The 55,147-nt window shown below is 72.5% G+C and carries 56 protein-coding genes and 2 pseudogenes (1 of these 58 cut by a window edge); 23 read left to right on the forward strand and 35 right to left on the reverse strand.

From position 1 onward, the window contains the following. Positions 1-291 precede the first annotated feature (291 nt). On the forward strand, positions 292-2,970 hold the full coding sequence (locus AB0C27_RS47570) for a BTAD domain-containing putative transcriptional regulator (protein WP_357859916.1): 2,679 nt from the start codon (positions 292-294) through the stop codon (positions 2,968-2,970). A gap of 74 nt (positions 2,971-3,044) precedes the next feature. Continuing rightward, positions 3,045-3,326: a hypothetical protein gene (locus tag AB0C27_RS47575; RefSeq protein WP_357859918.1), complete on the forward strand. Its 282-nt coding sequence runs from the start codon at positions 3,045-3,047 to the stop codon at positions 3,324-3,326. A gap of 77 nt (positions 3,327-3,403) precedes the next feature. Here the strand turns inward: AB0C27_RS47575 and AB0C27_RS47580 are convergent, their stop codons facing one another. The 3 genes from AB0C27_RS47580 to AB0C27_RS47590 all read right to left on the reverse strand — a co-directional run bounded on the left by AB0C27_RS47580 (position 3,404) and on the right by AB0C27_RS47590 (position 5,832). After that, the gene (locus tag AB0C27_RS47580; RefSeq protein ID WP_357859921.1) at positions 3,404-4,183 is read right to left on the reverse strand and encodes a hypothetical protein; all 780 of its coding nucleotides are present in this window, start codon (positions 4,181-4,183) and stop codon (positions 3,404-3,406) included. Positions 4,184-4,261: 78 nt separating this feature from the next. Continuing rightward, on the reverse strand, positions 4,262-4,714 hold the full coding sequence (locus tag AB0C27_RS47585; RefSeq protein WP_357859924.1) for a hypothetical protein: 453 nt from the start codon (positions 4,712-4,714) through the stop codon (positions 4,262-4,264). 191 nt (positions 4,715-4,905) lie between these two features. Further along, the gene (locus AB0C27_RS47590; protein WP_357859927.1) at positions 4,906-5,832 is read right to left on the reverse strand and encodes a zinc-binding dehydrogenase; all 927 of its coding nucleotides are present in this window, start codon (positions 5,830-5,832) and stop codon (positions 4,906-4,908) included. A gap of 95 nt (positions 5,833-5,927) precedes the next feature. Here AB0C27_RS47590 and AB0C27_RS47595 point away from each other — a divergent pair, with 95 nt between their 5' ends. Continuing rightward, the gene (locus AB0C27_RS47595) at positions 5,928-6,512 is read left to right on the forward strand and encodes a TetR/AcrR family transcriptional regulator (RefSeq protein WP_357859930.1); all 585 of its coding nucleotides are present in this window, start codon (positions 5,928-5,930) and stop codon (positions 6,510-6,512) included. Between the two features lie 122 nt (positions 6,513-6,634). Continuing rightward, on the forward strand, positions 6,635-7,687 hold the full coding sequence (locus AB0C27_RS47600) for an LLM class flavin-dependent oxidoreductase (RefSeq protein ID WP_357859933.1): 1,053 nt from the start codon (positions 6,635-6,637) through the stop codon (positions 7,685-7,687). A gap of 49 nt (positions 7,688-7,736) precedes the next feature. Here AB0C27_RS47600 and AB0C27_RS47605 read toward each other — a convergent pair whose 3' ends face one another. The 8 genes from AB0C27_RS47605 to AB0C27_RS47640 all read right to left on the reverse strand — a co-directional run bounded on the left by AB0C27_RS47605 (position 7,737) and on the right by AB0C27_RS47640 (position 15,858). Beyond that, entirely contained in the window at positions 7,737-8,168 is a 432-nt protein-coding gene (locus tag AB0C27_RS47605; protein ID WP_357859936.1) for a nitroreductase family deazaflavin-dependent oxidoreductase, read from the reverse strand. An 82-nt stretch (positions 8,169-8,250) separates the two neighbouring features. Beyond that, positions 8,251-9,597, reverse strand: a complete 1,347-nt coding sequence (locus AB0C27_RS47610; RefSeq protein ID WP_357859939.1) for a High-affinity nickel-transporter — start codon at positions 9,595-9,597, stop codon at positions 8,251-8,253. After that, positions 9,594-10,895: a tetratricopeptide repeat protein gene (locus AB0C27_RS47615; RefSeq protein ID WP_357859942.1), complete on the reverse strand. Its 1,302-nt coding sequence runs from the start codon at positions 10,893-10,895 to the stop codon at positions 9,594-9,596. The genes AB0C27_RS47610 and AB0C27_RS47615 overlap by 4 nt, the downstream gene beginning before the upstream one ends. Before the next feature lie 27 nt (positions 10,896-10,922). Continuing rightward, a complete protein-coding gene (locus tag AB0C27_RS47620) occupies positions 10,923-12,293 on the reverse strand; it encodes a DUF4331 domain-containing protein (RefSeq protein ID WP_357859945.1) in 1,371 nt (456 codons plus the stop codon). Between the two features lie 78 nt (positions 12,294-12,371). Further along, on the reverse strand, positions 12,372-13,028 hold the full coding sequence (locus tag AB0C27_RS47625) for a hypothetical protein (protein ID WP_357859947.1): 657 nt from the start codon (positions 13,026-13,028) through the stop codon (positions 12,372-12,374). A 202-nt stretch (positions 13,029-13,230) separates the two neighbouring features. Next, positions 13,231-14,655 carry a cellulase family glycosylhydrolase gene (locus AB0C27_RS47630; protein WP_357859950.1) on the reverse strand — a complete coding sequence of 475 codons (1,425 nt, stop codon included), beginning with the start codon at positions 14,653-14,655 and terminating at the stop codon, positions 13,231-13,233. Between the two features lie 208 nt (positions 14,656-14,863). Further along, complete coding sequence (locus AB0C27_RS47635; RefSeq protein ID WP_357859953.1) at positions 14,864-15,199, reverse strand: peptidase inhibitor family I36 protein; 336 nt, start codon at positions 15,197-15,199, stop codon at positions 14,864-14,866. A gap of 233 nt (positions 15,200-15,432) precedes the next feature. Next, on the reverse strand, positions 15,433-15,858 hold the full coding sequence (locus tag AB0C27_RS47640; RefSeq protein WP_357859955.1) for a hypothetical protein: 426 nt from the start codon (positions 15,856-15,858) through the stop codon (positions 15,433-15,435). Positions 15,859-16,028: 170 nt separating this feature from the next. On the opposite strand from AB0C27_RS47640, the gene AB0C27_RS47645 reads away from it, so the two are divergent. Continuing rightward, positions 16,029-16,400, forward strand: a complete 372-nt coding sequence (locus tag AB0C27_RS47645; protein ID WP_357859957.1) for a hypothetical protein — start codon at positions 16,029-16,031, stop codon at positions 16,398-16,400. A 197-nt stretch (positions 16,401-16,597) separates the two neighbouring features. Here AB0C27_RS47645 and AB0C27_RS47650 read toward each other — a convergent pair whose 3' ends face one another. Continuing rightward, positions 16,598-16,870 carry a hypothetical protein gene (locus AB0C27_RS47650; protein WP_357860357.1) on the reverse strand — a complete coding sequence of 91 codons (273 nt, stop codon included), beginning with the start codon at positions 16,868-16,870 and terminating at the stop codon, positions 16,598-16,600. Here AB0C27_RS47650 and AB0C27_RS47655 point away from each other — a divergent pair. The 4 genes and pseudogenes from AB0C27_RS47655 to AB0C27_RS47670 all read left to right on the forward strand — a co-directional run. After that, positions 16,847-16,909: pseudogene (locus AB0C27_RS47655) on the forward strand (hypothetical protein); the annotation flags it as partial. The gene AB0C27_RS47650 and the pseudogene AB0C27_RS47655 sit on opposite strands and share 24 nt — an antisense overlap. A gap of 3 nt (positions 16,910-16,912) precedes the next feature. Beyond that, positions 16,913-17,479 carry a WD40 repeat domain-containing protein gene (locus tag AB0C27_RS47660; RefSeq protein WP_357860337.1) on the forward strand — a complete coding sequence of 189 codons (567 nt, stop codon included), beginning with the start codon at positions 16,913-16,915 and terminating at the stop codon, positions 17,477-17,479. Positions 17,480-17,623: 144 nt separating this feature from the next. Further along, positions 17,624-18,937: a M23 family metallopeptidase gene (locus tag AB0C27_RS47665; protein WP_357859960.1), complete on the forward strand. Its 1,314-nt coding sequence runs from the start codon at positions 17,624-17,626 to the stop codon at positions 18,935-18,937. Between the two features lie 111 nt (positions 18,938-19,048). Next, a complete protein-coding gene (locus AB0C27_RS47670; RefSeq protein WP_357859963.1) occupies positions 19,049-19,816 on the forward strand; it encodes a phytanoyl-CoA dioxygenase in 768 nt (255 codons plus the stop codon). Between the two features lie 56 nt (positions 19,817-19,872). Here the strand turns inward: AB0C27_RS47670 and AB0C27_RS47675 are convergent, their stop codons facing one another. Then, positions 19,873-20,637 (reverse strand): SDR family oxidoreductase, encoded by a 765-nt coding sequence (locus tag AB0C27_RS47675; protein ID WP_357859964.1) that lies wholly within the window; start codon positions 20,635-20,637, stop codon positions 19,873-19,875. Between the two features lie 68 nt (positions 20,638-20,705). Here AB0C27_RS47675 and AB0C27_RS47680 point away from each other — a divergent pair, with 68 nt between their 5' ends. Next, positions 20,706-21,314: a helix-turn-helix domain-containing protein gene (locus tag AB0C27_RS47680; RefSeq protein WP_357859967.1), complete on the forward strand. Its 609-nt coding sequence runs from the start codon at positions 20,706-20,708 to the stop codon at positions 21,312-21,314. Between the two features lie 348 nt (positions 21,315-21,662). Here AB0C27_RS47680 and AB0C27_RS47685 read toward each other — a convergent pair. Together AB0C27_RS47685 and AB0C27_RS47690 are read right to left on the reverse strand one after the other, a co-directional pair. Further along, positions 21,663-22,196, reverse strand: a pseudogene (locus tag AB0C27_RS47685) (NAD(P)H-binding protein); the annotation flags it as partial. Positions 22,197-22,820: 624 nt separating this feature from the next. Further along, the gene (locus AB0C27_RS47690; protein WP_357859970.1) at positions 22,821-23,327 is read right to left on the reverse strand and encodes a hypothetical protein; all 507 of its coding nucleotides are present in this window, start codon (positions 23,325-23,327) and stop codon (positions 22,821-22,823) included. A gap of 348 nt (positions 23,328-23,675) precedes the next feature. On the opposite strand from AB0C27_RS47690, the gene AB0C27_RS47695 reads away from it, so the two are divergent. Then, the gene (locus AB0C27_RS47695; RefSeq protein WP_357859973.1) at positions 23,676-24,644 is read left to right on the forward strand and encodes an endonuclease/exonuclease/phosphatase family protein; all 969 of its coding nucleotides are present in this window, start codon (positions 23,676-23,678) and stop codon (positions 24,642-24,644) included. A gap of 90 nt (positions 24,645-24,734) precedes the next feature. Here AB0C27_RS47695 and AB0C27_RS47700 read toward each other — a convergent pair whose 3' ends face one another. The 7 genes from AB0C27_RS47700 to AB0C27_RS47730 are packed head-to-tail and all read right to left on the reverse strand — an operon-like array spanning position 24,735 to position 32,228. Next, on the reverse strand, positions 24,735-26,201 hold the full coding sequence (locus tag AB0C27_RS47700; protein WP_357859976.1) for an NADH-quinone oxidoreductase subunit C: 1,467 nt from the start codon (positions 26,199-26,201) through the stop codon (positions 24,735-24,737). 37 nt (positions 26,202-26,238) lie between these two features. After that, positions 26,239-27,759: a proton-conducting transporter membrane subunit gene (locus tag AB0C27_RS47705; RefSeq protein WP_357859979.1), complete on the reverse strand. Its 1,521-nt coding sequence runs from the start codon at positions 27,757-27,759 to the stop codon at positions 26,239-26,241. Further along, positions 27,759-28,418 (reverse strand): hypothetical protein, encoded by a 660-nt coding sequence (locus tag AB0C27_RS47710; protein WP_357859982.1) that lies wholly within the window; start codon positions 28,416-28,418, stop codon positions 27,759-27,761. The genes AB0C27_RS47705 and AB0C27_RS47710 overlap by 1 nt, the downstream gene beginning before the upstream one ends. Positions 28,419-28,434: 16 nt before the next feature. Next, entirely contained in the window at positions 28,435-29,379 is a 945-nt protein-coding gene (locus tag AB0C27_RS47715; RefSeq protein WP_357859985.1) for an NADH-quinone oxidoreductase subunit H, read from the reverse strand. Beyond that, positions 29,376-31,421, reverse strand: coding sequence for a proton-conducting transporter membrane subunit (locus tag AB0C27_RS47720; RefSeq protein ID WP_357859988.1), 2,046 nt, complete (start codon positions 31,419-31,421; stop codon positions 29,376-29,378). The genes AB0C27_RS47715 and AB0C27_RS47720 overlap by 4 nt, the downstream gene beginning before the upstream one ends. After that, on the reverse strand, positions 31,418-31,894 hold the full coding sequence (locus tag AB0C27_RS47725; protein WP_357860339.1) for an oxidoreductase: 477 nt from the start codon (positions 31,892-31,894) through the stop codon (positions 31,418-31,420). Before AB0C27_RS47725 ends, AB0C27_RS47720 begins: the two co-directional genes overlap by 4 nt. After that, positions 31,875-32,228: a metalloregulator ArsR/SmtB family transcription factor gene (locus tag AB0C27_RS47730; protein WP_357859991.1), complete on the reverse strand. Its 354-nt coding sequence runs from the start codon at positions 32,226-32,228 to the stop codon at positions 31,875-31,877. Before AB0C27_RS47730 ends, AB0C27_RS47725 begins: the two co-directional genes overlap by 20 nt. 221 nt (positions 32,229-32,449) lie before the next feature. On the opposite strand from AB0C27_RS47730, the gene AB0C27_RS47735 reads away from it, so the two are divergent. After that, on the forward strand, positions 32,450-33,319 hold the full coding sequence (locus tag AB0C27_RS47735; RefSeq protein WP_357859993.1) for a universal stress protein: 870 nt from the start codon (positions 32,450-32,452) through the stop codon (positions 33,317-33,319). A 27-nt stretch (positions 33,320-33,346) separates the two neighbouring features. Here the strand turns inward: AB0C27_RS47735 and AB0C27_RS47740 are convergent, their stop codons facing one another. The 10 genes from AB0C27_RS47740 to AB0C27_RS47785 form a co-directional block, all read right to left on the reverse strand. Further along, positions 33,347-34,012: a response regulator transcription factor gene (locus AB0C27_RS47740; RefSeq protein WP_357859996.1), complete on the reverse strand. Its 666-nt coding sequence runs from the start codon at positions 34,010-34,012 to the stop codon at positions 33,347-33,349. Beyond that, entirely contained in the window at positions 34,009-35,169 is a 1,161-nt protein-coding gene (locus AB0C27_RS47745; RefSeq protein WP_357859999.1) for an ATP-binding protein, read from the reverse strand. The genes AB0C27_RS47740 and AB0C27_RS47745 overlap by 4 nt, the downstream gene beginning before the upstream one ends. 4 nt (positions 35,170-35,173) lie before the next feature. Further along, positions 35,174-35,608: a hypothetical protein gene (locus tag AB0C27_RS47750; RefSeq protein ID WP_357860002.1), complete on the reverse strand. Its 435-nt coding sequence runs from the start codon at positions 35,606-35,608 to the stop codon at positions 35,174-35,176. A gap of 138 nt (positions 35,609-35,746) precedes the next feature. Next, positions 35,747-36,520: a hypothetical protein gene (locus AB0C27_RS47755; RefSeq protein ID WP_357860005.1), complete on the reverse strand. Its 774-nt coding sequence runs from the start codon at positions 36,518-36,520 to the stop codon at positions 35,747-35,749. A 16-nt stretch (positions 36,521-36,536) separates the two neighbouring features. Continuing rightward, entirely contained in the window at positions 36,537-37,382 is an 846-nt protein-coding gene (locus tag AB0C27_RS47760) for an ABC transporter ATP-binding protein (RefSeq protein WP_357860008.1), read from the reverse strand. Further along, positions 37,379-38,245, reverse strand: coding sequence for an ABC transporter ATP-binding protein (locus AB0C27_RS47765; RefSeq protein WP_357860011.1), 867 nt, complete (start codon positions 38,243-38,245; stop codon positions 37,379-37,381). The genes AB0C27_RS47760 and AB0C27_RS47765 overlap by 4 nt, the downstream gene beginning before the upstream one ends. After that, positions 38,229-39,092 (reverse strand): ABC transporter permease, encoded by an 864-nt coding sequence (locus AB0C27_RS47770; protein WP_357860013.1) that lies wholly within the window; start codon positions 39,090-39,092, stop codon positions 38,229-38,231. Before AB0C27_RS47770 ends, AB0C27_RS47765 begins: the two co-directional genes overlap by 17 nt. Further along, the gene (locus AB0C27_RS47775) at positions 39,089-40,114 is read right to left on the reverse strand and encodes an ABC transporter permease (RefSeq protein ID WP_357860016.1); all 1,026 of its coding nucleotides are present in this window, start codon (positions 40,112-40,114) and stop codon (positions 39,089-39,091) included. The genes AB0C27_RS47770 and AB0C27_RS47775 overlap by 4 nt, the downstream gene beginning before the upstream one ends. Beyond that, positions 40,111-41,649: an ABC transporter substrate-binding protein gene (locus AB0C27_RS47780; protein WP_357860019.1), complete on the reverse strand. Its 1,539-nt coding sequence runs from the start codon at positions 41,647-41,649 to the stop codon at positions 40,111-40,113. The genes AB0C27_RS47775 and AB0C27_RS47780 overlap by 4 nt, the downstream gene beginning before the upstream one ends. Next, positions 41,646-42,752: an LLM class flavin-dependent oxidoreductase gene (locus AB0C27_RS47785; protein WP_357860022.1), complete on the reverse strand. Its 1,107-nt coding sequence runs from the start codon at positions 42,750-42,752 to the stop codon at positions 41,646-41,648. The genes AB0C27_RS47780 and AB0C27_RS47785 overlap by 4 nt, the downstream gene beginning before the upstream one ends. Before the next feature lie 317 nt (positions 42,753-43,069). On the opposite strand from AB0C27_RS47785, the gene AB0C27_RS47790 reads away from it, so the two are divergent. From AB0C27_RS47790 to mtnB, 11 genes are all read left to right on the forward strand, one after another. Further along, positions 43,070-43,960 carry a LysR family transcriptional regulator gene (locus AB0C27_RS47790; protein WP_357860025.1) on the forward strand — a complete coding sequence of 297 codons (891 nt, stop codon included), beginning with the start codon at positions 43,070-43,072 and terminating at the stop codon, positions 43,958-43,960. Next, complete coding sequence (locus AB0C27_RS47795; protein WP_357860028.1) at positions 43,957-44,463, forward strand: cupin domain-containing protein; 507 nt, start codon at positions 43,957-43,959, stop codon at positions 44,461-44,463. The genes AB0C27_RS47790 and AB0C27_RS47795 overlap by 4 nt, the downstream gene beginning before the upstream one ends. Positions 44,464-44,471: 8 nt before the next feature. Then, complete coding sequence (locus AB0C27_RS47800; protein ID WP_357860031.1) at positions 44,472-46,094, forward strand: rhodanese-like domain-containing protein; 1,623 nt, start codon at positions 44,472-44,474, stop codon at positions 46,092-46,094. A 99-nt stretch (positions 46,095-46,193) separates the two neighbouring features. Continuing rightward, the gene (locus tag AB0C27_RS47805) at positions 46,194-47,219 is read left to right on the forward strand and encodes a BMP family ABC transporter substrate-binding protein (RefSeq protein WP_357860034.1); all 1,026 of its coding nucleotides are present in this window, start codon (positions 46,194-46,196) and stop codon (positions 47,217-47,219) included. Next, entirely contained in the window at positions 47,216-48,847 is a 1,632-nt protein-coding gene (locus tag AB0C27_RS47810) for an ABC transporter ATP-binding protein (protein ID WP_357860037.1), read from the forward strand. The genes AB0C27_RS47805 and AB0C27_RS47810 overlap by 4 nt, the downstream gene beginning before the upstream one ends. Continuing rightward, positions 48,844-49,971 carry a hypothetical protein gene (locus tag AB0C27_RS47815; RefSeq protein WP_357860040.1) on the forward strand — a complete coding sequence of 376 codons (1,128 nt, stop codon included), beginning with the start codon at positions 48,844-48,846 and terminating at the stop codon, positions 49,969-49,971. Before AB0C27_RS47810 ends, AB0C27_RS47815 begins: the two co-directional genes overlap by 4 nt. After that, the gene (locus AB0C27_RS47820; protein WP_357860043.1) at positions 49,968-50,840 is read left to right on the forward strand and encodes an ABC transporter permease; all 873 of its coding nucleotides are present in this window, start codon (positions 49,968-49,970) and stop codon (positions 50,838-50,840) included. The genes AB0C27_RS47815 and AB0C27_RS47820 overlap by 4 nt, the downstream gene beginning before the upstream one ends. After that, positions 50,837-51,847, forward strand: coding sequence for a s-methyl-5-thioribose-1-phosphate isomerase (locus AB0C27_RS47825; protein WP_357860046.1), 1,011 nt, complete (start codon positions 50,837-50,839; stop codon positions 51,845-51,847). The genes AB0C27_RS47820 and AB0C27_RS47825 overlap by 4 nt, the downstream gene beginning before the upstream one ends. Continuing rightward, the gene (locus tag AB0C27_RS47830; protein WP_357860049.1) at positions 51,844-52,791 is read left to right on the forward strand and encodes a nucleoside hydrolase; all 948 of its coding nucleotides are present in this window, start codon (positions 51,844-51,846) and stop codon (positions 52,789-52,791) included. Before AB0C27_RS47825 ends, AB0C27_RS47830 begins: the two co-directional genes overlap by 4 nt. Continuing rightward, positions 52,788-53,459: an acireductone synthase gene (gene mtnC / locus AB0C27_RS47835; protein WP_357860052.1), complete on the forward strand. Its 672-nt coding sequence runs from the start codon at positions 52,788-52,790 to the stop codon at positions 53,457-53,459. Before AB0C27_RS47830 ends, mtnC begins: the two co-directional genes overlap by 4 nt. Further along, positions 53,456-54,091: a methylthioribulose 1-phosphate dehydratase gene (gene mtnB, locus AB0C27_RS47840; protein ID WP_357860055.1), complete on the forward strand. Its 636-nt coding sequence runs from the start codon at positions 53,456-53,458 to the stop codon at positions 54,089-54,091. The genes mtnC and mtnB overlap by 4 nt, the downstream gene beginning before the upstream one ends. 69 nt (positions 54,092-54,160) lie before the next feature. Here the strand turns inward: mtnB and AB0C27_RS47845 are convergent, their stop codons facing one another. The 3 genes in view from AB0C27_RS47845 to AB0C27_RS47855 are tightly spaced (each overlapping or abutting the next) and all read right to left on the reverse strand, a layout consistent with a single transcriptional unit that may run on beyond the window. Beyond that, positions 54,161-54,304: a hypothetical protein gene (locus AB0C27_RS47845; RefSeq protein WP_357860058.1), complete on the reverse strand. Its 144-nt coding sequence runs from the start codon at positions 54,302-54,304 to the stop codon at positions 54,161-54,163. Continuing rightward, entirely contained in the window at positions 54,291-54,761 is a 471-nt protein-coding gene (locus AB0C27_RS47850; RefSeq protein WP_357860061.1) for a hypothetical protein, read from the reverse strand. Before AB0C27_RS47850 ends, AB0C27_RS47845 begins: the two co-directional genes overlap by 14 nt. Next, a protein-coding gene (locus tag AB0C27_RS47855; RefSeq protein WP_357860064.1) for a hypothetical protein crosses the window boundary here: on the reverse strand, positions 54,754-55,147 show its 3' portion. It continues 98 nt past the right edge of the window; 394 of the gene's 492 nt are visible here — the last part of the coding sequence; the start codon falls outside the window, past its right edge; its stop codon occupies positions 54,754-54,756. The genes AB0C27_RS47850 and AB0C27_RS47855 overlap by 8 nt, the downstream gene beginning before the upstream one ends.

Below are 55,147 nucleotides of genomic sequence, written 5' to 3' on the forward strand. Positions count from 1 at the left end.
GGTGGCCAGCACGGCGGTCAGCCGGACCTGCAGCTCCGCCAGCAGCTCGTCCAGCCGCATCTGCGGCATCAGCGGATTGTGCTCAGCTTCCACGCCGAACAGTCTCGCACCGGAGCAGGTCGATGCCCAGCGCGACCACCGGCTCCGCGCCGCCGCCTCGAAGGTGAGCGGATGCTGCCTGGTACGTCATCCCCGGCGGGGCGATGATGATGCAGCCGGGCCCCCTCCAGCGTCAGCCCGTGAACGCGCGTCCCGCATGGGATGGACGCTTCGTCCTGGCCAAGGGGGAGAATGACTCTCGCAGCGAAGATCATGCCGCCGGCGCGCGGCGGTCCCGAGCACGAACGCGACGAGTTCGCGGCGGCGGCCCGTGGCGGAGCGGTCGTCCTGGAGGCGCCGTCCGGCTACCTGCTGACGGAGGGGCTGATCGCCGCGCTCGGCGCGCGCACCGGCGAACTGCTGTGGGCTCGCCTGGGCCCAGAGGACAGCGACCCCGCGACCCTGGCGCTGCTGCTCGTCGAGGCCACCCGCCGGATCGATCCGGGCTTCGGTGAGAGCGTCCTCGCGCTCATGCGGCGGCATCCTGGCCCGGTGCGCGGCTGGGAGCCGATCTACCGCGCTCTCGGCGAGGAACTGGGCGGGCTGCTCGGTGGTGGCGCGGTGGTCCTGGAGAACGCCCATGTGCTGGCCGGCGCGTCGCCCGCGCTGGGGCTGGTCAACCGCTGCCTGATCCCCGTGCTGGGGCGCGAGGTCGCCGTCGTCCTGCTCACCCGGGACAGGCTGGCCGCCGCGCCTGCGGCGGGCTACGCGGCCTATCGAACGCCGAAGGACCTGCGCCTGTCCAGGGCAGTGGTGGAGCAGTGGATGGACGCCACGCTGCCCGGCCTGCCCGCCGCCGTCCGCCACCGGGTGCGGCGGATGGCCGGCGGACGCGCGGCCGTGCTGGAGGCGGTACGGGCGCTCTTCGACCGGCTGGGCGGCGGCCGAGCCGCGCAGCGCCTGGGACGATCGGGCCGCGCGCCGCTGACCGTGCTGGGAGAGGCGCTGCTGGAGGAGTACGACGGCCCCTCCCTGGCGGCTCTGGGCCGGGCCGGCCTCGTCGGGTACGTGCCCCCTGAGCTGCCGGCGCCCGGCGGCCCATGGCTGCAGCCGTTGGAGGGCGGCTGGAATCGCGTACGTGGCTGCTGGCGCCGGGTGCTCGTCTCGGGAAGGGCTGGGGCGAGAGCCCGGCCAGGGCCGGCGGCGGTGCGCGAATGCGCGGACTGGCTACTCCGTCATGGCGGCCTGGAGCAGGCGGTCGATCTTCACCTCAACCTCGGCGAGCACGAGGCCGCCGCCAGGCTCGTCGCCGGTCAGGCCGGTGATCTCGTCGGCCTCGGGCGGTGGCGCACACTCGACGGCTGGCTGACGCGCCTGCCGGAAGAGGTGGTGGCGGCGTACCCGGAGCTCTCCTACGGCCGGGCCGAGATCGCCGCCGCACGCGGGCAGGACCAGGTGGCCAGGAGGTCCTTCGCCGTCGCCGCCGGCGCCTTCGGCCGCGCGGGCGACCCCGGCTCCGCCTGCCGGTGCGTGATGGGAGAGAGCGTGCTGGCCGCGCAGCGCGGCGACCTGCGGGAGGCGGCCGCCCGTGCCGCCGTCGCGTGCGCGCTGGCCGAGGACGCGCCGGCCGGGGAGGCGAGGTCCTCGCTCACGTTCTGGTCGTTCTGGCACCGGGGCATGCTCGCGCTGCGGGCCGGCGACCAGGAAACCGCGCTGGCCGACTTCCGCCACGCCTTGAGCCGGCGGCCTGAGGACTCGGGCGTGCCCGTGGCCGTGCTGGGCGAATCCGCGCGGCTGGTGGAGCAGGCGTACGAGCTGCGCCTGCGGCGGCAGGCGCACAGCGTGGCGCTCGCCGCGCTGGAGCAGGAGGAACGCCGGACGCTCGACCAGGTGCTGCGGCTGGTCACGGACTTCCCGCGGCGGTTGCACGAGCCGGGTCCGTGGGTACGGCTGCCGCCGCCGGCGCGGATGGCCGGCGGGGCCGCCCCGGCTCGGCGATGGCTCACCCGCCGCTCGGCGCGGCCCGCGCATCCGCCCCGTCCTGCCGCCGAGCCCGTACCCGGACCACCGCCCGCCGCCCCGCCCCTCGCCATACCGTCACCCGCCGCACCGTCCAGCGCTGAACCGTCACCCATCGCACTGGCACCCGCCGGACCGGCTCCTGCGGACGCGCCCCGGCTGGCGATCCATCTGCTCGGGCCGCTCTGTGTGAGCGTCGACGACCGGGAGGTGACGGGCTGGCCCGCGGGTCGCTGCCGGTCTCTGCTCGCCTACCTCGTCACCCATCGCGACCCCTGGCCGCGACGCGAACAGTTGATGGACCTCTTCTGGCCGAAGGCGGAGCCCGGCCCGGCCCGCAACAACCTCAACGTGACCATCCACTCCGTCCGCCGCGTCCTGCGCACGAAGACCGAGACCCCGGTCATCGTGCTCGCGGACGGCGCGTACCGCTTCCACGCCGGCCTGCGGCTGTGGGTGGACATCGACGTGTTCGACGCGGAGGTCGAGCGCGGGCGCCACCTGCAGAACGGCGGCAACCCCGACGAGGCGCTGCGCTCCTTCGAACGCGCCGTCGGGCTGTACCGGGGCGAGTTGCTGGCCGACGTGCCCTACGAGGACTGGCTCGTCGTGCTCCGCGAGCGGCTGCGGCTGGCGCACCTCGAAGCGCTCGAACGCCTCAGCGGGCTCCATGTGCTCTTCGGCCACCACGCCGCCGGCGCGGAGTTGTGCCGCGACATCATCGACCTCGACCCGTGCCGCGAGGACGCCCACCGCCGCCTCATGACCTGCTACAGCCGGCAGGGCCTGCAACATCTCGCGTTGATCCAGTACCAGGCGTGCGTCCGCGTCCTCGACGAGGAGCTCGGCGTCGGCCCCACCCCCGAGACCATCGAGCTGTACGAGCGCATCCGCCGCAGAGAAGACGTTTAGCGCCTCGCCGTCCGTTTAACGACCATCTGCCCGGCAACACTCGCCGTAATGTGCGGAGGAGGTCGAACTCGTTGGTGACGACGCACGAGATGGTGGTGGTCGAGCGGATCGAGCCCGGGCTGGAGGTGTGGGCCTGCCCGCGGTGCGGACGCCGGATCCGGCTGCGCTGGCCGCCGAACTACGACAAGCAGGTGCTGGTGCCAGGGGATGAGGACGTGCCCCACGCCGGCTCCAGTGGCGGCGTGCGCGTCTCATCCGTCGAGGTCGCTCCGGACGCGCCGCGGCTGTCACAGGTGTCGCCGCACGAGAGCCGGTGGCTGCGCGACAGCGGCATCGACTGGGAGACGTCCGCCTGACGTCCGGCCAAGCGGCACCTCTGGCCCTCGCGCCCGGCAGCACGTCTGGCCCTCGGGCCCGGCCGCACGTCTGACGTTCAGCCCGGCAGCACGTCGATCGGGAGGTTCTCCACCGCCGCGGCCAGGCCGGCGATCTCGTTCTCGCCCGCGCGGCGCAGGCTGACGGCCGCGTCGAGCCGGTACCTGCCCGGTGGCGGCGCCTGGGCGGTCACCGACAGGCTGCGTTCTCCCGGCTCCAGCGAGCCGCTCTCCGAGGCCAGCACGGACTTGCCGCCGCCGTCGAGCAGCCTGGCCGCCAGGACCACGTCATAGACGAGGGCTCCGGCCTCGCGGAGGTCGAGCGTGACCGTCACGGTGAAGGGCCGCAGGGCGGGCAGCGCGCGCGTCCCGAGGCCGAGGTGGGCCACGGCGCCCATGATCGGTTTCACCCGCGCGCCGGGCGCCGGCTCCGAGGAGGCGGCCGGCTCCTCCTTGACGTGTTCGCCGATGAAGGCGAGCACCCGGCCGGGGTCCCAGCCGGGCCAGCGATCCTCCGCGCCCGTGCCGACGTGCTCCATGGTCGTCGCCCTGATGGATCCGTCGCGCTCGTTGACCAGCACCCGGATGACGTAGCTCTCGTCATGCTGCCCGGAACCGCCCCCGTCGGACACCTCCGCCGGCGCCGTCTCGGTCAGGCGCAGAGCGTCCCGCCGCCAGCCCTCGACCCGGTCGCGGGTCAGGCCGGCCACGCCTGGCAGCAACGAGATGAGCTCGGCCGCGGAGTGGTCGGCCAGTTCCTTGTAGCTGGTGACTCCCACTCCGGCCAACCTGGTCGCGATCTTCGTCCCGATTGTCTCGATCTTGGTGAGGTCGTCCATGCTGCTGCGCGCCCTTTCATGCGGCGGGGTGGAGCCCGGCCGCCCGCGACGCTCCGGGGCGGCCGGGCGAGGTGTGCCCTACGGCATGACCTGGATGGCCGGCCCCTCGGCGAAGGCCGTCATGGCGACCAGCGTCGGTGGGGTTGCGAGGGTCAGGAAGGTCACGACGGCACTGAGCCGGTACACCCCGTCGGCGAGCATCGAGGCGGACACGGTCAGGCCGGTCTCCTGGTTGACCGGCAGGGTCGCCGAGTACTTGGGCTGACCCAGCACGGTGGTCTTGCGTACCGTGCCCAGACTCACGTCGGCGCCGGGGCCGAAGATGTCCGCGAAGTACTGGATCTCGTACCTGAAGCTGCCGGTCATCGAGATCATCAGCTGCGAGACGAATTCGAACTCCATCGCCACCAGGAACGTCGGGGTGACGGAGCGCCGGATGACCAGGTTGGACGGCGTGTTGCCCGGCGGCTCGAAGACCGACAGGTTCGGAGTGACCTTGAGGTCGGCCGGTTCGTTCTGCAGTGTGGTCATGCTGGTCCCCTTTCGCCTGTTGCTACGACTTCGGAGTAGTACGAGGCGCTTAGGCGGCGACGGCACGGGCGCTTAGTAAGGGATCAGCTCGCCGTTAAGTCCGCTGTCCGCGCTGCTCACGGGCCCGCCACTCACGCGAACTGGCCGCATCCGGCCATCCCGGGCGTGTACGCGGGGGTCAGCCGGGATGGTCAGGCGGCCGGGTCGAGGTCCAGGTCGAGAACCGCCTTGCCGGCGATGCGCCGGTCGAGGAGCGCCTGGGCGGCCTCGGTGACGCGCTGCCACGATCCGCGCCAGTCCACCTCGGGCGAGAGGCGGCCCGCGGCCACGAGGTCCAGCAGGGTCGCCAGGTCGGGGCCGACGTCGCGGACGTCCCCGTACGTGCTCATCGTCTTGGGCGGGCCGATGGACAGCAGCGAGTACGGCGCGAAGACGGCCGGCTCGCCGGAGGCCCAGCCGATGTTCCGCAGGCTGCCGCCCGGCGCGAGCAGGTCCCAGGCCGCGACCAGCTGCGGCCCGCCCACGTTGTCGAGGATGAGATCGACCGGCCGGTCGATGCCCTCCAGCCCGATCACCACCTCGTGCGCGCCCAGCGCGGCCAGACCGTCGGCGCGCTCCGCGGAGCCCACCGAGGCGATGACGTGCGCACCGCCCAGCGCGGCCAACTGGACGGCGTACCGGCCGACCCCGCCGGCGGCGCCCGTGACCAGGACCCGCCGTCCCAGGATGGGCCGGGAACGCAACGTGCGCAGCGCCGTGACGCCGGCCATCGGCAGCGCGGCGGCGTCGGCGAGATCGACTCGCTCCGGGACCTCGGCCACGGCGGTGGTGTCCACGGCCATCCGCTCGGCCCACGCGCCGGCACCGAAGGCCGCGACCCTGGCGCCGGCGGCCGGCCCCGTACCGTCCTGCGCTGCCCGCACGACGACGCCGGCGGCGTCGTACCCGTGGACGGTGCCGGGCGGGCGGCTGCCGGCGAACACCACCTCGCCACGATTGAGCGAGATGTGCCGCACCTCGATCACGGCCTGGCCGGGGCTGGGGTGAGGTTCGGCGGCCGTCCCGAGCCGCAGGGAACCGGGAGCGCCGGGATCGACGACGAGCGCGCGCATGTGCATCAACAGCTCCTCATGAGAACGCAATCGGACTCTTGGTCCGCTTGAGCCACACGGTAACATAAGCGGACCGACAGTCCACCTCATCGGGAGCGCGCATGGCCCAGCACCGCACCGAACGCGCCGACGCGGCCCGCAACCGCCGGGCGGTGCTGCGGGCGACCGAGCAGCTGCTGCACGAAGGCGGCGGGGAGCACGTCTCGATCGACCGCGTCGCCGCGCTCGCCGGGGTCGGGAAGGGCACCGTGTTCCGCCGCTTCGGCAGCCGCGCGGGCCTGCTCCAGGCGTTGCTGGAGGAACGGTCACGCGACCTGCGCGACGGGATCGCGGACGGCCCTCCCCCGCTGGGGCCCGGCGCTCCCGTACGGGATCGGCTGCTCGCCTTCCTCGACGGGCTCGGCGCCATCGCGGAGGGCAACGCGGTGCTGCTGTCGGCACACGAGCAGGCGTGCGCCGAGGACAAGTACGGCGACCCCAGCTACCGCTCGTGGCACGGCCACCTGCGCGGCCTGCTCGGCGAGGCGCGCCCCGACCTCGACGCCGACTTCCTGGCCCACGCCCTGCTCGCCGTCTTCGACGGTGACCTGATCCGCCACATGACACCGCCCGGCGATCCCCGCCGCTTCACCCGCTCGGTCCAGCACATGGCCACAGCCCTCCTCGACGGCCCCGCCCAGCCCTGACGAAGGGCTGTGACGCGGGCGGCGGCGTGACGCTTCGCCCGAAGCGGCCCGAAGCGGAGAAGCCGCAATTATTTCCCCCTATTTCTGGTTGCCTTGGACAGGATCAAGGAGAAGGAACCACCGTGCCGCTGCCCACCCGCCCACTACGCAAGCTGGGTTTCCTGACCATCGGACTGTTCGACGGGGACGACCCGCGCCCGGGACACGAATCGACACTGCGGATCATCGAGCTGGGCGAGCGGCTCGGCTTCGACAGCGCCTGGGTACGCCACCGCCACCTGCAGTACGGCATCTCCTCCCCCGTAGCCGTCCTGGCCGCCGCCTCCCAGCGCACCACCAGCATCGAGCTGGGCACCGCCGTCACCCCGCTCGCCTGGGAGAACCCGCTCCGCCTCGCCGAGGATCTGGCCACCGTGGACATCCTGTCCGGCGGCCGGCTCAACGCGGGCATCAGCGTCGGCCCGCCGTTCCACTTCGACCAGATCAAGGACGCCCTCTACCCCGGCACCGCCGACCTCCAGGACTTCGGGTACGAGCGGGTGAGCCGGCTGCTGTCCTTCGTCCGCGGCGAACCCGCCACCGACTTCAGCGGCACCGAGGGCTTCGAGGTCTTCTCCGACCGCGTCCAGCCGCACTCGCCCGGCCTGGGCTCTCGGCTCTGGTACGGCGGCGGCAGCCTCCGCTCGGCCCGATGGGCGGGCGAGCACGGCATGAACCTGCTGACCAGCAGCGTCGTCAAGGCGGAAGAGTCCGAGGACTTCGCCGAGATCCAGCTCTCCCACGTACGGGCGTTCCGCGCCGCGCACCCCGACGGCGAGCGGGCCCGCGTCTCCCAAGGGCTGGTCGTCATCCCCACGGACTCGGCCACGCCGCAGCAGCGGGCCAAGTACGAGGAGTACGCCGCCAAGCGCCTGCCCCGCACCGCGGAGCCGCAGGGCCCGGCCCGGATGATGTTCGCGCCCGACCTCGTGGGCAGCTCCGCCGAGATCGCCGAGCTGCTGTACGCGCACGCCGCCTTCCGCGAGATCGACGAGGTCGCGTTCGCGCTGCCGTTCACGTTCGAGCACGAGGACTACGTGCAGATCCTCACCGACATCGCCACGAAGCTGGGCCCTGAGCTCGGCTGGCGTCCGACGGCGAAGCCCGGCGAGACGGCCCTCCCGGTCGCCGGCTGACCTTCGGGCGACCGAGCGGGCGCGGGTGCCGCGCCCGCCGGTTCGTCGGTTACTTCGGGTCGAGCACGAAGACGGGGATCTGCCTGTCGGTCTTCTGCTGGTATTCGCCGTACGACGGGAAGACCGCGACCGCCCGCTCCCACCACTCCGCCCGCTCGGTGCCCTCGGCCTCGTGCGCGACGTAGTCATGGGTGACGGTGCCGTCCTGCAAGGTGATCTCGGGGTGCGCCTTGATGTTGTAGTACCAGGTGGGGTGCTTGGGAGCACCGCCCTTGGACGCCACCACCGCATAGCTGCCCTCGTGCTCCACCCGCATCACCGGGGTGTGGCGCAGCTTGCCCGTCTTCGCACCCCGCAAGGTCAGCAGCACGATCGGCGCGCCTTGGATCAGGATGCCGTCGGTGGTGCCGGTCTCACGGATCTTCTCCGTCTGCTCGCGTACCCAGTCGCTGGGGCTGAGCTCCACAGTCTCGTCTGACATAGCCATCTTCAACCTTTCTGCCCGTCAGTCGGATTCCCTTAGTACCCGCTTCCGCGACCGGCCTCACGGGCGGGAGGGATCTTCATACGAGCGCGGCCACCGCGCGCACGGTGACCCCCAGTCCCACGAGCAGGACGAGTGCGGCGGTCATGGCGGCGCTGTACGGGCGCAACCGCCGCATCCGGCCCGCGACGGCGAGACCGCCCAGCCTGCGCAGGGTGAGCGCCGTGACCAGCAGCGTCGCCGCCATGCCGAGCCCGTAGCAGACCACGGTCAGGACGCCGAACGCGGTGCGGCCCAGCGCCATCGCGCCGAGCAGGACCACCAGCGCGGACGGGCTCGGCACCAGCCCACCGGCCACCGCCAGCGCCACCACCCCACCACCCGACCGCCCCACACGCCCGTGACCGTGACCGTGCCCGTGTCCGTGTCCATGACCGTGCCCATGATCGTGGCCTGGGCGGTTGTGGCGGGCGGAGCGAAGGAGGGCGGCGCCGATCGTGGTGATGAGGAGTCCGCTCACCACCCCCAGCCAGCCCAGCACCACATCCCCGGCTATCGCACCGGCGGCCGTCACCAGGACTCCCAGGACCAGGACGCCCGCCGTGTGCGTGGCGGTGACCGTGGCCGCGACGGTGACGGCGTCCCGCAGCCGTCGTTCCCGTCCGGCGAGGTAGGCGGCCATGACGGTCTTGCCGTGGCCGGGCATCGCCGCGTGCACGGCGCCCAGCACGAGCGACACCAGCAGGGCCAGCAGCCCGAGCGGCACGGTCAGCCGATCGGCGCCGACCAGCGTGTTGAGCCGGTCGGCCAGCAGGCCGGTGTAGCGGGTGACGACGTCCACGCCGGGCACGCCCGCCGGCGCCGCGGACCCGCCACCGTCGCCCGGCTCCGCCGTCATCCTGGCCGCGCGTACGTCGAGCGGCGAGCTGAGCAGGTCGGCGGGATAGTCGCGCAGCTCGCCCGACACGCTCCCGGCCGGGACGGTGGAGTCGCGCAGCCGCACGCCCTGCCCCTTGGCGGTGATCTCCCGCCAGCCCACGGCGTCGCCCCGGTAGGCGTTGGCGAAGGTCAGCGCCACCGGCCGATCGACCCGCAAGGGCGCGGTGAGCCGGCAGGTGAGCCTGCTGGTACGCAGCCCGGCGGCGCCCGGCCGGTAGGCGAAGGAGGCGCCGGTGACCCGCCAGCTCAGCGTCCGCCCACCGGCGTCGGCCCGTACCGCGTCCCGCAGATCGGCGCAGGCCCGGCGAGCATGGACGTCCGGAGGACCGGTCGGCGGCTGCTGCAGGGTGGGGATCTCGGCGAGGTCCACGACGGCGAGGTGCTCGATCCTGTCCCGGTGGATCGTCAGCCCGTCGTAGTGGTTGACGCTGAAGTTCCCCAGGGGATGCGCGGCGAACGCGACGGCGACGGCGAGCGCCACGATCACGGCGTCTCCGCCAGTAGCTCCCTGGCCCGCGCCGCCCCGCCCGGCGAGAAGTGCGGGTTGATGGACAGTGCCCTGGTCAGGTGGGTACGCGCGGCGGCGTCGTGCCCGAGCGCGTGCTCGATCTCACCCCGGTGATAGGCGAACAACGCGTTCCGCCCCCCGAGCGCGTCGGCACGGACGGCGTGAACAGCGGCCTCGGCGTGACGCCCGGCCCGGTGCAGCGCCCAGCCGAGCGCGTCGGCGACCTCGACGCTGTGACGTCGTCCCCATTCGGCCCGCAAGTGCCTGACCGCGATCTCCGGATCACCATGATTCGCCGCGAACGTACCAGCCGCCAAGCCGTCGATGCCCCCGCTCGCGGCCAGGAGCCGCTGCTGGGCGGTGAAGACGGCATACTGCCGCCTGGCCCCCTCCACATCCCCAAGGTGTTCGAGCAACTCTCCGTACTCGACGACATACGCAGGGGACCGGACGACGGCGGTGGCGTAGTCGCGCAGGGCCTGGCCGGTGTGGCCGAGCGCGGCCTCGGCGCGGGCCTTGCCGGCGCGGGCGGGCGCGTGTCCCGGGTCGGCGGCCAGCGCCTGGGTGTAGGCGGCGCGGGCGGTACGCGGATCGCCGGTGCTCCAGGCCAGCTCACCGAGCTGCCACTGGCAGAAGGCGTACTCGGCGGGGTCGCCGGGGATCGCGCAGGCGCGGCGCAGCAGGTCGCGGGCGGGGCCCGGCCGGCCGCGCAGCTGTTCCACGCGGGCGGCCCTGGTGAAGGAGGCGAGGTCGGGGTGGCCGTCGAGCATGCGGCGCAGCGCGGTCTCGGCCTGTTCGTACTGGCCGAGTTCGAGGTGGGCGTCGGTGAGCACGCCGTACAGGGCCCACCGGAACGGCGCCGCCTTGCGGGCGCGCTCGGCCCAGCGTACGGCGCCGGCGAAGTCGTGCCGCGCGTTGGCCAGCGCTCCCATGCCGATCACGGCGTCGATGTACGGCTGCCCGTCGCCGGTCGGCCGGCGCAGCGAGCGTTCGAACGCGCCCTGGGCTTTGGCGTAGTAGGCGGTGTCGGCGGTGCGGCGGCTCTGTTTGAGGTACATGTCGCCGAGGCTCGCCCAGGCCGCCGCGTCGTCGGGGTGACGGCGCAGGCGGGCCTGGACGGCCTGGATCGATCCGGCGAGGTCGTACGGTGACCAGCCCGCCGGCGCGGGAGGCGGCTCGTCCCTGCGCAGCAGCCCGCCGGGGGCGAACAGGGTCACCAGGACGCAGCCCAGCAGCACGCATCCCAGCAGCGGCGGCAATCTCCGTAGGCGACTCATCTGATCGGAGGTCCTCGGTGGCGGGGGTCAGCCGGCGGCGGTGACGGGCAGGGCCAGGTAGGGGAAGCTGTCGGTGATCGGTTTGAGGAGGAACGCCGGGTTGTCCTCGGCGATGAGGCCGGGCGCGCCACGACCGGCGGGTTCGCCCAGGAGCATGCGTAGATTGATCGTCACGACGTCGTCGATGAGACGGCGGCCGTTCGGGTAGCCCTGGGCGTCGCCCTTGAGGATGCCGTACTTGTCGGGCGAGGCGGCGACGGGCGTGCTCAGGTTGAGCCGCAGTTCCTCCGCTTTGACGGTGCGCGGGGCGTCCTGGTTGAGCTGGTGGGAGGTGAGGTCCTGCTTGATCGGCCCGCCGGTCCTGGTGGTGAGGCCGGTGAGGTAGATCTGCTCCAGGTCCTTGCGCGGCGCGGGCGGCGCGGTGACGTTCGCCTGCTTGGCGACGACCTTGGCCTGGTCGGGGTCGAGGGTGGACGGCACGACCAGACCGCCGCTCTCGTCACCGTCCGGGCGCAGGGTGTTGAAGTGGTCGCGCTGCTTCAGCGGGATGATCACTTCGTTGAAGTTGGGGTTGCCCAGCCGCGAGACCTGCGTGTAGCCGGCCGCGCCGGAGCCGAGCAGGGTGCTCGACTTGCGCGATGCCGTGGTCCAGACGCCGATGACCGGGTTGCGGACCGGGTCGCCGCCGAGCGCCAGCTCCGACTTGGGCAGTTGCAGGGCGAGCGCGCTGACGTTCATCGGCACGCCGGTCTTGACGGGGAAGAACGGCAGCCCGAAGCGCAGCAGGTTGACGGCGCGGTTGTCGGAGTAGAACGGGTCGGCGGCGGTGCCGGTGAAGACCTTGCCGCCGCCCGGCAGGTCGCGGACGGCCTTGCGGCGCGTCGCGGCGTAGCCGGGGGCGCCCAGGTCGGTGGGGGCCGCGTACCCGTCGCGGACGAGGACCTCCGATTTGCCGTCGCGCAGCCTGGTCAGCGTGTAGCTCTGCTCGACCAGGGAGTCGAGCGGGCCGGCCTGCCGCTCGCGCCCGCGCACGAAGGAGGGCGCGGGCAGGGCCTTGTTGGCGAACGTCCAGCGGTAGGTGACGGCGGCCCGGCCGGTGCCGGTGTCGTCGACGTGCACCTCGTAGCGGGCGTCGGTGTCGAACTGGTAGGGCTTCTGCGGCGCCTGGAAGGGGATGTAATTGGCCACGATCGTGACCGTGTCCTGCCGTTCCGGGCTGGTGAAGGCGTACAGGTCGGTGGCGTCGATCTGCTTGTTCACGGTGGTGGCGGGGGCGTCCCAGTGGCTGGTGGCAGTGCTCGGGCGCATCGCGGGGCCGATGAGCACCGTGGCCGCCAGCACGGCGATGGAGGCGCCGGCGGTCCATGTCCACCGGCTGCTGGCGCTGGTCAGTCGCATCGTGTCGTCTCTCGATTCGCGAGTGCCGGGCCGCGCCCCGAGGCACGGCCCGGCAGGGGCTCAGGTCAGGGGTCGCGGCTACGGCACGTACTGGACGACCGCGTCGAGGTTGGCCAGGTAGTCGCCCTCGGCCAGCGGGATGCCGGTGAGGTCCCTGACCGTGCGGCTGAGATACGCGCTGACGTAGAACGGCCAGTGGCGGGGGCCGACGCCGCCTTCGAGCGGGCGCGGCGTGGGCACGCCGGCGGCGAACTCGTGCAGCTTGTACGTGGCCACCAGCCGCTCGCCCTGAGGCTGCCCGTCGATGGACACCTGCGCGTGGGCCCCGTCGGGGCGCAGGTAGATGTCGTGGATGGCGGCCTCGTGCCCGCTCCTGACGTCTTCGAGGGCGAAGCCACCGGGGTAGTAGACGCCGTTGCACGGGTCGATGTGGTCCCGCTTCCAGCCGATGGGCATGTAGACGCCCCGGTTGGCGGGTTTGGCCTCGATGGGCGCGATGCCCCGCACGCGTACGCCTCGCTCGTCCAGGAGCCGGACGATCTCGCGGCCGAAGTCGAAGTGCGCGTGCCCCTTCGGACCGAAGTACGGGAACTGGAAGCACGAGGCGGTGGGCGGCTGGACGGACGGGGCGCCGGGAGTCGCTTGGAGGGGGCCGGCCTGGGCGGGGACCGTCGAGACCGCGAGGACCGCGGCGCCGATCACGATCGTCCGAGCAACGCGAGCAAGAGCACGCACAACATGACCTTTCCTTGACCGGAGGCAGCACAGTGCCTCTGACATGCGATGACGTACTCAACGTAGTGATCAGGTAACGTTCTGTAAAGGCGAGTGTCGAAGGACGGCATGGAAAAGAAAAAGCGTTCCGCACCTCCCGTCACCGGCGTTGAGCCCGGTGACGGGGGTACGGAACGCTCTCGGCGCTCGCCCGTTCCTGTGATCAGAAGTCGTCGGCGGTGCGGATCCGGTCGCGGATCCAGACCCCGGCCTCCTTCAGGTTGCCCGTGCCGGCGAACGAGCCGTTCGGGCAGGTCCCGGTCCTGAAGACGGCGCCGGTACGGAAGTCGTCGGAGTAGTTCCAGTTGACCCAGCTGATCTTCTTCTGCGCCAGCAGGTCGAGGTACTGCTGCGACCTGGAGAAGTTGTCAGCCCCGTCGCCGGAGGCACTCTGGGTGCCGAACTCGGTGACGAAGATCGGCAGCCGGTCGGCGGCCCGGGAGAGCGTGTTCAGGTATTCGGTGCCGTGCGAGGCCGCGTAGAAGTGGAACGTGTACATGATGTTGGCCGCGTTGACCGGGCTGTTGACGATCTCGGTCTCGTTGCCGCCGCCGGAGACGCCGAGCGACGACCACGCGCGGGTGCCGACCAGGATCGGGGCGTCGGGGTCGTGCTGCCGGATCACCGGGATGAGCTGGTGGGCGTAGTCACGGATGACCGGCCACGTGACGGCGTCGCCGTTCGGCTCGTTGGCGATCTCGTACAGGACGTTCTTCTTGGCGTTGTGCCGCTGGGCGATCTCGGTGAAGAACGTCTTGGCCCGGGCGAGGTTGTACATCGGGTCGCCGGGGTCGAGCATGTGCCAGTCGACGATGGCGTACATGCCGCGGGCGGTGGCCAGCTCGATCAGGGAGTGCACGCGGTCGGTGAACAGCCGCGGGTTCGTCTCGTAACCGCCCTCCTGGATGTACATGGAGATGCGCAGGACGTCGGCCTTCCAGTCGTTCGCCAGCGCGTCGAGCGAGGCGGTGTTGAGGCACTGGCTGTACCACTGGATGCCGTGGCTGCTCATGCCGCGCAGCTGGATCTGCTTGCCGTTCTCGTTGCAGAGCTTGATGCCGCACACCCGCAACTGCCCGTTGGCCTGCACCGGGGTGCCGCCGCCTCCGCCGCCGGTCGGGGCTCCGTAGACCTCCAGCTCCCACAGGGAGTAGCCGTACGGGGTGCCGCGCTGGGTCCCGTGCACCTGTACGTACCGGCCCTGGCCGCTGACCGTGAGGTCGTCGATCGCGCCGTCGCCGGCGGTGGTGGAGTAGACGTCGGTCCAGGTGGAGCCGTCGGCCGAGGTCTGCACGCGGTACGCGCCGGCGTACGCGGCCTCCCAGTTGAGCCGGACCCGGGAGACGTTGTGCGCGGAGCCGAGGTCCACCCGGATCCACTGCGGATCCACCCCTTCTTCGCTGGCCCAGCGCGTGGACGTGCTGCCGTCGACCGCCTTGTCCGGCTCCAGGCCGGCGACCTCGACCGAGGAGGCCGTCACGGTCCTGCCCTGGGACACCAGAGGGTCGGCCGCCGCCACGGCCCGGGCCGTCGCCGCACCGGCGCTGATCGGCACCCCCACCAGCGGCAGGGCCATCGCGGCCACCACGGCTAAGATCCTCGCTACTGCGCTACGCCTCACGAACGACTCCGATTCTCCTGGAAACAGTCAGCGGGCCGATCAGCACGACCGCCACACCCTCGGTCACCGGGAAAGCCGCTCCACCGCCTCCCCGGTTAGGAAAGTTTCTTAACTTGCGGCGCAGCATAAGTTGACATCGAACCTTGACGCAAGACCCAATGCCCCAGACAGGGCGTCAGCAGGCCCGTACGGAGTTGTAGGCGATCTCCGGGTTGAGGTTCTCCTTGTGCCCCGGCGGGACGGTGGCGTTGTGCACCACGTACCCGGGAGAGGCGTAGAGGCAGTAGGAACGGCCGGTCCGGTTCCACGCGGAACGCGCGTCCTTGACCCCGAAGGGCTCCAGATCCGGCGCACCGGCCCGGAACCAGGCGACGGTGCCGTTCCCCTCGAAGTCCCGGAACAGGCACAGATACCCGTCCGGACACCGACCGAAGCCGTCGGCGGCGCCCACCGGCCCGGCGAACGCGAGCACGAGAGTGATCGCCATCAGGAAAGAACGAATGCCGAACACGCAGTCACTCCTCGGATAGACATCATCGCTTTACGTGACCATCATGCGGTCGCGGGTGGCGAGGCGCCATCCATTTATCCACCGCCGCCCAGGCCTGCAACAGCAACTGTCGAGACGGAGGACCGACCCCGCCTCGGGGGGCCGAGCAGACGGGAGGCCCCCGCTCCGCTCCCCCGGATCGGAGCGAGGGCCTTTGGTGCTGTACGGCGAAGGCTCGCGGTCAGCAGTGACGGTCAGTAGTTCCCGTGCACCACGTTGGACGTGAGCCGCACCGAGGACGGCGGGCCGATGTCCACCTTGGCGAAGACCTCGTCACCGCCCCAGTCCTCGTTGAGTGTGTTGCCGTCCAGATAGAACGAGATGCTGATGCGACCAGGCGAGGGGTTGCTCAGGGTCTCCCCGCACGCGACTCCGAAGCCGCCGAACAGGTGGTGGTCGAAGGTGTCGTCGCCGTACAGGTTGACGCAGACGCCCTGACCGGCGACGGCGACGGGCGCGAAGCCGGTGATGCTGACGAAGTAGGCCCGGTATCCGCCCTGCCCGGTGGCCTCGATCGAGAGGTGGACCGAGCCCGCGGCGGCGGTCGCGGGGGCCGCCCCCAGTGTCGTCGCCAGCCCACCGGCCAGCATCAGCCCCGCCAAGGCACGTCGAATTCTCATGTTCCCCCCGTTGGTGGTTGTTCGATCCGAACACCTGGGAAGGCGTTCCACGACGTTCCATGCCGTTCCAGGCGCCTCCACAGATCGTCAACAGAATCTCAACACGACCCGGCTAACGTCCTGCCGTACCGGCGGAGAGGGGAAGGGCGCTCATGGGTGGGGCTTCACGGATGGCGAGGACGCTCGGGCTGGTCACGGCGGGCGCGGCGGTGGGCGGCGTGCTCGCCGGGGGCGGCTTCGCGGCGGCCCGCCAGTTCGGCTGGACGGGCTCCGCGGTCACCGTCGTCACGGAGAGCAGAAGCCTGTCCCCCGGCGTGCTCGGCACGAACGTGGTCTGCCCGCGCGGGCATCGGGCCGTCAGCGGCGGCTACGCCTACTACGGCGACCACAACCGGGAGGAGCCCGTGATCGTCGAGGTGAACGCGCCCCAGGACATCAGCGACCCGCCGGACGGTGTGCCCGAGGCGTGGAGCCTCGTCTTCCTCAGCTCCAAGAAGAAGCGGGTCACGGTCGAGGTGCACGCGGTCTGCGTCCCCCGGTGAACCGGAGATCCCACATCCGCGCCCGGAAGCGGGACCCGGGCCGGACGTACGACGTCAACGCGCGAACCGACACCCGAGGTGGGCGCCCGGCATCGGGGGGGCGATGCCGGGCGTCCTCACTCAGTGCCGGTCATTTCCTTGGTGCACCGCCCTGACCAGCGACTTTCGCGTACGGGACTTCTTCGATGATCGTCGGGTCACTGGCTGAGGTTGCGCTTGTCGGTGCCGATGGCGCCGACTCCCGAGCCTCCGCTGCACTGGCCGCGGGACTCCTTGGTCGCGCCCGGAGGCAGCGTCTCCCAGGAGCCCTTGACGTCGGCCGACCACCCGCAGGTGATGACGGTCCTGAACTCCCACCAGTCCTGCGTGTGGTTGGTGCACCTGGCTACCCCGACGTGCGTCCCCTCCCTGAAGTCGTCGCCCTCTGGGACGTCGCCACCCACCGACTGGTCGGCGCATTCACCGGCCATCGGGGCGCGGTCCATTCGGTCGCGTTCAGCCCGGACGGCCGGTTGCTGGCCACCGCCGGGGGCACCGACCTGACGATCCGGCTGTGGGACGTGGCCGGCCGCCGACCGGCCGGAGCCCCGTTGCGTGCGCACGACGACGCGGTGTGGGGCGTGGCGTTCGACCCGGACGGCCGGCTGCTGGCGAGCGCGAGCGAGGACCACACGGTACGACTCTGGGACTTCGCCACCCGCCAGCCGGTCGGGGCCCCGCTCACCGGCCACGGGTATCCGGTGGTGTCGGTGGCGTTCAGTCCCGACGGACGTCAGGTGGCGAGCGCCGGAGGCCACGACTTCACGGCGCGGCTGTGGGACGTGGCCACGCGGCGGCCGGTCGGCATCCCGTTCATCGGTCACGGTGACGCGATCTGGTCGGTGGCGTTCGCCCCGGACGGGAGCACGCTGGCCACCTCCTCCGCCGACGCCGCGGTGCGCCTGTGGAGCCTGGACCGGCCCGCGGACCCGGTCGCCGCCCTGTGCGAGATCGCGGGCCGGCCGCTCACACCCGCGGAGTGGGCCCGCTACATGCCCGAGGAGGCGTATCAGCGGGTCTGCCCGCAACAGACACCCTGACCATCCCGCATACCAGCGGCATACCACCGATCTCTACGGTCGGCGAGGTGACAAGGCCACGGCTCGATCCGCGCCGGGCCCTCTGACATCCCCCATCCGGCCCGGCCGCGAGCAGCAGGCCCGCCGGAAACCCCAGGAGGAACAGTGTCCCGATCCGTCCTCTTACGATCCGTCGTCACCGTGACGCTCGCCGCCGGCCTCACCGTCGCCGGCGCGTCGAGCGGCCAGGCGATGGCGGCCCCCGATCTCCAGCTCCCGTTCCCCTGCGGCCAGAAGTGGCAGCTGGACTCGTGGGGTCACGCCCCGGCGCTGGACATGGTGAAGGAGCCCGACCAGCACGGCACCGAGGGGGCCACCCTGATCGCCCCCGCCGCGGGCCGGGTGAACCAGTCGTTCAAGCATCGCAACGCGGGCAACATGGTCCAGATCGATCACGGAGGGGGCTACTTCACCACGTACCTCCATCTGAAGTCCCGCGCCGTGTCGGCCGGTGACACGGTGCGGCGGGGCACGGTGATCGGCCAGGTCGGCAAGGACGGCGAGACCGCGAACGGCCATCCGCACCTGCACTTCGAGCTCGGGCGCGACTCCGACGGCGACGGGTCGGCCTCCTGGGGGTTCGAGGGCTCCGAGCGGATCAGGCCGGCCTTCGACGGCGTCACCTACGGCCAGTCGGACGACCGCACCTGGAACAACGTCACCAGCCGCAACTGCGCCACGACCTCCCCGAAGGGCCGCGTCTCGGTGTACGGGGTGCTGCCGGACGGCCGGCTCACCTACACGGCCATCGACGCCGCCACCGGCAAGCGCACCCACGGCGCGGTCGTCTCCACCGCCACCCTCGGCTTCGCCCCCAAGGCCATGGCGACGCTGAACTACAACACCATCCTGGTCACCAAGGCCGGCTCCGACGGCACGCTCTACCGGGTCGACGTCCGCACCAACGGCGACACCCTGGAGTTCGAGCCGCCCGTCCGTCTCGGTAACGGCTACACCCACGACCACCTCGCCTACGACGGCGACGGCCACCTCTACGGCATCGCCGCCGGCACGCTGCGCCGCTACACGATCGGAACGGCGAAGCCCGTACTGGCCGACATCACCGGCAACACCCACATCGGCGACGGATTCACCCTCAAGACCCTGACCACCGCCGGCCCCGACTGGCTGCTCGGCACCACCGCCAGCGGGCAACTGCTCTCCTACCGCGTCAACGGCGCCGACGACTGGCAGCGTCACCAGCTCCGTGACGCCACCTGGCAGAACTTCACCCACCTGCTCTCCCCCGGCGCGGGCGTCTACTACGGCCACCACCCCGCCGGCGCCCTCTACCGCTACCACGACGCCGACCCCTACGACGGCAAGGGCGACGACCTGACCGGCCACGGCACCGTCGACGCCACCGGCTGGACCCAGACCCTCCTGTCCGCCCAGCCGGGCTCCGCCACCCTCTCCTGAGCGAGCGCCTGTGACCCGGGGGTCGCGTCAGGTGCGCGGCCCCAGGAACAGGCCGCCGGTCGACCGGGTAACCCGGGTGCTTTGTGGACGCGGAGGCCGCACAATCGACGCGTGGATGTGGACGGTTTCGTACGCGACGGCTACGTGGTCGTCCGAGGCGCCTTCAGCGCGGACACGGCCGCGGCGTGCCGGGAGATCATCTGGGAGTCGCTGGCCGGGCACGGCATCCGCCGGGACGACCCCGCCACCTGGCGGCCGAGCGTGGACGTCCCCTGCCCCTCCGGTGCCCCGTTCACCGAGGCGGCCACGTCGCCGGCGCTGGCCGCCGCGTACGACGAGCTGATCGGGCCGGGCAGGTGGACCCGTAGCACCGAGGTGGGCGGCCTGATCCCCGTCCGTTTCCCGTCGGAGGACTATCCGGGCATGGGGTCCGGCTACCACATCGAAGGCAGCTACGAAGGCCCCGACGGCGGCTACTGGGCCAACGTGCGCTCGCGCGGGCGGGGGCTGCTCGCGCTGTTCCTGTTCTCCGACACCGGCCCCGATGACGCCCCGACCCGGCTCGTCAAAGGCTCACACCTACACATCCCGCCGATTTTGCAGCCGTACGGGGAGGCCGGGATCAACGGCGCGGAGGTGGGCGCGAAGTGGCGGCCGTCGGTGCTGTGCCGGGCCACCGCACACGCCACCGGCCGGGCGGGCGACGTCTACCTGTGCCATCCGTTCGTCATACACACCGCCACCTGGCCGCACCGCGGCCCGGCCCCGCGCATGATGGCCCAGCCCGCGGTGCACGTGCCGGACGGGTTCGTCCTGGACGGCTCGGACCCCTCCCCCGTGGCCCGGGCCATCGTGACCGGGCTGGCGACACCCACCTGACCCGGCCGGGCACAGCTGCCCTCAGCCGAGCGAGTGCCTGTGACCGGGGGGTCGCGTCAGGTGCGCGGGCCCAGGAACAGGCCGCCGCTGGCGTCGATGACCTGGCCGGTGACCCAGCGGGCGGCGTCGGAGGCGAGGAACGCGACCACGTCGGCGACGTCGTCGGCGCCGCCGAGCCGGTCGAGCGCCGTCGCTCCCGCGATGAACCCGGCCAGACCCGGAGCCTCGAAGACGGAGGCGTTGGCCGGTGTGCGGGTGGCGCCGGGGGCGACCGCGTTGACCGTGATGCCCCTGGCGCCGAGTTCGTTGGCCAGGGTCAGGCTCATCGTCTCGATCGCGCCCTTGGTCATGGCGAAGGACGTCTGGGCGGGGTTGGCCATCCTGGTCGCGACGGACGAGATCGTGACGATCCGGCCGCCGTCCCGCATCAGGGGCAGCGCCCGCTGGATGATGAAGTACGGCGCCCGTACGTTCACCGCGAAAAGGTGGTCGAACTCGGCCCTGGTCGTGCCGCCGAGCGGGCCGGCGGGCGGGGCCGCCGCGTTGTTGACCAGGATGCCGAGCGGCCGTCCCCCCAGACCCGCCTCCATCCCCGCGAAGAGCGTCTCGACGTCGCCGTCCGCGCCGAGCCTCGCCTGGACGGCGAAGGCGTGCCCGCCGCCGCTTTCGATCTCGCCGACGGTGGCCGCCGCGCCGTCCTCGTCCGCGCCGAAGTGCACGATCACCGTCGCTCCCCTGGCCGCCAGCCGGACGGCGATCGCCTGGCCGATGCCGCGGGACGCTCCGGTGACCAGGGCCGTTCTGCCGGTCAGATCGTTCATGTCCACCACTCCTTAACGTTAGTCGCTACCAAGTTGGTAGTGACTATCATGAGGGTAGTGTCTAACACATGACCGACCAGCACTCAACCCTGCGAGCGCGACGACGGGCCCAGACACGGCGCACGATCCAGGCGCACGCGGTCCGGCTGTTCAGTGAGCGCGGCTACGACGCCACGACGATGAACGACGTCGCCGAGGCGGCCGGTGTGTCACCCATGACCGTCTACCGGCACTTCGCCACCAAGGAGGACCTGGTCCTGGTCGACCAGCACGCGGAGCTCGTCGCCGAGCGGATCGTCGCGTCGCCCGCCGGCGGGCCGCTGGTCCGTCGCATCGGCGGCGCGCTCATCGACGCGGCCACCGCCCTGACCGGCGACGCGGACCGTCAGCTCCTGCTCGCCCGCCTCCAGTTGATGATCTCGACTCCTGCGTTGCGGGCCAGGCACCTGGACAACCAGTACGCCCTCCAGCAGGCCATCATCGGCGCCCTGGGCGACGACGCCACCGACCCCGACACGGCGTTCCAGGCGCAGGCGGCGGCCAGTGCCTGCCTGGCCGCCCTGCACACGGCACTGGTGCGCTGGGCCGAGGACGACGGGCGCACCGACCTGCCCGAGCTGATCGGCAAGGCCCTCGCCGCCGTCTTCGGCGACGACGCCGTCGGCCCCGTACGGTGACGCCGCCGGGCCCGCACGAGGATGCCGCCGGTCCCGTACGGTGACGACGCCGGGCGTGGAGGACACTCCGCCTCCTTCCCGTGCCCAGGTCGCGCCGGCGACGACCGCTTCGACGGCGGGGGCGTCCATCCCGGCCGAGCGCATCCGTACCCGCGCCTGGTCGGGCGGCACGTCCACGGTGGTGATCTCGCGTCCGAGCACCCGCGCCAGGCAGGCGACCTGGTCGGGGACGCTCAACGGCTCCGGGCCCGTCAGGGTGATCGCCCGTCCCGCGCCGACGCCGGTGAGCAGGCACGCGGCCGCGACGGCGGCCACGTCCCGCGGGTCGATGACGCCCTGGCGGCCGGAACCCGTCATGTTGGGGATCGGCAGTCCCTGGTCGATCAGGTCGGCCCAGCGCAGGAAGTTCGACGCGAAACTGGGCGCGCGCAGGATCGTCCAGGACAGCCCGGACGCGGTCACGGCGTCCTCGGCGGCGCGGTGCCAGGGCCCCACGATCCTGCCGTCAGGACCCCGCGCGCCGGCGCTGGTGGCGGAGAGCTTGACGAGTCTGGAGACGCCCGCCGACCGGGCCGCCCGGACAAGGGCCCTATCGTGCCGCGGTACGGGCGAGTCGGGCGTCGTCAGCACGAAGACCGCCTCCATGCCGGCGGTCGCGGCGTCGAGGGAACGCGGGTCGTCGTAGTCGCCCTCGACGATGTCGACGAGCGGATGCCCGGGGAGCGTCGCGGCGTTTCTGACGAGGGCGCGGACGGGCACGCCACGCCTCCTCATGACCGCGAGGATCGCGGCCCCGACGGTGCGCCCCATCATCAGGCTGGATCCCAGCCACGCGACCACGAGAGCGGGCACGAGCCGCCACGGCGTGACGTCCATCCGCATGACCCACAGCAGCGCCAGCAGGCCGACGACGGTGATCGCCGTCGGGCTGAACCGGAACACGTCTCCGTAGTCGCGCTGGGCTCGCGCCAGGAAAGCCAGGCGGTCCTGGTCGTACTCGTAGGTGTTGCCGATCGGAAACCGGCCGGGCGGGCCGGGACGGGTTGATATCGCTCGGACATCGATTCCCTTCGATGGGAAGGGCAGGCCCGGCCTTTCGGCCGGACCTTCCCCGTGTTCATCCGGTAGGCGTCGCCCAGTGGTAGCGTCCACCCATCTTGCCCCTGTTGAGACGCAGTACTCTGAGTGTCAGAGCTTTCGCCATGCGAATACCACTCCTTCTGGCAGCGGAAATAGCCGCGCAAGAGACCCGGTGCAAGCAATTCGCACCGTACGTGCCCCTTTCGCATCCTCAGGCTAACGATCGGCAGTTTCTTGATGGCTTCACGCGGGCTTGACCGCCGCCTCTCGATGGATGACGGGGGGTTTCCTTTTCTCAGGAGACGATGCGGCGGGGACGAGGCCGAAACGAGGTGGCGAAATGATTCGCTGAATCCGCCGCCATCGGCGACAGCCATTCTGCCGAGTTCTCGGCATGCGGGGCGCTGCGCTGACCCCCGCCCCTCGTCACCGGCCGGCGGACGGGAAGTACCCCAGGATGAACTCGGCGTTCACCTTCGACGTCGGCGGATTGGACTCGCAGTCGGAGCGGACGGACACGAAGTGGCTCTTCGTGTGCGGGACGTAGCAGCGGTACAGGGGCCGCCTGCCCGCGCCCGGGCTCGTGTAGAGGAACCCCTCCCGGCGCAGGAGCGTGTTCTTCCCGGCGTTGCCCGGCCTGTTCTCGCAGTCGGCCGTGGCGGACAGGAACTGGTCACGCGGGGCGTGGCCGGCGAGGCAGCCGTAGATCGCCCTCGTGCCGGGGGTGTTTCTGGTCAGAATGGGAAACCGGCCTTCTTCGCGGTAGTTCGGGCCGGGCCGCGGGCCGCTGGTCACATAATGCTTCAAACCGTCGAAGTAGCGTACCAGGGGAATGCTCCGCGGCCCGGCCTCAGCGTGGGCCGTGGAGACAACGGAACCGGCGGTGACAATGGCCGCGGCCAGCGTGCCGATGATGGCGAATCTCGAATACATGTCTCTTTTCCTTTCCTGCGGATCGCCCGATCGCCGGCACAAGCAGGGCCCTGTGTCGTGTCGCACGCGATCCGGATCGACCGGCAGCCACTCTATCCACGCGGGCCCGCCGTTGATCTGCGCAATTCCCCATACGACCGGCATTCGGCGGCAAATGTCCGGCGAATGTCCGCCATAAGTCCGGCCACGTCGGCGCCATTGTCCATCCGACTGTCCATCCGACGCCGGAAATATCCGGACGCGCACCGCACCTTCGCCCCGGGACGCCCCTCCGCCCGATCCGCGCCTGGCGCCGGAACCGTCCTTCGGCCAGGATGGCGATGAGTTGATCATCGGAGAAGGGGACCCATGCGGATCTCACCCATGCCGGATCTCGCGCGCCGGTTACTGACCGTCGCCGCGATCCTCGTCGCCACCGTCGCCCTGCCGGCCGGCCCCGCGCCCGCTGCCACGACCGCGAACTCCGCCGCGACCGTGACGTACAAGATCTGGCACTGGAACATGGCCGGTCACCACCAGCACCTGGGTTCGACGACGAACGGCGTCATCCAGGCCATCGCCGGCTCGATCAGCTACCGCAACCCGGACCTCGTGTCCGTCAACGAGATCTGCCGCAACCAGTACGGCGCCGTGATCGACGCCCTGCAGCGCATGGGCTGGCCGAGCGATCCGGCGAACTTCGCCCGCTACGAGCCGATGACGGCGGCGGGCGACCCCGGCTACTGCGCCGGGCACGGCATCGGCATCGCCCTGTTCAGCCGCTTCCCGCTGGGCGGCACGCTACGGGAGACTTTGCCGGACGACGGGTCGGGCAGGCAGCGCAAACTCCTCTGCGCGCCCGTCACGGCCCAGCCCACGGCCGTCAGGTTCTGTACCACCCACCTGACCACCGTCGCCGCCCACAGGGCCGCCCAGCTCGGCCGGGTGCACGACGTTCTGGAGTCCTACCGCTCCCGGGGCGAGGTCCCGATCATCGCGGGCGACTTCAACGTGCAGCCGCACTCACCACTGCTGGACACCTGGTACGACCCCTCGATCGACACCGACGCCAACCGCGCCAACACCGGCCGCTACCACGAGCTCGACGACCGCGAGCCCGCCTGCCCGGGCTGGGGCGAGCAGACCACCGAGAGCAACCGGCTGGGCGCCTGCGGCCAGTCCGGCAAGGTCGACCTGATCTTCTCCCCCGCCGCCCGGCTGACCGCTTACAACGCGGACGCCCTGCCGATCGGCCACGTCTGTGGCGCCAACCGCGACAAGCCCTGCTCCGACCACCGCATCGTCGACGCCACCCTCACGGTCACGACCGGCGAGTGACGTCCCCGGGCCGCCGCCACCGCGCCGGATTGCTAGATGCGTTCGGGCTTCGGCTTGAAGGTACCGGCGGGCTCCCGGTACCGGTCGTCGTCAGAGGTCGTTGCCGGCGTAGGACAGGTTGAAGCTCTTGTTGACCAGGGGGAAGTCCGGGACGATCGCGCTGCCCAGCGCCACGGGCAGGGCAGGCCAGTTGAAGAAGGACGGGTCGACGATCTTCACGCGGGCGAGGGTGCCGTCGGGGGCGAGTTCGACGCGGTGGGCGATCGTGCCACGCCAGCCCTCGACCAGGCCCACGCCCGAGGACGACGGCTCCTCCGGGCGCATGTCCCCCGACGGGGAAGAGCCGACCAGGTGGGTGATCAGCGCGATGGAGGCGGCGATCTCCTCGGCCCTGACCTGGAAGCGGGCCAGCACGTCCCCGCCGGTGTGGCGGACGGGGGTGAAGTCCCCGAGGTCGGCGAACGGGTGGTCGCGGCGGGCGTCGGGGTCGAGGCCGCTGGCGCGGGCCACGTAGCCGAGGGTGCCGAGGTCGCGGGCGGCGTCGGCGGACAGGACGGCGGTGCCGGTGAAGCGGTCGGCGACCACGGTGTGCCGCAGGGCGAGTGCGGTCAGTTCGGCGACGTCCGCGCCGATGGCGTGCAGCCGTTCTGGATCGGGCAGCGTCCGCAGCTCGGCGCCGCCGAGGCGGACGCCGCCGCGCAGCAGCCGGTGCCCGGTGACCTCGTCGTTGATGCGCAGGAGTTGTTCCCTGATGCGGCCGGTCTGGGCGTGCATGATGCCGTAGGCGACGTCGTTGCAGAGCGCGCCCAGGTCGGTGACGTGGTTGTAGAGGCGTTCCAGCTCCAGCAGCACGGCACGGTCCCGCTGCGCGCGCTCGCTCACCTCGGCCTGGGTGGCCTCCTCCACGGCGAGGCAGTACGCGAGCGCGTGGCCGACGCTGGTGTCGCCGCTGACGCGTTCGGCCAGCTCCAGCCCGTCCTCGGGGCGGCGGCCCTCGAAGAGCTTCTCGATGCCCTTGTGCACGAACCAGAGCCGGGCCTTGAGCTTGATGATGGTCTCGCCGACCACGGAGAAGCGGAAGTGCCCGGGTTCGATGAGGCCGGCGTGGACGGGTCCGACGGGGATCTCGTAGACGCCCTGGCCCTCCACGGTGAGGAACGGGTACGGGCCTTCGGGGTCGCCGAAGGCGGGGGGCGGGCCGGCGTCGGCGCGCATCGGGTACCAGCCGCGCGGCCAGTGGTGGTGGCGCACGAGGCGGCGCGGGAGGGGATGGTCGAGCGGGGTGATGCCGTACAGGTCGCGGATCTCGCGTTCGAACCGGCCGGCCGGGAAGGACAGGCGAGCCAGGCTCGGCACGGCCGGGCGCGCGACGGGCAGACGCACGTGCAGCTCGGCACGGCGGTCGGGGCCGCCGGCGACGAACAGGTACGCCAGGGCGAACTCCTCCGCCTCCTGACCTGCGGAGATCAGCGCCAGCCTGTGGCCGTCGGCGAGGAGCCGCGCCGCTTGCTCCGGCAGCTCGCCTGGGCTGATGTCGGCGATGGTACGCATGCTCATGAGGTCGCTCCGGCGATCACGGCGGTGGTACGGATGCTCACGGGGTCGCTCCGGCGATCACGGCGGCGGCTTGCAGCAGGGAGTGCAGTGGTCCGAGGGTGACGCCCAGCACGGCACACGCGGCCAGCCCCGCGACCAGCGGCACGGCCAGACTGCGGGGCAGCGTGACGACCCCACCCGGCCCACCGTCTGGTCCGTCGCCGAGGAGCATGTGGCGGGTGTGGCGGGTGACGGCGGCGACGATGACCAGCATCAGCACCAGCGCCGCCGCCACCGGCCAGCCCAGCCCGGCGGCGAAGCCCGCCCGGGCCAGGCCCAGTTCGCTGGCGAACAGGCTGAGCGGGGGCATCCCCAGCAGGGCCAGCAGTCCCAGCGCGAAGGTCCCGGCCAGCAGCGGGGCTTTACTCGCCAGGCCGCGGACCGCTCCGATCAGGCTGCTGCCGTACGTCTGGTGCAGCCGGCCCGCGGCCAGGAACAGCACCGACTTGCCGAGCCCGTGCCCGAGGATGTGCAGCAGGACCGCGACCAGGGCGAGGCTGGTGCCGATCGCCGCGCCGAGGGCGAGCAGCCCCATGTGCTCGATGCTGGAGTAGGCCAGCAGCCGCTTGTAGTCGCGCTGCCCGAGCAGCAGCAGCGCGGCCACCGTCAGGGAGGCGAGCGCCACGATGACCAGCAGCGTCCGGACGAATCCGGCGCCGAGCGCCACGTCGGCGATGACCTTGACCCGCAGGACGGCGTAGAAGGCCACCGACAGCAGCACCCCGGACATCAGCGCGGAGACGGGGGCCGGGGCCTGGCTGTGCGCGTCGGGCAGCCAGGCGTGCATCGGCGCCAGCCCGGCCTTGGTGCCGAACCCGAGCACGAGCAGCATGACCGCGACGCGCATCACGCCGGGATCGAGCCGGCTCGCGCCCTCGGCCAGCGGCGCCCAGTCCAGGGAGGTCACGCCGGCGTGCGTGCCGGCGTAGTGGACCATGACGATGCCGAGCAGCGCGAGCGCGATGCCGACCGAGCAGATGACCACGTACTTCCACGCGGCCTCCGTGGCCGCGCGGGTGCGCCGGTGCCCGACCAGGAACGCGGTCACGATGGTGGTCGCCTCGATGGCTACCCACAGCAGGCCCAGCCCGGAGGCCAGGACGGCGAGCGCCATCGCGGCGATGAACGCCTGCGTCAGTACGCCGTAGCGGCGCATCGCGCGCGGGCCGGTGTGCCCGGCGGCGAGCTCGGCCGCCAGGTAGGCGGGGCTGGCGGCCATCGCGAGCAGCGCGACCACGCCGACCACGATCAGCATGAAGGCGCTCAGGGCATCGCTGAAGAGCAGCCCGCCCAGCGCCTCACGCGTACCCGCCGTAGAAAGAGCCGCAGATCCAGCCGTGGACCCGACCGTGGATCCAGCTGTGGCCGATGCCGTGGACAGCGCGACCGCGCAGGCCAGCAACACGGCCGCCGAGAGTGTTCCGAGCCAGGCGGTGACCCGGTTCCAGCCGAGCACCGCGTACAGGCACGCGGCGACGGCGGGCACCGCGACCGGAGCGAGCACCAGCAGGCTTTCCATCAGTCGTGCAACTCCCGCAGCTCGTCGAGGTCGGTACCGCCGAACGCGGCCCGCATCCGGGTGGTCAGCACCTGCAGCACCAGCACGGCCAGCAGGACGTCCAGGGAGATCCCGAGCTCGACCACCAGGGGGACGCCGCTGGTGGTGAGGAACGCGGCGGCGGTGATGGCGTTGTCCATCAGCAGGAAGCCCACCACGTGCGACAGCGCCCGCTTACGGGTCACCAGGACGAAGAACCCGATCAGCAGCACGGTCAGCGCGACGGGCACCGCCTGCGTGGCCGGCGTGGGCGACAGCCGGATGAGCGGCTGGGAGACCGCGTACGCCAGCATCGCCAGCACCGCCGCCACCAGCAGCGAGGTGGCCACGTTGACCAGCGGCTGCGTCTCGCGGCCCGCGCCGCCGGCCACCAGCGCGCGGCGCATCAGGTACGGCAGCAGCCCGGCCCGCAGGGCGCCCACCCCGGCGCCGACCAGGATCAGCTCCAGCTCGCCGTGCCAGAGGCCGAGGACGACGACGAGCGCGGTCAACGCCACCCCTTGCAGGGTGAACAGCCGCACGATCGCCGACAGCTCGCGCCGCCACAACACCATCACGCCGGTCAGCAGGAACGCGCCGCACGCCAGGTAGAGCGCTTGGACGTACAGAGCATCGGTCATGTGTCTCGCCCCCGTTTCAGGCCAGGAAGAAGGAGGCGGCCACGGCCAGCAGCGCCAGCAGGAACGACCCGGCCAGCAGCTCGGGCACGCGGAACAATCGCAGCTTGGCCATGAAGACCTCGCCGGCCGCCAGCAGCACGCCCAGCAGCGCCACCTTGACCACGATCGCGACCACGGCCAGCGGCAGCGCGAGCGTCCCTGCGTCAGCGCCCGCGATGCCGAGCGGGAAGAACAGGCTCGCCAGCAGGCCCAGCAGCACCGACAGCCGCATCGCCGAGGCCCACTCGATCAGCGCCAGGTCCGGTCCCGCGTACTCCAGCACCATGGCCTCGTGGATCATCGTGAGCTCAAGGTGCGTGGACGGGTTGTCCACGGGGATGCGGCCGGTCTCCGCGATCGTGACGATGGCCAGCGCGACCGCGGCCAGCGCGCTCACCGGCGAGATCACCGACAGTGGATCCTCGGCCGTCGCGGTGACGATCGAGCCCAGGTTGGTGGAGCCGACCCTGATCGACAGCGCGAACACCGACACCAGGATCGTCGGCTCGACCAGCGCCAGCACGGTCATCTCGCGGCTGGCGCCCATGCCGCCGAACGCGGTCCCGGTGTCGAGCGCGCCGAGCGCCAGCGCCACCGAGCCCAGGGCGAGCAGCGCGGTCACCGCGAACAGGTCGGCGACGCCGTCCAGCGGCGAGGCCGTGGTCACCAGCGGGACGACGGCGGCCGCCACCAGGGCCGTGCCTGCCAGCAGCAGCGGCGCGAGGCGGAACACCCAGCCGGTGCCGTGGGGCGAGATCGCCTGCTTGCGCATCAGCTTGCGCAGGTCGCGCCACGGCTGGGCGATGCCGGCTCCCGCGCGTCCCTCCATGCGGGCGCGGACCTGCCGCATCACCCCCACGAGCAGCGGCGAGCCGACCGCGATGGCGAGAACCTGGAGCACCGCTCCGATCGTGCCCGTCACCACAGCACCACCAGGACGATCAGCGCGCCGGTCAGCGCCCAGAAGCCGTAGCCGAGATAGCGGTGCACGCTGCCGGTGGCCAGGGCGCGCGCCCTGTTCCCGAGGGCCGCCGCCGCGGCGATCAGCGGACCGTAGAGCCGGTGCTCGATGCGATCGGGCACGCGCGCCTGGAAACGCACGCGTTCCACCAGATAGGCCGATTCCTTCATCGGGGTGACGTCCACATCGCTCTCGGGGGCCAGTACGTCGTCGAAGACCCGTTGCAGCGGCTCGGCGAACGAGGTGGCGGTGTACTCCATCCGGGCCGACATGGGGCCGGCGCCGCAGTCCCACAGCCGGGCGGCGCGCCTGGCCCGTCGCGTGGCCGTGATCCGTACCAGGCCGAGCACGGCCGCGACGGCGGCCACCAGGGCGACGGCGATGAGCAGCGGCGAGATCATCCCCGAGACGCCCGCCAGCCGCAGCGTCAGCTCCCCGCTGACCACGTCGCGCCCGGGGAAGATCACGCCGACCGCCCGGCCGAGCGCGGGCACGACCAGCGTGGGGGCCAGCGCCAGCACCACGCAGCTCACCGCCGCGAACGTCATCGCGGCCAGCATCGACGGCGGGCTCTCGGTCGCCCGCTCGGCCTCGGCGCTGCGCGGCCGGGCCAGGAAGCCCACCCCGAACGCCTTGACGAAGGTCGCCACGGCCAGTCCGGCCGACAACGCGATCACCCCGACGGCCAGTGGCATCGTCACCGCGCCCGCCACCCCGGCGCCGGGCAGGGCGTGGATCAGGCTCTGCAGCAGCAGCCACTCGCTGACGAAGGCGTTGCCGGGCGGCAGCGCCGAGGCGCACAGCGCGCCGACGGCGAACACGGCCGTGGTGTAGGGCAGCCGGGTGCGCAGCCCGCCCAGCGCGTCGAGGTCGCGGGTGCCGGTGGCGTGCAACACCGAGCCGGCCGACAGGAACAGCACCGTCTTGAACGCCGCGTGGTTGACCACGTGGAGCAGGGCCGCGGCCAGCGCCAGCGCGGCCGGCACGGGGAGGCCGGAGACGGCGAAGAAGCCGGACGCGCCCACGCCGACCAGCACCAGGCCGAGGTTCTCCGTCGTGGAGTAGCCCAGGAGCCGCTTCAGGTCGGAGGTGACCGCCGCCTGGAGGATGCCGTACAGCGCCGACAGCGCGCCGGCCGCCAGCACCAGCAGCCACCACCAGGCCGGCCCGCCGCCCAGCAGGTCGAGCCCGACCCTGATGATCCCGTACGCGCCCAGGTTCACCATCGCCGCGCTCATCAGCGCCGAGACGTGGCTCGGCGCCTCCGGATGCGCCCGGGGCAGCCAGACGTGCAGCGGCACGATGCCGGCCTTGGAGGCGAACCCGGCCGCCGTCGCCAGGAACACGACGGTCGCGGCGCCCGAGGACAGCTCGGCGGCGCGCAACTGGGCGAAGCTCTCGCCGGCGGCCCCGGCGGCGAACGCCACCAGCCCGGTCAGGATGGCCACGAGGCCGAGGTGCGTCATGACCGCGTACCAGAGCCCGGCCCGGCCCACCTCCGCCCGCCGCCGGTGCTCGGCCAGCACCAGCAGCAGCGAGGTCACCGCCATCAGCTCCCAGGTGAGCAGGAACGTGCTCACGCTCGCCGCAGCGGGCACCAGCAGCAGGGCCGCCACGAACAGCGGCAGCACGGCCTGGAACAGGCGCCCGTCGAGGCCGTGGGCGCAGTAGCCGATGCCGTAGATCGCCGCGCACACGGTCACCAGCCCGATGACCGCGATGAACACCCCGCCCAGGGGGTCGATCGCGAGCCGCACGCCGGCCAGGGGCAGCAGGTCCGGCAGCCAGGCCGACCAGCTCGGGCCGTGCCCGCCCACCGGACCACCCAGAGAAACGCCGCCGGCAAGGGCGAAGACTCCCGCCGCCGCTCCCACGGCCCCCGCGACGGCGGTGCACCAGCCCGCCAGCGGCAGCCTGGCCCGCGCCGGAGCCGTCAGGGCGGCCAGCGCGGCGAGCGCGCAGCCGGCCAGGGCCGTCACGTACAGGGTGCCGACGAGGTTCATCGGCCGGTCAGCCCGCGCAACGCCGCCACGATCTCCTCGGGACGCGGCGGGCAGCCCGGCACCTCCACGTCCACGTCCACCACGTCGCGCACCGCCCCGGCCACGCCGTACGCGCCGGCGAACACGCCGCAGTCGCGGGCGCAGTCGCCCAGCGCGATCACCAGCCGCGGCTCGGAGACCGCGTCGTGGGTACGGCGCAGCGCCATCTCCATGTTGCGCGTCACCGGCCCCGTCACCAGCAGGGCGTCGGCGTGCCGCGGGGAGGCCACCAGCCGCGCGCCGTACCGCTCGGCGTCGTACACCGGGCCGAACGCCGAGGCGATCTCCACCTCGCACCCGTTGCACGACCCCGCGTCCACGTGCCTGATCTGCACCGATCCGGCGAGCTCCGCGGCCTTCTCGGGCACCTCGCCGTCGGCGCGCTCCGGAGCGGGCTCGGCCACCCGCCCCGTCTTAACGATCTTGCGCCACATCTTCTTCACCGCCCTCCAGCAGCTCGTTGAGCAGCTCGTGCTGGCCGGACAGCTTCTCGGCCAGGAGCTCGCGAGCCGCGCGCAGCAGACCGGCCACCCGGCCGCCGGCCAGCGCGTAGACCACGGTGGTGCCCTCCCGCTGCGCGGTGACCAGGCCGGAGCGGCGCAGCACCGCCAGATGTTGCGACAGGCCGGTCGGCTCCACCTCGATCGCGGCCAGCAGCTCGCGGACCGGTTTCGGCCCGTCCTGGAGCAGCTCCAGCACCCGGATCCGGACCGGATGGCCCAGGAGGCGGAACAGCTCGGCCTTGGCCTCGTACAGCGGCACCGACATCACGGGCCCTCCGTCCCATCCCGCGGTCTCCCGAACACACGCATTCATGCCGCATTCATTAATTACGAATCTGCGCAATTACGATAGCGCACCCGATGAAGAGGTCCGTCCCGTGACCGCGTGCCCGCTTCCACGGCGCGACCCAGGGATAGGCCCCCTCCCATGGGGTAGCCGGTGGTGAGAGTCCGGCGGTCTGGGGTCGCGGATGCGAGGTGACAACCATGACCGAAGTCCGCAGCGTGGTCGTCGGTTACGACGGCTCCGACTTCTCGGTCCAGGCTCTGGACTGGGCGCTCGACGAGTGCGAGCTGAGGGGGCTGCCGCTGACGCTGACGCACGCCTGGCACTGGCCGTACGGCGAGGCGTCCGAGGAGGCCAAGCTCCATCTGCGCAAGGCGGCCGAGCACGTGCTCTCCCACGGCGCCGATTGCGCCCGCGCCACCAGCGCCGTCGACCATGTCATGACCGACCTGTACGAGGGATCGCCCGCCGAACGCCTCGTCGAACTGTCGACCGGCGCCGCCCTCGTCGTCGTCGGCTCCCGGGGCCTGGGATCCCTGGCCAGGTCGCTCGTCGGCTCGGTCGCCACTTATGTCGCCGCCCACGCACGGTCCCCGGTGATCGTCGTACGCGGCCCCGGCCCGATACCGGCGTCGTCCCGTCCCGGCCCCGTGGTCCTCGGCCTCAGCCCGGCCACGCCGGACGCGGCCCTGCAGTTCGCCTTCGACGAGGCCGCCCTGCGTCAGCTTCCGCTCATGACCGTGCACGCCGTGCACCTGCAGAACCTGGCATGGGGAGTGGCGATGGCGCCCGTGCCCGACGTCGAGGCCGCCACCGCGACCGGGCGCGAACGGATGGAGGAACGCCTGGCCCCCTGGCGCGTCCGGCACACGGACGTGGGCGTGGAGGCGCAGGCCGCCACCGCGCCGGCGAAGGAGGCCCTGCGCACGGCGTCCTGCCGGGCGAGCCTGGTCGTCGTGGGCGCGGAACGGACCCGCCACCACGGCCGGCTGAGCACGGTCGTCAGGGCGATGGTCGAGCACGCCGCCTGCCCGGTCGCCGTCGTCCCCGGCGACCTCCCGGACGGGTGACGGGCGTGCCTGCTCAGGACCTCGGGCTCACCCGCCCGGCCTGATCAGGCCGCTCTCGTACGCCAGGATGACGAGCTGGACCCGGTCGCGCACGTTCAGCTTGGCGATGGCCCTGGTGATGTGGGTCTTGGCGGTGAGCGGGCTGATGACGAGGCGCTCGGCGATCTCCTGGTTGGACAGGCCGAGCGCCACCAGCCTGACCGTCTCCCGTTCCCTGGAGGTGAGGGCGGCCAGCCGCTCCCCCGCGGCGGGCGTGAGGTCCTGCCGGTGGGCGAACTGCTCGATGACGCGGCGGGTCACGCCCGGCGACAGGAGCGCGTCCCCGCCGGCGACGGCGGCGACCGCGCGGCGGAGCTCGGCGGGTTCGACCTCCTTGGTGAGGAAGCCGCTGGCTCCGGCGCGCAGGGCGGCGAAAACGTGTTCGTCGGTGTCGAACGTGGTGAGGATGATGACGCGGCAGCCCCGCGTGGCCGGGTCGGTGACGATGCGGCGCGTCGCGGTGATCCCGTCGGTGCCGGGCATGCGGATGTCCATGAGGATCACGTCGGGACGGGTGCTCGACGCCAGCCGTACGGCCTCGTCGCCGTCCTGGGCCTCGCCGACGACCGTGAGGTCCCGTGAGCGGGCCAGCAGGCTGCGAAAGCCGGCCCGGACGAGTGCCTGGTCGTCGGCGAGGAGCACCGTGATCGTCATGCCGACGAGCCTGCCACAGGGATCTCGGCCCGTACGGTGAAGCCGCCGCCTGGTGCGGGTCCCGCGGTGAGCGCGCCCCCGAGTGCGCTCACCCGTTCCCGCATGCCGGCCAGCCCGTGACCCCCGGCCGTCGCGGCTCCTGCGGCATCTGCCGGAGCGCCTCGGCCGTTGTCGGAGACCTCCACGGTGATCGAGCGGGGTCCGTAGCCGATCGTCACCGCGGCCTCGCTCGCGTCGGCGTGCTTGAGCGTGTTGGCGAGGGACTCCTGTACGACGCGGTGCACGGCGATGGCGGGAATGGCGGTGACGGCGGCCCGGTCGCCGTGCTCCTCGAAGGTCACCTCAAGGCCGGCGGCGCGGGCGTCGGCGACGAGCGTGTCCAGGGAGGCCAGATCGGCCTGGGGCGCGGTGCCCTCCGGGCCGTCGCGCAGGACCGTGATGAGGGCGCGAAGGTCGGCCATCGCCCGGTTCCTGACGTCTTTCGCCAGGCTCAGCGCGGCGGCGGCCGCGGCCTGGTCCTCCTCCTCCAGGGCGTCGGCGGCCACGTTGAGCTGCACGCCGACGACGGCCAGCGTGTGGGCGATCACGTCGTGCACCTCGTGCGAGACGCGCAGCCGTTCCTCCGCCACGCGGGCCCGGTCGTCGGCCTCGCGCAGTTGTTCGCGCCGGCGCAGCGCGGCGGCGTAGGCGCGGCCCGCGGCGATGAGGATCGCGAGGAGCAGTCCTTCTCCGACGACGTGGATCAGGTAGCGGCTGGGGTTGAGGTCCAGGATCGGGCGGAAGTCGATCGCGGAGTAGACCAGCTGGGCCAGGCCGGCGGCGGCCGCCCAGCGCACGCGTGGCGTGGTGGCGGCGGTGAAGTAGGCGACCGCGGCCGGCCAGATCCACCCGGCGGGAGGCCAGTGCCCGGTCAGGTGGTAGACGAGGACGCCGCCGATCGACAGCAGCAGCACGGTCATCGGCCATCGGCGTCTGACCAGAAGCAGCGCGCCGAGGAACAGCCCTAGGGGGATCGGGCCCGACCAGGGGCCGTGCACCCCGGTGGCGAGGGCCACGGCGACGAAGAAGACCAGGGTGAGGACGGAGAGCGCGAGGTCGGTGATCCGGGCGAGGTGCCGGGCCGGAGCGGCTTCGCGGCGTGGGGATGGTTCCGCCATGGGCTCAGACGTGGGTGACGAGGAGGGTCACTCCCGCCTCGCCGCCGCAGTCGACGAAGACGGGACCGACGCCGTTGCCGATCTCGGGGGCGAGGGTCGCCTTCGCCACGAACCCCTTCGCGTCGTCCTTGACGATGCGGATGTCCCGCAGCACCGGGTGCTTCCTGTCCACCCCGGCCAGCACCGCCTTGAGCCCCTTACCGCCGCCGCAGTGGCCGGTGATCGTCACCCGCTGGCCTCGCCTGGTGGTGGGGTTGGGGCTCACCTGAACCACCGCCCTGGCGCCCTTCGGCGGCTTCGGCGCGGCCACCGCGGCCGTGCCGGCCCGGCCTGATGCGGCAGCCTGGCTGACCTGGGCGCCCGCCGGTGCGCCGGCCGAGACCAGCAGACCGGCCGTCACGCTCAGCCCGGCGATCGCGTTCATCATCTTCCTGCTCATGGCGAACTCCTTCGGTTCTCGTCCGGCTGTCTCGGGGAGAAACGCTAGGCCGGGCCGAGGCGGGAGCGCGTCATCCGTTGATCGTCACCTTCCCTTGCACCATTCGCCGTACGTTCTACCGCGAAAGGAGTAGAACGCTCACCAGGCGCTGGCCTCCACGGTGACGGCCGGCGTCAGCCCGTCGCGCAGGGCTTCCAGGAAGGTGACCACTTCAGCGGCCACCGAGCGGTGCTGCAGGTCGTTGAGCACGTCGTGGTGGGCGCCGCGCACGACACTGAGCCGTGCGCGCGGCAGGGTCTTGGCCGCCCGCGCGACCGCGTCCCGGTCCGCCAGCGGATCGGCGTCGCCGACCAGGAGCAGGTGCGGGAGGTCGGCGGTGTTCGCGTACGCCGCGTCGAGCAGGTCCTGGGGCACGGCACCGGCCAGCATGCCGCGCTCCACGGCGGTGTCGCCGGTCAGGACGCCGCGATGCGTGGGGCAGGAGGTGCGGAGGTCGAGCTCGTCCTCCCACCCGCCGCCGGCCCGCGAACCGCTGCCGGGCAGCCCGGCCAGCACGACCGCCTGCGGCCACCACCCCGCCGTCGAGGCGGCTGTGGTGGAGGCCGTGGCGAGCAGGGCGGCGACTCCTGCGGCGCCCAGGTCGGAACCCACCAGCACCAACGGTCGTGGCAGCCCGTCCGGCGTCTCGGCCGCGACCTCCTCGACGGCCTCGGCCAACCCCCGGGCGAGGGCGTCCAGGAAGGACTCGTCGGCAGGTGGCAGGGCTGCGATCCGGACCCGGTAGGCGTCGTAGGCGAGCCGCGCGCCGAACCGCGCGTACGTCGCCGCCGTCTCGCCGCGGCCCGGCACGATGACGACCGTGCCTCTGGTCCGCAGCCGGGCGGGAGCGTGGAAGTCGGTGATCTGCGTCATGTCATGCTCCAGGAGTTCAAGGGTGGGCGGTGAGGCCGCGCACTTCGGCGCGCAGGGCCCGGCGCAGCTCGGGATCCGGCGGTCGCGCATCCCCGATCGACGGCACGGACGCCACGAGCAGGCGGGTGTACGGATGTCGCGGCGCCAGGAAGATCTCCTCCGTGGTGCCCGTCTCCACCACCTGCCCGTGGTACAGCACGACGACCTGATCGGCCACGCCGCCGAGCGAGCCGAGGTCGTGCGTGATCAGCAGCACGCCGAGGTCGCGGGTCTCGCGCAGGCGGAGCATCAGTTCGAGGATCGTGATGCGGGTCGAGGCGTCGAGGGCGCTGACGGGCTCGTCGCAGATCAGCAGCCGCGGATCGACGGCGACGGCGCGGGCGATGGCGACGCGCTGCCGCTGGCCGCCCGACAGCTCGCCGGGGTGCCGGGACAGCAGGTCGAGCGGCAGGGAGACGAGCTGGGCCACCTCTCGTGCGGCCTCCCGCAGCTCGGCGCGGGAGCGCCCACCGCGCACGGCGAGCCCCTCGATCAACGTGTCGGACACGGTGCGCTCGGGGTCGAGGCTGCGCAGCGGGTCCTGGAAGACGTACTGGGCGGCGCCGCCGCGGCGGAACGCCCGCAGCGCACCCCCGCGCAGCCCGCCCACCTCGCGCCCGTCGATCGCGATCGAGCCTCGGTGCGCCCGCACCAGCCCGAGCACGGCGCGGGCGAGCGTGGTCTTCCCCGAGCCGGTCTCGCCGATCAGCCCGACGATCTCCCCCGGCGCCACCGTGAGGTCGACGCCGTGCAGGATCTCGGTACGCCCGCGACCGCGCCCGAGCGCGACGTGCAGCCCGGAGACGTCGAGCAGCGCGGTCATCGGCGGCTCCCCTGTTCGCGCACCCGGTCGATCCCGAAGCGCTCGTGGTTGGCGATCAGCTCGCGCGTGTACGGATGACGCGGCCCGCGCAGCACCCGCCGGGTGGGTCCCGTCTCGACGACGACGCCGTCGCGGAAGACGTACACGCTCTCGCACATCTGCGCGATCACGGCCAGGTCGTGCGAGACGACCATGAGCGTGAGGCCACGGTCGCGGCGCAGGTCGGACAGGAGCTCCAGCACCTCGGCCTGCACGGTCACGTCGAGGGCCGTGGTCGCCTCGTCGGCGATCAGCAGTTCGGGCTCGGCGGTGATCGCCATCGCGATCAGCACCCGCTGCAACATCCCGCCCGACAGCTCGAAGGGGTACTGCGCGTAGACGCGCTCGGGGCGGCGCAGCCCCATGGCGTGCAGCAGCTCGACGGCCCGCTCCCGCGCCGCCCGGCGGGCCAGCCCGACCTTGACGCGGAGCACCTCGGCGAGCTGCGCCCCGACGGTGATCGACGGGTTGAGGTAGGAGGCGGGGTCCTGGAAGACGGCCGCGAGACGGGTGCCGCGCAGGCGGGCTCGCCCGGCCGACGGCAGCGCGGTCAGCTCTTCGCCGCTCAGGCTGATCCGGCCGCCGGTGACCTCGACGCCGGCGGGCAGCAGGTCCAGAACGGCGCGGCAGGTCAGGGTCTTGCCGCTGCCTGACTCGCCGACCAGCCCGACGGCCGAGCCGCGGGGCACGTCCAGGTCCACGCCGCGGACGACCTCGGTGCCGTCGGCGACGCTCACGCGCAGCCCGCGTACCGACAGCAGGGGCTCGCTCACGGCGTCCGCGACCGTGCGGACCGCCGTCGCGGCGTCAGGTGAGACGGACACGGGCGGCTCCTCTCCTCAGCGTCCGGGCGCGGCCGTGGTCGCCGCCGGCGTCCCTGATCGCATCGGCGAGCAGGTTGAGCGCGCCGACGGTGGCCATGATGAACAGGGACGGGAACACCGGCCCGTACGGCCGCTGCGTCAGGTAACCGAGGTCGCTGGCGACGATGCCGCCCCAGGTCGGCTCGGGCGGCACGACGCCGATGCCGAGGAAGGTCAGCGACGAGACGATCAGCAGGCCGCCCGCGGTGGCGTTCGCGGTGGTCACGACGAGCGTGGGCAGGATCTTCGACCACACGTGCGTGCGCAGCACCCGCCAGGTCGAGGCGCCGAACAGCTGCGCGGCGGTCACGTACTGGGCGTTCGCGTGGCTGAGGGCGGCGGCCCTGGTGATGCGGTAGAACGACGGCGCGAGCAGGATGCCGACGGCGATCATCGCCTGGTGGACGGCGTTGCCGAGCAGCGCGGCCACCGCGATGGCGAAGATCAGAAAGGGCAGCGCGATGAGCCCGTCCATGACCCGCAGCGTGATCCACTCGTAGACGCGCCCCAGGTAGACGGAGGTGATGCCGGGGACGACGCCGATGACGAGCCCGATGCCGACAGCCTCGAACGCGGTCAGCACCGACGCCGGCGCGCCCGCCAGGACCCGGCTCAGCACGTCGCGGCCGAGGTAGTCGGTGCCGAACCAGTGGGCCGCGCTCGGCGGCATGAGGATGTCGGCGCCGTTGCGCAGCGGATCGTACGGCGCGAGGAAGGGCCCGATCACGGCGAGCAGGAGCACGGCCGCCAGCACGGCCGCCGCGGCGGCGCCCGCGCGGGTGCGCAGGGCGTCGGTGATGGTCCTCATATCTCCCTCCGTGCGGCCGGGCGCAGCTTGACCAGCAGGACGTTGACGAGCGCGGACGAGACCAGCACGACGCCGATCGTGACGAGCAGGGCCCCTTGCACGACGGGCACGTCACCTCCGAGCGCCGCGGTCTTGGTGAGCTCGCCGATGCCGGGCAGCGCGAACACGGTCTCGACGATGACGGCTCCGCCGATGAGCCGGGGCACGTGCATGCCGAGCACGGCGACCGCGGGCCCCGCGCCGTTGCGCAGGGCGTGCACGAGCACGATGCGCCACCCCGGCAGGCCGCGCACCCGCGCCCCGACGACGTAGTTCTCGTGCAGGGTGTCGGCCAGCCCGGTCCGCAGCTGGCGGGCGACGTCCGCGGCGGCGTCCAGGCTCAGCGCCACGCACGGCAGCACGAGGAAGCTCGCCCAGGTCAGCAGTCCGTCGGACGGAGGCGCCCAGCCGCCCGACGGCAGCACCGGCACCAGCAGCGAGAAGACGGTGATGAGGGCGATGGCGGCGACGAACCCGGGCACGGTCGCCAGCACGGAGGTGACGACCGTGACGGCGCGGTCCAGCCGGCCGCCCTGCCTGACGGCGGCGAGCACGCCGAAGACGCCGCCGAGCACGACGGCGATGAGCAGCGCCCCGGCGGCCACGGACAGGCTCACCGGCAGCCGGTCGGCGATGCTCTGCGCCACGGGGATCTTGGTGAACCAGGAGGCGCCGAGGTCGCCGTGCAGGGCGTCCCACAACCACAGCGCGTAGCGTGCGAGCAGCGGCTGGTCGAGCCCGAACACCTCGCGCATCCGCGCCACGTCGGCGGGGGTGGCGGAGTCGCCGAGCACGACCGAGGCGGGGTCCTGCTCCGTCAGCCCGCCGAGCATGAAGGTGATGAAGGTGGAGACGAGCAGCACGGGGAGCGCGATCAGCAGGGCCCGGCCGAGGGCGGCGGCAGTCCGCGCGACAGTGGTCAGCACGAACGCGCCGGCGTCGACCGTCTTGAAGGGCGCCTCACGCACGTTCAGCGTGGTCACTTCTCCACCCAGACGCCCTCGAAGCGCTGGATGTCCACCCAGTTCCGCAGGCCGTGCACCTTGGGGCTGTGCGCGGCGAAGCGCGTCACCGTGAACAGGAACACGTTCGGCATGTTCGTCACGGCGATCTTGGTGGCGTTCTGGATCGCCGCCGGGTAGGCGGGGTCGGTCAGCGGGTGGCCGCTCGCCTTCGCGACCGCGCCGGGCAGTGCCTCGGGAGTGGTCTTGCCCAGGTTCATCAGGCCCTGCGCGCCGAACAGGACCTGCAGCGCCTGGACCGGCGACTGGCGGGCGTTGAACTGGTCGAGCACGAACGGGTACCTGCGGGTGATGTAGTTGTTGACGCCCGGCGTCAGGACGGTGAGCGTCGTGCGGATGCCGGCCGCGTTCAGCTGTTGCTGGATCAGCTCGCCGACCGGGTCGTCCGCCTTGCCCAGCGCGAGCTGGACGTCCACGCCGTCCGGATATCCCGCCTCGGCCAGCAGCCGCTTCGCGGCGGCCACGTCGTGCGGGTGCAGGTTGTCGAGCTCCGGGTCGTGGGCGACGTAGCCCTTGGGGAACGGCTGCCAGACCGGCTGCCCGTAGCCGAAGTTGGCCGCCTTGACCAGTGCCTGCCGGTCGATCGCCGTACTGATCGCCTGGACGACCTTGGGGTTGTCGAACGGCTTGACGGTGTTGTTCACGTCGAGCACGCGCACCGGCAGCACGTCGGTCGCCACGACCGGGAATCCGGCCGCCTCGACCCCGCCGACCTGCGACGCGGTGAGGTCCGCGACGTCGTACTGACCCGAGTTGAGCCCCGCCACCGCGACGGACGGGTCGGGGGTCGGCTTGAGCACGAAGTTGTCGACGAGGATCTGGCCCGCGTTCCAGAAGGCGGGGTTCTTCACCAGCGTCGCCTGCGACCCGGGCACGTAGGTCTCCAGGATGAACGGGCCGGCGCCGACGGGCTGGGTGGCCAGCTTGGCGGGGTCCTTCGCCGCCGCCGGGCTGACGATCTGCCCCGTCTTGCCCGACAGCAGCAGCGGGATCTGGTAGTCCACCTGGGTGAGGTGCAGCGTCACGTCGGTGGCGCCGTCGGCGGTGATGCGCTCGACCGTGACCAGTTGCGGCGCGATCGTCGAGTCCTTCGCGGTCTTGCCGCGTTCCAGGCTGGCCTTGACGGCGGCGGCGTCGAGCTTCGTGCCGTCGGAGAAGGTCAGGCCGGGCCGGAGGTGGAAGGTGACCGAACGGCCGTCCTTGGCGTACGTCCACGACTCGGCCAGACCGGGCTTGGCCTCGCCCTTCTCGTCCACCTCGGTGACGCCCTCGTAGACGAGGGTCAGCGCGTGGACGTCGTTGCCCACGGCGGAGGTCACCGGGTCCCAGGTGGACGGCAGCGACCAGCCCCAGGTCAGGGTGTCGCCGCGCTGATCGGCGGCGGCCACGGCGGTGCCGTCGGAGGAGGCCGCGCCGCCGACGGACGCCCGGGAGGCGCAGCCGGCCAGCAGCAGCGCCACCACGCCGACGACGCCGGCGGCCTTTCTGACGTTCATCGGCCCTGCCCAGCGGCGATGGGCGCCTGCTCGCGGGCCGCGGCGCCGGCGCGCAGCAGCGGGACGAGTTCCCTGCCCCACTCGCGCACGTCCGCCAGCGGGTCGAAGCCGCGGATGAGGAAGGTACGGATGCCGAGGTCGTAGTAGTTCAGCAGCGCGTCGGCGACCTGCTGGGGCGTGCCGACGAGGGCGGTGGAGTTGCCGCCGCCGTCGGTCAGCTGGGTGACGCCGAACCAGAGCCGCTCGTCGTGCACGAGCTTCTCGTCCGCCTCGTCCTTCAGGCGCTTGGCGCCGACCGCGGTGTTCTCGCCGCGGCCGATCCGCCAGGCCGCGTTGCCCTTCTGGGTGAGGTTGTCCTCGAAGGCGCGGCGGATGCCGTCGGCCTTCTCCCAGGCGGCGTCCTCGGTCTCGGCCACGATCGGGCGTACGGACAGGGAGAAGCCGATCTCGCGGCCGTGCCGCGCGGCCTCGGCGCGGATCACGTCGATGCGTTCGCGCGTCTGCGCCAGGGGCTCGCCCCACAGGGCGTAGACGTCGGCCCAGCGGCCGCCCACCCTGATCGCGTCGTCGGACTGCCCGCCGAAGAAGATCGGCACCTCTCCCCGAGGCTTGACCGAGCTGAACGCGCCCTCGAAGCGATAGAACTCGCCCTCGTGGTCGAAGGGCTCGTCGGAGGTGAGGGTGCGCCTGAGCACGTCGATGAACTCGGCGGTACGCCGGTAGCGCGCCTGCTTGTCCTGGAAGTCCCCGTCGCGCCGCTGGTCGGTGTCGCTGCCGCCGGTGATGTGGTGGATGGCCACGCGGCCCGCGCCGGTGAGATTGTCCAGCGTGGCCAGCTTACGGGCGGTCAGGGTGGGCTGGATGAATCCGGGCCGCTGGGCGATGAGCACGCCCAGGCGTTCGGTGCTGTAGAGCACGTGGGCGGCGGCGGCGAAGCCCTCGGGCGAGCTGGCGCTGTGCGCGATGAGCGCGCGGTCGAAACCGGCCTCCTCGTGGGCGCGGGCGAAGTCGGCGAGGTAGCCGGGGTCGACGACGGGTCCCCGCCAACCGGCGCTTTCCGAGCCGTAGGTGGTCGAGACCATCCCCAGGATCTGGATCGACAATGTGCGAACCTTTCAACGTGTGGACTGAGGCCGCGTCGGCCGCTCTCGGTGGGCACTTTGGGTGGGCACTTTGGGTGGGCACTTTGGGTGGGCACTTTGGGTGGGCACTTTGGGTGGGCACTTTGGGTGGGCACTTTGGGTGGGCACGGATTCGGTGGGCACGGAGGTCACACCGCCGCCGACGGCCGGCCGGTGCACACTCGTCAGCCTGCGGCGTCGCCCGCCGGACTGTCCAACGACGCTTTCTAATCACCGCTCATCACGTCACGTGATAAATACCCTTACATCAGGTAGGAATAATAGGTATACTTCGGAACATGAACCGTACGCTGGACATCGCTCCGTTGCGCAGCTTCGTCGCTGTCGCCGACGCCGGTGGCTTCCAGCGGGCCGCCGACGCCCTGCACCTCAGCCAGGGCGCGGTGAGCCAGCACGTGCGCCGGCTGGAGTCCGCGATCGGCCGCCCGCTGGTGGAGCGGCGCGGCCGCGGCTCCCGGTTCACCGCCGACGGCGAGAAGCTGCTCGGCCTGGCGCGCAACCTCCTGGCGCTGCACGACGAAGGGCTGCGCAGCTTCGGCCACGAGGCGCGCGGGACGATCGTCATCGGGTCGACCGAGCACGCCGCGGCCCAGCTGCTGCCGCACCTGGCGACCGCGCTCGCGCCTCGTTACGGAGTCAAGTTCCGGATCGACCGCGGGACCAAGCTCCGCGAGAGCTTCGCGACGGGACGCATCGACCTGGCCCTGCTCATCGGCCCAGCCGACGATCCGCGCGCCACGCCGGTCGGCGACCTGGCCCTCACCTGGTACTCCGCTCCCGGGTGGACGGCGCCCAGGCGGGGTGAGCCTCTTCCGGTCGTCGCCTTCGACGACCCCTGCGCCCTGCGCGACCGGGCCCTCGTGACCTTGGCGCACCACTCGATCCCGGTCGCCATCGCCGCCGAGGCCAACCAGCTGGCCGGGGTGCAGGCCGCCGTCAGCGCGGGCGCGGGCGTGGCGCTGCTGGCCACCCTCGGGCAGACCCCGGCCGGCCTCGTGCCCCGCGACGACCTGCCCCGGCCGAGCCCGCTGCCGCTGGCGTTGTGGACCCGTCAGGGGGTCGCGCCGGCGGTCTCCGAACGCGCGTCGGACACACTGCGCGCTCTCCTCTCGGCGCCGGTCCTGACCAAGGTGCCGTCCCACGATCTCGTCCTCGCCAAAGGAGCATGATGCCCGTTCAGCCGTCCGACGCACTTTTCGTCCGTACGCCGAGCGGCGTCCTCGTGCCCGCAGGCATCGACCCGTTCCACCGGACCCTGCACCACGTCGCGCCGAACGGCCTGATCGGGCAGACCTCGCAGACCTCGGGGATGACGCGGGTCGAGGCGATCAGCGGCAAGACGGTCGGCGCGCGGAACCTCTGGATGGGGCAGACGCACGTCGCCGCCTCGACGGCGTCCGGCGACCACCACCACGGGGCGTCGGAGACCGCGATCTACGTCGTGTCCGGGCATCCCGTCTTCGTCTTCCTCGACGTGGAGGGCGACGAGCCGGTGGAGCATCGGGTCGAGACCGGTCCCGGCGACTACGTCTTCGTGCCGCCGTTCGTCCCGCACCGCGAGGAGAACCCCGACCCGGAGACCGAGGCCGTCGTCGTCATCGCCCGCACGACCCAGGAGGCGATCGTGGTCAACCTCGACGGGCTCGACTGGTCCGGCGTCGAGCTCCGCTGAGCCGGTCGATGGGGTTTACCGCTTTTCAAGTCCGCGCGTTGCTGCTGCGCCGCGACGAGGTCGTCATCGCCGACGTACGCGAAGAGGCCGCGTACGCGCAAGGCCATCCGCTGTGGGCGGCCAACTTCCCCCTCTCCCTGCTGGAACTGGACGCCTGGCGGCGCATCCCCCGCCGGGACACCCCCGTCGTCGTCTACGGCGACGCGGACGCGCCCGCGCACCGGGCGATCGACGTGCTGCGCCGGCTCGGGTACACCCAGGCGCGCCCGCTGCTGGACGGGCTCGGCGGCTGGATCGCGGCGGGTGGCGAGCTCTTCCAGGACGTCAACGTGCCCAGCAAGGCGTTCGGCGAGCTGGTCGAGTCGGTCAGCCGCACCCCGTCGCTGACCGCCCAGCAGGTGGGGGCGCTGATCGACGCCGGCACGCCTCCTGTGATCGTGGACGCGCGCCGGTTCGACGAGTTCCACACCATGAGCATCCCGACCGCCACCAGCGTGCCGGGTGCGGAGCTGGTGCTGCGCATTCGTGAGCTCGCTCCCGATCCCGCCACGCCCGTCGTGGTGAACTGCGCGGGGCGTACGCGCAGCATCATCGGCGCGCAGTCGCTGATCAACGCCGGCCTGCCCAACCCGGTGGCGGCACTGCGCAACGGCACCATCGGCTGGACGCTGGCCGGTCAGCGGCTCGATCACGGAGCCACCGGCACAGCCCCGGCCACCGTGGCGGAGCCCCATCACGCCCTCGCCCGCTCGGGCGCCCACGCCGTCGCCCGGCGGGCCGGCGTCCGATTCATCCGTACGAGCGACCTGCCCGGTCTGTACGAGCCCGACCGCACCACGTACGTCTTCGACGTGCGTTCTGCGACCGAGTTCGCCGCCGGCCACCTGGACGGCTCTTTTCCTGCTCCCGGCGGGCAGCTCGTCCAGGAGACCGACCACTACGCGCCGGTGCGCGGGGCCCGGATCGTCCTGATCGACGATGACGGGGTCCGCGCCGCGATGACCGGGTCGTGGCTGGCCCAGATGGGCTGGGAGACCTGGGCGATCAGCCCCGCCGGCCCCGGTGACCTGGTCCGGCGGGGCACGGAACCGCATCCCGTTCCGGATCCGCCGCAGGTCGGCACGGTCGACGCGGCCACCCTGCGCACCTGGCTCGCCGCCGGTCCGGCCGTCATCGATCAGCTTGGCTCCGGTCCGGCCGCCACGGTTGTCATCGACGTCGGGCCCAGCCGGGACTACACCGCCGGACATGTCCCCGGCGCCTGGCACGCCGCCCGGGCCCGGCTGCCCGCCGCGCTCGGCACGATCGGCCCCGCCACCAGGCACGCCGCCACCAGGTACGTCGTCACCTCGCAGACCGGCCGGCTGGCCCGCTTCGCCGCGGCGGACCTGAGCCGGCTCACGTCCGCGCCGGTGTTCAGCCTGGACGGGGGCACGGCGGCCTGGCGCACCGCCGGGCCTCTGGAGTCGGACCAGACGCGCTACGCGGTGGCCCCGGCCGACCGATACCGGCGCCCGTACGAGGGCACGGACAACAGCCGGGCGGCTATGGAGGCGTACCTGGAGTGGGAGTTCGGCCTGGTGGAGCAGCTCGAACGGGACGGAACCCACCACTTCCGAGTGATCCGCTGACACCACCGCACCGGCGGCTGGGGCGCCGCCCCATGATCAGCGGCACTTCCAGGAGGAATGCGACTTTTCCTACCTAATATGCATGTTATTCTCATCCGCATGCGCACCATCCCTCCCGCGGTCGTCCTGGTCACCGCCGTGCTCACGCTGACCGCGTGCGGCGGGACCGGCCTGCAGGCCGGCTCCGCCCCCACCGGCAAGTCGGTCATCCTCATCACGCCCAACCCGGTGGGGACCAACAGCTTTCTCCAGCTCAGCGTCAAGGGCGCGGAGGCGGCGGCGAAGGAGATCGGCGCCTCCTTCAAGCTGTACGAGAGCAAGGACCCGACCAGCATCGCCCAGAACCTCGACGCCGCCGTCAGGGCCAAGCCCACCGTGATCGTCGGGGTCAGCTTCTCGTTCGACGACCTGTTCGCCACCGTGCCGAAGCAGCATCCGGACCGGCAGTTCCTCCAGGTCGACTCGTGCGCCAAGGAGCAGGCGGCCAACCTGACCTGCGTGTCCTTCAAGGAACATGAGGCCGCCTACCTCGCGGGCGTCGAGGCCGGGCTGCTGACCGGGAGCGGCAAGCTGGGCGTCGTGGCGGCGATCGACTCGCCGTTCGTGCACCGCTGGATCGACCCGTTCTTCGCCGGGGCCAAGTCGGTCAAGCCCGAGGCCGCCGGCACACCCCTCTACGTGGGCGGCAACAACCCGTTCAGCGACCCGGCGCGGGCGAAGTCGCAGGCGCAGACGCTCATCGGGCAGGGCGCCGACATCGTGGCCGCCGCCGCGTCGGCCGGCAACCAGGGCGTCTTCGAGGCCGTCGCCGCCGCGAAGGCCAAGGCGTTCGGCGTGGACGTCAACCAGTGCGCGCAGAGCCCCGGCAACGTGATCGACAACGTGCTCAAGAACGTGGACGTCGCCGAGAGCGCCGCCATCAAGGACATCGCGGCCGGCAAGGCGGGCGGCGTCAAGGTGTACGGGCTCAAGGAGGGCGGCGTCGGGGTCGGCGCGCTCGGCGACGACCTGGCCTCGTCCGGCTGCACGGTCGCCGGCGACGCCGACGTGGTCGCCAAGGTCAAGCAGGTCCGCGACGACATCGTGGCCGGCCGCGTCACCGTCGCCGACCCGCTGGCCGGATGAGCGTCCCTCCTGCCGGGCAGAGCCGCACGAACGTCCCCTCCACCGAGCCGGGCGGCATGAACGTCCGCGCCGCCGGAGCGGGCCGGGCCGACGTGCCCGCCGTCGAGCTGGTCGGCATCACCAAGCGCTTCGGTGCCGTGACCGCCAACGACGGCGTCGACCTGGCCGTGGCGCGCGGCGAGGTGCACGCCGTCGTGGGCGAGAACGGGGCCGGCAAGTCCACCCTCATGTCGATCCTGTACGGCCTGCACCGGCCCGACTCCGGGCACGTGCTGCGGGCCGGGGAGCGGATGCGGCTGCGCTCCCCCGCCGACGCCATCGCGCACGGGCTCGGCATGGTCCACCAGCGCTTCCGGCTGTTCCCCGGGCTGAGCGTGGCCGAGAACGTGGTCATCGGCGCCGAGCCGCTGCGGCGTGGCGTGCTCGACCGCGCCGCCGCCCGCCGCTCGGTCGCCGACCTGGCCGAGCGCTACGGGCTCGGCGTGGACCCCGGAGCCCGCGTCGGCGACCTGCCCGTCGGGACCCGGCAGCGGGTGGAGATCCTCAAAGCCCTGTACCGGCAGGCCGAGGTGCTGATCCTCGACGAGCCCACCGCCGTGCTCACCCCTGGCGAGGCCGCCGGGCTGTTCCGGATGGTGCGCGACCTGGCCGGCGAGGGGGTCTCGGTGCTGCTGGTGACGCACAAGCTGAACGAGGTGCTGGCCGCCGGGGACCGGGTCACGGTGCTGCGGGGCGGCCGAGTGACGGGACGGTTCGCGACGGCGGGCACGTCGGCGGACGACCTGGTCCGCGCGATGATCGGCCGCTCACTCACCACCGCCCCACCCACCGTCACAGAACCCGGCGTCACGGAAGCCCCCGTTACGGAGTCTGCTGCCCCGTACCGGCTGGAAGTGCGCGATCTGTACGTCCGTGACCGGGACGGCGTGGCCGCCGTCGGCGGGGTGTCGTTCGGGGTGCGGCCCGGTGAGATCGTCGGCGTCGCGGGCGTGGCGGGCAGTGGTCAGCGCGAGCTCGTGGACGCCGTGACCGGCCTCCGGCGCCCTCATTCCGGTACGGTCCTCCTCGACGGGCGGCCCGTGGGCGGCTCCAGGGACCGGCGGGTGGCCTACGTCCCCGGCGACCGCGCGGGCCGTGCCACCGCTCCTGACCTGTCGCTGGCCGACAACCTGCTGATGGGCGACCAGCTCGGCTTCCTCCTCGACCCGGCCGGCGTCCGCCGCCGCGCGGCCACCCTGGTGGAGCGGTTCTCGATCAGGGCGGCCTCCGTACGGGCGCCGATCGCGCAGTTGTCCGGCGGCAACGCCCAGAAGGCGGTGCTGGCCAGGGAGCTGTCCAGGGACACGCCCGTGCTGGTGGTGGAGGAGCCCACCCAGGGCGTGGACGTGGGCGCCCAGGAGCAGATCCACGCCCTGCTCGCCGAGGCCCGCGACACGGGACGGGCGGTGCTGCTGCTGTCCAGCGAGCTGTCCGAGCTGCGGGCGCTCGCCGATCGGGTCCTGGTCATGTTCGAAGGCCGCCTGAACGCGAGCCTCCCCGTGGCACGGGCCACCGACGAACGGCTCGGCGCCGCGATGACCGGCGCGACGACGGACGTACGGGAACCGGCCGGGGAGGGCACCGGATGACCTCCCCCACGCCGAACGACCCGCTCGTCCAGTCCGACGCCCACGAGCCCGACGGCCGGCTCCGCAGGCCGGAAGAGCCGCTCATCGCCGGGCGCGCCCGCGTACTCGGGCGGCGGCTCGCCGCCGCGCCCGCCGTCGTGTCGCTGGCCGGCGCGCTGGTGCTGACCACGCTCGTCATGCTGGCCGTCGGCGTCGATCCGGCCCTCGCCTACCCGGCGCTCCTGCGCGGCGCGCTCATGGACGGCAACTTCGAATACACCCTGGCCGCCTACGTCCCCACCCTCGGCATGGCCGTGGCGTTCGCGATCCCGCTCCGGGCGGGCGAGTTCAACCTGGGCGGCGACGGGCAGCTCGCGCTCGGCGGCATCACGGCCGCCGCGGTGGCGCTGTGGCTGGGCGGCGCGGGCTCGTTCGTCGTCCCGCTGGCAGGCGCGGTGCTGGCGGGCGCGCTGCTCGCCGCCCTGTCCGCGCTGCTGCGCGCACGGCTCGGCGTCCCCGCCATCGTCAGCACGCTGCTGCTGAGCGCGCCCGCGGTGTCGCTGGCCTCCTACCTGGCCCGCTTCCCCCTGGCCGAGCAGGGCACGGGGCTGGCGCAGACGCCGCTCCTGCCGGACGCGGCCCGCCTGCCGTCGCTCGGCGGCAGCGCGTACCTGACGATCGGGCTGCCTCTGGTGGCCGTCCTGACGGTGCTGTGGCTGCTCGCCGACGCCCGCACGGTCCCCGGGTACGAGATCCGCGCGCTCGGCGCCAACCGCGAGTTCGCCCGGTACGGCGGCGTCCGGGTGAACCGCCTGGCGTCGCTGACCCTGGCGGCGGGCGGCGCGGTCGGCGGCCTGGTGGGCGGCCTGATCGTGCTGGGCGCCCCCTACCGGTTCGTGGACGGCGCGCTGACCGCGCCCGGCTACACGTTCACCGCCATCGCGGCGGTGCTGCTGGCGGCGGGGCGCCCCCTGGCGGTCCCCGCGGCGGTGGCGCTGCTGACCATCCTTCAGGCCGGCGGCCAGGGCATGGAGCGGGAGGCCGGGGTGCCGAGCCAGCTCACCCAGATCGTGCAGGGCCTGATCATCGTGATCGTCGCGGTGGCGACGGTGGCGCGGGCCCGGTCGTCGAGGAGGCGGGCGTGACGACATTCCTCGCGGCGGTGCTGACCGCCACCGCGCCCGTGGTCCTGGCGGCCCTGGGCGGGCTGCTCTGCTCGGTGTCGGGCGTCTTCAACATGGCGCTGGAGGGCCAGCTGCTATGGGGCGCGTTCACGGCGGTGCTGTTCAGCCAGCTGACGGGCAGCGCCTGGCTGGGCGTGGCGGGCGCGGTGCTGTGCACCACCCTGTACGCCCTGCTGCTGTCGGTCCCCGCGGTGACCTTCCGCGCCGACCCGGTCGTGGTGGCCGTCGGCACGAACCTGCTGGCCCTCGGCCTGACCGCGTTCCTCATGCGGCAGATCTTCGGCAGCGGCGGCACGTTCAGCTCCCCCGACCTCGCCGGGCTGCCAGCCCTGGCGGCGCTCGGGCTCGACGTGCCCGTGGCGGGGCCGCAGTCGCCGCTGGTGCCGGTGGCGTTCCTGCTGGTGGCCGCGATGGCCTGGTGGCTCGGCCGGACCCGGTCCGGGCTGCGGCTGCGCGGGATCGGGCAGCACGCGGAGGCGGCCGAGTCGATCGGGCTGCGGGTGCCGCTCTACCGGCACGCGGCCGTGCTGGGCGCCGGCGCGCTGTGCGGGCTCGGCGGGGCGCAGCTCGCGCTGGGCAACGTGACGCTGTTCAGCGAGGGGATGAGCGCGGGGCGCGGGTGGGTGGCCGTGGTCGCGGTCATGCTCGCCGGGTCCCGGCCGTGGCTGGGCCTGGGGGCCTGCCTGCTGTTCGGGGCCGCGGAGGCGCTGGGGTTCCGGCTGCAGGGGCTCGGTCTTCCGCAGCAGGCCGCCGACGCGGCACCGTACCTGATCACGCTGCTGGCCCTCGTCGTGGTGGCAGCGGCACGACGGAGGGAGGCACTGGCATGACCGGTCCCGTACTGGCGGATTCCGTGCGGTTCGCGGGGGATGCCGTGGAGATCCTCGATCGCCGCGTCTATCCGTTCGAGGTGCGCTGGGTACGCTGCGCGACCAGCGAGGACGTGGCCCTCGCCATCGAGCGGATGGTGACGCAGAGCTCGGGGCCGCTGTTCGCGGCGACGGCGGGGATGGTGCTCGCGGCCCGCGAGGCCAGGAACGAGCCGCCGGAGCGGGCCGCCGAGCGGCTGCGCGCCGCAGGTGCGCGCCTGGTCGCGACCCGGCCGACGAACAACCACATCAGGGACGCCGTGCACGCGGTCCTGTCCGCGACGTATCCAGGTGGGGTCGAACGGGCCGGGGACGAGCTGGTCGCGGCGGTCGCGGCGGCGGCGAAGGCGCATGACGACGCCTATCGGGCCCGCAGCGCGGCCCTCGGCGGCCACGCCGCCTCGCTGCTCCCCGACGGCGCCCGTGTGCTCACCCACTGCTGGGCCGACGCCTACCTCATCGGCACCGTACGCGCGGCCCAGCAGGCGGGCAGACGGCTGGAGTTCGTCTGCACCGAGACCCGGCCGTACCTCCAGGGGGCCAGGCTGACCGCGGCCACCCTGGTCGAGATGGGCTACCGGCCGACGCTCATCACGGACGGCATGGTCGCCGCCGCGCTGGCGGACGGCCTGGCCGACGTCGCGCTGACCGCCGCCGACCGGGTGACGCTGGACGGCCATGTGATCAACAAGGTCGGCACGCTCGGCGTCGCGCTGGCTGCGAACGCGTTCGGCGTGCCGTTCTACGCGCTGGTCGACGCGCCCGACCCGCAGGCGCCGACCGCCGCCGATGTGGTGATCGAGCGGCGCGACGGCGACGAGGTGCTGCACATGCTCGGCCGCCGCACCGCCGCCGACGGCGTGGAGGGCTACTACCCGGCCTTCGACGTCACCCCGCCCCACCTGGTGACCCGCATCGTGACCGAGCGCGGGGTCTTCCAGCCCGACCATGTGAAGGAGAGCCTGTGAGACGCGTCGTGGTCGACACCGACACCGGCATCGACGACGCCCATACCCTGCTGTATCTGGCGGGGCGGCCTGATGCCGAGATCGTGGCGATCACCTCGGTGTACGGCAACTGCACCGAGGAGGACGCCACCCGCAACATCGGCCACGTGAACGGCCTGCTCGGCCTGGACGTCCCCGTGGCCAGGGGCGCGGCCGAGCCGCTGCGCGGCGAGCCGCACATCGCCCGGCACGTGCACGGCAAGGACGGCCTGGGCGACCTCGGCCGCGACCGCCCGCTGCCGCCGGTGGCCGCGGAGTCGGGGCCCGAGCTGCTGGTACGGCTGGCGCACGAGCAGCCCGGCGAGCTCGACCTGCTCGCACTCGGCCCGCTCACCAACCTGGCGCTGGCCCTGCGACTGGACCCCGAGCTGCTCACCAGGTACCGCTCGGTCGTCCTGATGGGCGGCTCCGGCCCCTACGCCCCGCCGGGCACGCTGCTGATGATCGACGCCAACGTCAACAACGACCCTGAGGCGGCGCGGGCGGTGTTCGCGGCGCCGCGCCGCGAGCTGGTCATGGTGGGCGTGAACGTGACGGCCGGCACCATTCTGGACGAACGCGCCATCGCCGCCCTGCGGGCCCGCGCGACGCCGGTGGCCCGGTTCGCGACCGAGATCCTGGACGCGTACCTGGACTTCTACCAGAACGAGTGGGGCCGCCGGATCATCCCGCTGCACGACCCGCTGGCCGCGGGCGTGCTGCTGGACCGCTCGTTCGCGACCGCCTGGACGGACGGGCCGGTCAACGTGCGCGGCGACGGCTTCCTGTGGCGGGCCAGGCTGATGCGCACGCACGACGGGCTGCCGCCGTCCTTCCCGTACGACTCCGCGCCGCCCACGCGGGTGATCACCGCCGTGGACGCGCCCAGGTTCGTGACCGACTTCGTGGAGGTATTGACCCGATGACCACCATCGTGCTCGACATCGAGGGGACGACCAGCTCGACGGAGTCCGTGCACGTCGGCCTGTACGCCTACGCCCGGCCCCGGCTGGGCCCGTACCTCGACGCGCACCGCGACGACCCCGAGGTGCGCGCGGTCCTGGCCGAGATCGGCGCGGACGGCACCGCCGAGGCGGTCAAGGTGCTGCACGGGTGGATGGACGGCGACGTCAAGGCCACCCCGCTGAAGACGCTGCAGGGCCGGATCTGGGCGGAGGGCTTTGCGGCCGGCGAGCTGACCGCGCACTTCTTCGCCGACGTGCCGCCCGCGCTGCGCGCCTGGCACGCGGCGGGGCACCGGCTGGCGGTCTTCTCCTCTGGTTCGGTGTCCAGCCAGCGGCCGTGGTTCCGGCACGCCGCGGACGGGGACCTGTCGGTGCTGGTCTCCGGCTGGTTCGACACCGTCAACGCGGGGCCGAAGCGGGAGCCGGGCTCGTACGAGCGCATCGCGGCGGCGCTCGGTCTCGGCGAGCCGTCGGAGCCGCTGTTCCTGTCGGACGTCCCGGCCGAGCTGGACGCCGCCGCGGCGGTGGGCTGGCGCACCACCGGGGTCCGGCGCCCCGGCGAGCCGAACGCGGCCGTGCCCTTCGGCGCCCACCCCATCGTCACGACCTTCGAGGAGATCCGTCCATGAGCAGCAGCATCGAGATCGCGCTCACGCCCGAGCAGGTGTACGAGGCCGGGGGCCGGCTGGCGGTCGAAGCGGCGCGTTTCACCGGGTACGGATGGATGCGCGGCACCTCGGGCAACATCTCGGAGGTGGTCTCCCGCGAACCGCTCCGCCTGGCCGTCACCGCCAGCGGCCTGGACAAGGGCGAACTGCGGGCCGCCGACGTGGCCGTGGTGGGGCCGCGCGGCGAGTCCGTCGCCGTGGAGGGGGTCGAGCCGCTGCGGCCGTCGGCCGAGGCCGGGCTGCACGCCCGGGTGGCGGCGCTGACCGGCGCGGACGCGGTCGTGCACGTGCACGCGCTCAACGCGGTCGTGGCCGGGCGGCGCTGGCCGGGCGGGGTGCTGCTGCGGGACGTGGAGACGCTCAAGGGCATCGGCCGGCTGGCCCACGACGACGAGGTCACCGTGCCGGTGATCCGCAACAGCCAGGACATGGGTGAGCTGGGCGACTGGTTCGAGGCGGCCTACGACCCGCGCACGCCCGCCGTCATCGTGGCCGACCACGGTTTGTACGCCTGGGGCACGGATCTCAAGCATGCCCGGCATGTCACCGAGTGCGTGGAATGGCTCCTGGCGTACGCGCTGGCCACCGCCTGACAGAACGGCCTGGCCGAGGGGGCGGGTCGTCCTAGGGGTGGCAGGGCGGCTCGTCCTGAGGGGGCGAGGTCACTCGTCCCCCGCCTCGTCCTGAGCGGCGTCCCGCTCCTTCTTCAACTCCTCCGCCACGCCCTTCGCCCAGGCCAGGCGCTCCTCCTCCGGCAGGTCGAAGTAGCCGTCCGGCAGCGCGGCGCGGATCTTACGCCTCCTCAAGAAAGCCACCGGCGCCTCCCGTCCCGATGTATTCGCGGGTCCTCACATCGTAGACGGCGATCTGGTCGGTCTCCCTGGCCAGCTTGATCGCCGTCTTCCTGCGGGGGATGTTCATCGACGGTTCGAGCCACACCTTCCCGTCCTCGATCCAGCAGCCGAGGTAGATGTTCTTCCGGTTCTCGAAGACGTCCCTGTTGTCGCGGAGGTAACGGTCGATGGCTCGGGCCGCGACGTCCGGATCGTCCAGGATGCTCTCGGGGAACTGGGCCGTACGACCGGTCGTGGCCACCATGTACCCCCTGGCCGGGGGCCGGCCGGTGGCCGGGGACCAGGAGAAGCCGCCGCTGCGCCGGGCGTCCCTGACGAGGCCGCCGAGCGGGACGGGCCTGGCGCCGCGGAAGAACCTGGCGGCCCGGCGGGTGATGAACCCGGCCGCGCCCGGAGGCACCCTACGCAACCAGCACCCGCGATGCCTGGTTCGTCGACAGGTTCATCAGTGCTCCCGTGAGCTGCTTGAACGCCGGGATCGCGAGCAGCGAGCCGCCCGACGTGACCGGCGCCGCCGCGACCGCGAGCCGGATCCTGACCAGCAGCGCGACGAGCTGCACGAACAGGGCGATCTTCAGCGCGAGTACCAGCGCGGCGCAGATCACCAGGCAGACGGCGACGACCCGCGCGCCGGTCACGCCTTCCGCGACGGCCGTGCGCGGCGCCTCCTCCCCGTTCCAGGTGGTCAGGAACGCTTCCACGGCCTCTCCCGCGTTGCCGCGCCGAACGGCCTCGGCGACGCCGTCGGCCCGTCCGGTGCTGCCGGCGAGCCGGCCGCCGAACCCGGCCCAGGCG

The organism is Nonomuraea sp. NPDC048882, from assembly GCF_040649755.1.
GTDB classification, from domain to species: Bacteria; Actinomycetota; Actinomycetes; order Streptosporangiales; family Streptosporangiaceae; genus Nonomuraea; species Nonomuraea maheshkhaliensis.

Coding starts and splice junctions, on each gene's coding strand:
- AB0C27_RS47705 (WP_357859979.1), bottom strand. CDS start 27,759: ATGGAAAGCCTGCTGGTGCTCGCTCCGGTCGCGGTGCCCGCCGTCGCC.
- AB0C27_RS47710 (WP_357859982.1), bottom strand. CDS start 28,418: ATGACCGATGCTCTGTACGTCCAAGCGCTCTACCTGGCGTGCGGCGCG.
- AB0C27_RS47605 (WP_357859936.1), bottom strand. CDS start 8,168: ATGTCAGACGAGACTGTGGAGCTCAGCCCCAGCGACTGGGTACGCGAG.
- AB0C27_RS47650 (WP_357860357.1), bottom strand. CDS start 16,870: ATGGCCGGTGAATGCGCCGACCAGTCGGTGGGTGGCGACGTCCCAGAG.
- AB0C27_RS47755 (WP_357860005.1), bottom strand. CDS start 36,520: ATGACGCAGATCACCGACTTCCACGCTCCCGCCCGGCTGCGGACCAGA.
- AB0C27_RS47725 (WP_357860339.1), bottom strand. CDS start 31,894: ATGTGGCGCAAGATCGTTAAGACGGGGCGGGTGGCCGAGCCCGCTCCG.
- AB0C27_RS47780 (WP_357860019.1), bottom strand. CDS start 41,649: ATGAACGTCAGAAAGGCCGCCGGCGTCGTCGGCGTGGTGGCGCTGCTG.
- AB0C27_RS47620 (WP_357859945.1), bottom strand. CDS start 12,293: ATGCGACTGACCAGCGCCAGCAGCCGGTGGACATGGACCGCCGGCGCC.
- AB0C27_RS47760 (WP_357860008.1), bottom strand. CDS start 37,382: ATGACCGCGCTGCTCGACGTCTCCGGGCTGCACGTCGCGCTCGGGCGC.
- AB0C27_RS47595 (WP_357859930.1), top strand. CDS start 5,928: ATGGCCCAGCACCGCACCGAACGCGCCGACGCGGCCCGCAACCGCCGG.
- AB0C27_RS47580 (WP_357859921.1), bottom strand. CDS start 4,183: ATGGACGACCTCACCAAGATCGAGACAATCGGGACGAAGATCGCGACC.
- AB0C27_RS47770 (WP_357860013.1), bottom strand. CDS start 39,092: ATGAGGACCATCACCGACGCCCTGCGCACCCGCGCGGGCGCCGCCGCG.
- AB0C27_RS47790 (WP_357860025.1), top strand. CDS start 43,070: ATGAACCGTACGCTGGACATCGCTCCGTTGCGCAGCTTCGTCGCTGTC.
- AB0C27_RS47690 (WP_357859970.1), bottom strand. CDS start 23,327: ATGTATTCGAGATTCGCCATCATCGGCACGCTGGCCGCGGCCATTGTC.
- AB0C27_RS47585 (WP_357859924.1), bottom strand. CDS start 4,714: ATGACCACACTGCAGAACGAACCGGCCGACCTCAAGGTCACTCCGAAC.
- AB0C27_RS47805 (WP_357860034.1), top strand. CDS start 46,194: ATGCGCACCATCCCTCCCGCGGTCGTCCTGGTCACCGCCGTGCTCACG.
- AB0C27_RS47675 (WP_357859964.1), bottom strand. CDS start 20,637: ATGAACGATCTGACCGGCAGAACGGCCCTGGTCACCGGAGCGTCCCGC.
- AB0C27_RS47730 (WP_357859991.1), bottom strand. CDS start 32,228: ATGTCGGTGCCGCTGTACGAGGCCAAGGCCGAGCTGTTCCGCCTCCTG.
- AB0C27_RS47810 (WP_357860037.1), top strand. CDS start 47,216: ATGAGCGTCCCTCCTGCCGGGCAGAGCCGCACGAACGTCCCCTCCACC.
- AB0C27_RS47700 (WP_357859976.1), bottom strand. CDS start 26,201: ATGAGCATGCGTACCATCGCCGACATCAGCCCAGGCGAGCTGCCGGAG.
- AB0C27_RS47815 (WP_357860040.1), top strand. CDS start 48,844: ATGACCTCCCCCACGCCGAACGACCCGCTCGTCCAGTCCGACGCCCAC.
- AB0C27_RS47590 (WP_357859927.1), bottom strand. CDS start 5,832: ATGCACATGCGCGCGCTCGTCGTCGATCCCGGCGCTCCCGGTTCCCTG.
- AB0C27_RS47800 (WP_357860031.1), top strand. CDS start 44,472: ATGGGGTTTACCGCTTTTCAAGTCCGCGCGTTGCTGCTGCGCCGCGAC.
- AB0C27_RS47825 (WP_357860046.1), top strand. CDS start 50,837: ATGACCGGTCCCGTACTGGCGGATTCCGTGCGGTTCGCGGGGGATGCC.
- AB0C27_RS47680 (WP_357859967.1), top strand. CDS start 20,706: ATGACCGACCAGCACTCAACCCTGCGAGCGCGACGACGGGCCCAGACA.
- AB0C27_RS47745 (WP_357859999.1), bottom strand. CDS start 35,169: ATGGCGGAACCATCCCCACGCCGCGAAGCCGCTCCGGCCCGGCACCTC.
- AB0C27_RS47740 (WP_357859996.1), bottom strand. CDS start 34,012: ATGACGATCACGGTGCTCCTCGCCGACGACCAGGCACTCGTCCGGGCC.
- AB0C27_RS47645 (WP_357859957.1), top strand. CDS start 16,029: ATGGCGAGGACGCTCGGGCTGGTCACGGCGGGCGCGGCGGTGGGCGGC.
- AB0C27_RS47615 (WP_357859942.1), bottom strand. CDS start 10,895: ATGAGTCGCCTACGGAGATTGCCGCCGCTGCTGGGATGCGTGCTGCTG.
- AB0C27_RS47570 (WP_357859916.1), top strand. CDS start 292: ATGACTCTCGCAGCGAAGATCATGCCGCCGGCGCGCGGCGGTCCCGAG.
- AB0C27_RS47795 (WP_357860028.1), top strand. CDS start 43,957: ATGATGCCCGTTCAGCCGTCCGACGCACTTTTCGTCCGTACGCCGAGC.
- AB0C27_RS47750 (WP_357860002.1), bottom strand. CDS start 35,608: ATGAGCAGGAAGATGATGAACGCGATCGCCGGGCTGAGCGTGACGGCC.
- AB0C27_RS47640 (WP_357859955.1), bottom strand. CDS start 15,858: ATGAGAATTCGACGTGCCTTGGCGGGGCTGATGCTGGCCGGTGGGCTG.
- AB0C27_RS47735 (WP_357859993.1), top strand. CDS start 32,450: ATGACCGAAGTCCGCAGCGTGGTCGTCGGTTACGACGGCTCCGACTTC.
- AB0C27_RS47695 (WP_357859973.1), top strand. CDS start 23,676: ATGCGGATCTCACCCATGCCGGATCTCGCGCGCCGGTTACTGACCGTC.
- mtnC (WP_357860052.1), top strand. CDS start 52,788: ATGACCACCATCGTGCTCGACATCGAGGGGACGACCAGCTCGACGGAG.
- mtnB (WP_357860055.1), top strand. CDS start 53,456: ATGAGCAGCAGCATCGAGATCGCGCTCACGCCCGAGCAGGTGTACGAG.
- AB0C27_RS47720 (WP_357859988.1), bottom strand. CDS start 31,421: ATGAACCTCGTCGGCACCCTGTACGTGACGGCCCTGGCCGGCTGCGCG.